The following is a 56423-nucleotide window of genomic DNA, read 5'->3' as shown; positions in this document are numbered from 1 at the left end:
GCGGCTTTTTTACGTCTGCGGCTTTTGTGTCTACGGCGTGGGGAAATAAACGCCGGCGCGTTGCGCGGCGTTCGCGATGTGCGTTTCGATCGCCTTGCCTGCCGCGAGCGAATCGCGCGCCTTGAGCGCGTCGAGAATCGCGCGATGCTCGGTGTAGGTGGAAAGCACCAGTTCGCGCCGGTAGAACGGCAGCCGCTGACTTTCCTTCATGATTTCCGCGCTGCTGCGCAGGATCGATTCGATCGCCGCGTTGCCGGCAATGCTCACGATCCGCATGTGGAACTCGTAGTCGAAGCGCGCGGCTTCGTCGAGTTCGTCGCAGGCGAGCGCCGCCTGCATCGCCGTGATGTTTTCCTCGAGCCACGCGAGGTCGCTCTCGCTCACCGCGAGCACCGCCATGCGCGCGACGAAGCCTTCGAGCGCGTAGCGCATCTGATAGGTGTCCGGCAGCGACGACTGTTCGGCGAAGCGCCACGATTGCGCCGTTTTCGCCTCTGCGCTTTCGACGTACACCCCCTTGCCTGGGCGTATCACGAGCAGCCCGAGCGCTTCGAGCGTGGAGAGCGCCTCGCGCAGCGACGCGCGGCTGATCGACAGTTCATCGGACAACTGCCGCTGCGCCGGCAGCAGACTGCCCACCGGATAGACGCCCGCTTCGATCCGCTCGCGAATGGTCGCGATGGCGGCGTCGGTGACGGTATGCGGGACGTTTTTCATGGCGGCTCACTCGGTAACGTGGTCTGACCAGTATTCTAATGCGGACTCAGGACGGCCGCTTGGCGCCGCAATGGCGCTCCGCAATCCGACCCTGGATCGCCGGAAAAACAGCGGGTAAACACCGTTCGATGAATCCTTGACGTGAGTATATCGGCTTCCTACTATTTGCCATAACAAAACTGGTCGGACCAGTCTGAACAGAAGTCGCCGGGACAACCGTTATCAGGAGGAAGTCGTGTTGAAATTTTTCAATTCGCTGTTTGGCCGGGTCGTCATAGCGCTAGTGGTGGGCGTCGCGCTCGGCGCGCTTTATCCGCAGTTCGCGCAGTCGTTGCGTCCTCTCGGCGACGGCTTTCTCAAGCTCATCAAAATGGTGATCGGCCCGATCGTGTTCTGCGTCGTGGTGAGCGGCATGGCGCATGCCGGCGACCTGCGCAAGGTCGGGCGTGTTGGCCTGAAGGCGGTGGTCTACTTCGAAGTGATGACGACGATCGCGCTCGTGATCGGCGCGGTGCTCGCCTACGCGACGCGCCCCGGCGTCGGCATGAACATCAATCTGAATGCGCTTGATCCGGCGTCGCTCGCGACCTACACCGAGCATGCGAAGAGCCTCAAGGACACCGCGGGCTTTCTGCTGAAGATCATCCCCGAGACTGCCTTCAACGCGTTTGCGACCGGTGACATCCTGCAGATCCTCGTGTTTTCGGTGCTGTTCGGCTCGGCGCTGTCGCTGCTCGGCAAACGCGCGCAACGTGTGAGCGGCCTGATCGACGAGCTGTCGCAGGTGTTTTTCCGCGTGATGGGCTTCATCATCAAGCTCGCACCGCTCGGCGTGCTCGGCGCGATCGCGTTCACGACCGGCACCTACGGCGTGGCGTCGCTCAAGCAGCTCGGCATGCTCGTGCTCGTGTTCTACGTGAGCTGCGCGGTGTTCGTGGTGGTCGTGCTCGGCACCGTGATGCGGCTCGCGGGTTTCAACATCTTCAAGCTGATCGGCTACCTGCGCGAGGAACTGTCGATCGTGCTCGGCACGGCGTCGTCGGACGCCGTGCTGCCGCAGATCATGCGCAAGCTCGAATGGATGGGCGTCAAGGATTCGACGGTCGGCCTCGTGATTCCGACCGGCTACTCGTTCAATCTCGACGGCTTCTCGATCTATCTGACGCTCGCGGTGATCTTCATCGCGCAGGCCACCAATACGCCGCTGTCGATCCACGACCTGATCGTCGTCGTGCTGGTGTCGCTCGTGACGTCGAAGGGCGCGCACGGCATTCCGGGGTCGGCGATCGTGATTCTCGCCGCGACGCTCTCCGCGATTCCGGCGATCCCCGTGCTCGGCCTCGTGCTGATCCTGCCGGTCGACTGGTTCGTCGGCATCGCTCGCGCGCTCACCAACCTGATCGGCAACTGCGTCGCGACGGTGGTGGTCGCCGTGTGGGAAAACGACATCGACAAGGCACGCGCCCGCCGCGTGCTGAACCGCGATGCGGCGCTGCGCTACGTGCCCGCCAGCGACGACGCGCTCGCCGAGCCGGTCGCGGGCGAACACGCGCCGGCTGTCTGAGGCTGGCGCTTGCGGCGCAGCGCCGCTGCGCCGTAACCAGACGGGCCGCACTCGATCTGCAAGCTTGCTGATTTCACGCGCCGGTGGATGCCGTAGTTCCACCGGCCGCTTTCCACTTTTTTCTCACCTTTTTGCCGACCCACGCCATGGCTACTCCGATCCTCGACCCCAACGCTCCCGCTTTCACGCGCCGCTACATGAACCTCGCCGACCCGCGCCTCGGTGCAACGGCGCTGTTCGCGAGCGACGAATTCTTCGCGCCGAAAGAGCGCATGCTCGATCCGCAGCCGGCGGTGTTCATCCCCGGCAAATACGACGACCACGGCAAGTGGATGGATGGCTGGGAAACCCGCCGCAAGCGCACGACCGGCCACGACTACTGCGTGATCCGTCTCGCGCGGCCGGGTGTCGTGCATGGTGTCGATCTCGATACGAGCCACTTCACCGGCAACTTTCCGCCGGCCGCGTCGATCGACGCGTGCTACGCCGACAGCGACGTGCCGCCCGATCACGCCGACTGGCAAACGCTCGTGCCGGCCACGACGCTGCAGGGCAACCAGCATCACTATCTCGAAGTGAACGAGGCGCGAGCATTCACGCACCTGCGCGTGAATCTGTACCCGGACGGCGGTCTCGCGCGGCTGCGCGTGTACGGCCAGCCGCAACGCGACTGGACGCGCGTCGAGCGCGGCACGCTGCTCGATCTCGCCGCGATCGAAAACGGCGCATACCTCGTCGCGGCGAACAACCAGCACTTTGGGCCCGCCTCGCAGATGCTGATGCCGGGCCGCGGCGTCAACATGGGTGACGGCTGGGAAACGCGGCGCCGCCGCGAGCCAGGCAACGACTGGGCGATCGTCGCGCTCGCGCGGCCGGGCGTGATCCGCAAGATCGAAGTGGACACCGCGCACTTCAAGGGCAACTTCCCCGACCGCTGCTCATTGCAGGCTGCATCGGTGACGGGCGGCACGGACGATTCGCTTGTCACGCAGGCGATGTTCTGGCCGGTGCTGCTCGGCGAACAGAAGTTGCAGATGGATCACGTGCACACGTTCACGGACGGGCTTGCCGCGCTCGGGCCGGTCACGCACGTGCGCTTCAACATCTTCCCGGACGGCGGCGTGTCGCGCCTGCGCCTGTGGGGCGAGACGGCTTAACGTAACGTAATGGAGCGTCGCGCATGAAGACTTTGCAGATGGAGCGCCTGACGCGCTCGGCCTTCGCACCGTTCGGCGATGTGATCGAACTCGACGGCGCGCGTCACTTCCCGATCAACGGCGGCACGACCGAGCGCTATCACGACCTTGCGCATGTCGATGTGACGGAGCAGGGCGGACGGCCGCTGATCAACCTGTTTCGCGCGCAGCCGCGCGCGCTGCCCGTCGAGATCACGATGATGGAGCGGCATCCGCTCGGCAGTCAGGCTTTCATTCCCTTACACGCGTGCCGCTATCTCGTGGTGGTCGCGCCGGCGGGCGAGTTCGATCCGGCGCGCATGCGCGCGTTCTGGACCAATGCATGGCAGGGCGTCAATTACGCGAAAGGGGTCTGGCACCATCCGCTGCTCGCGCTCGATCGGGTGAGCGATTTCGTCGTGGTCGACCGTGGCGGCGACCAGCCCAATTGTGACGAATTGCAACTCGCCGAGCCGTGGCGGCTCGCGTTCGAGACGAGCGTCGAACTGGTGGACTAGCGGCGCTTGTACACGCTCGGCGGCGCGTTGCATGGCGCATTGGGCGGCACATGAGCGGCACGCTCAACAGGCGCGTTCAACGGCTGCGGAAAGCGCCGCGAGGATCCTCGCGCCGAACGTTTCCGCAAATGCCGCGACCATTCCCCGTGTCGAATGAAAAAGACCCGGCCGATTTCCACCGGCCGGGTCTTTTCCAGTTTGCCTCGCCGCCTGCTCCCGCGCAGGCAGCCGCACGTCAGTGCTTGCGATGCGGGCAGTTCTCCTTCGTGCACGCCCCGTAGAGCGCCAGCGCGTGTTCCTGCAGCTTGAAGCCGCGCTCCTTCGCGATGGACTGCTGACGGCTTTCGATTTCGGAGTCGAAAAATTCTTCGACCAGGCCGCAATCGATGCACACGAGGTGGTCGTGGTGCGACCCCTCGTTCAGTTCGAACACCGCCTTGCCCGATTCGAAATTGCTGCGCGAAAGCAGGCCCGCCTGCTCGAATTGCGTCAGCACGCGATACACGGTCGCGAGACCGATATCGAGTTCTTCGTGCAAAAGGTTGCGGTACACGTCTTCGGCGGTCAGGTGACGCACCGGGCTATGCTGGAAAATCTCAAGAATTTTGAGGCGCGGAAGGGTCGCCTTGAGCCCGATATTCTTGAGATCGGCTGGATTGGTCATGACAAGGGATCCCTAGAGTACAATGCTGGGCTCTCATAGTAATGTGTTTTTGCCGTTCTGGTCATCTTCGATGGAATGAAAAGCGCGGCTCGCGAGCGGGCCCGCACGGTGAGTGAAATGATTTCAAAATCTCAATTGATCTACCGGGGGAGCCGCATGCGGGGTACCTTGATCGCTGTTGCGACTGTCGCGGTTCTTGCCGGATGTTCTACCTACGACAGCCTGACCCAGCGCATCGCTCAAAGCATTACGCCGTATCGGATTACGGTGGTGCAAGGTAATTTCGTGTCGCGCGAAATGGCTGACCAGATGAAGGTCGGCATGACCCGCACGCAGGTGCGTCAGTTGCTCGGCACGCCGCTTCTGACCGACATGTTCCACGCGGATCGCTGGGACTACGTGTTCTATTTCAAGCGCGGCTCCACGGCAGTCGTGCAGCAGCGCGACTTCGTGGTGTTCTTCTCGGGTGACCTCGTGACTCACTGGACGGGCGGCGACGATCTGCCGACCAACCTCGAGTTGCTCGCGGAAATCGACGGCGATCGTCGAGGCAGAAGGCCGCACGCGTCGCCGCCGTCCGCGGCGAGCGCCGCGGCCGCGGTCGCCGCCGCGAGCGCTGCCAGTGCGCCCGCGGCAGCCGCCGCGCCGACGGCGGACACGACGCGCTCGCCGTCGGTCGAAGGCGCCGCCGCAGCGGGCGCGCCGTCCACGGACGCCAACGCGGAAGCCGCGCAAGCCGCTAACCGTGCGACGAACGCGGTGCAGACGGGCACGGCGCCGTCCGTGCGCTCGGGCGTGCCGACCGCGAATGCCGGTGGCATCCCGACGCAAGGCCCGACTGCCGCGGGGCAGCCGCAATTCCAGTTCCACCGTCCGCCGCCGCCGGCTCCGGCCACGCAGAGCAACCCGGTCGGTCCTGCGGGTTCGCAGAATAGCGGTGACTCGACGTCGAACGCGCCGCAAACCGGTTCTTCGTCGAATTCGGGAACGGGCGACTAACCAGATTGTCCCTGTTGTTGTGAGGCGGGCTGCGCGCCGTGCGCGGCGCCCGCCGCCCGCCGGATTCTCCGCTTGTCCAGCGAGGTGCGGCGCCTGGACGTGCCGATTGAATGTGCCGCCTGAATGTGCCGCCTGAATGTGCGGCCGGCCCGTGCAGCTCCGGGTTGCGCTCCAGGTCGTGTGCCATCCGGATGCGCCGCCCGCCGCCGCTTTCACCCGCATTGCCGGGTTATGTCTTTTCGAACCCTCATCGTCATGAAAATTGCCATTGCTGGCGCATCGGGCCGTATGGGCCGCATGCTCATCGAAACAGTCCTCAACGATGCCGGCGCGACCCTGTCCGGCGCGCTCTGCCGCGCGGGCGCGGCGCAGCTCGGCCAGGACGCCGGCGCGTTCCTCGGCAAGCAGACGGGCGTGCAGCTCACCGACGACATCGAGCGCGTGTTCGCCGAATCCGACTATCTGATCGACTTCACGCGCCCCGACGCGACGCTCAGGCACCTCGAAGCCGCTCAGCGTCACAACGTGAAAATGGTGATCGGCACGACCGGCTTCGATAACGAACAGAAAGCACAGTTGCGCGCGGCGTCGGAAAAGATCGGTGTCGTGTTCGCGTCGAACATGAGCGTCGGCGTGAACGTGACGCTCAAGCTGCTCGAATACGCGGCACGCCAGTTCTCGACCGGCTACGACATCGAGATCATCGAGGCGCATCATCGCCACAAGGTCGACGCGCCGTCCGGCACCGCGCTGACGATGGGCGAAGTGATCGCCAACGCGCTCGGCCGCAATCTCGACGACTGCGCGGTCTACGGCCGTGAAGGCGTGACCGGCGAACGCGATCCGTCCACGATCGGTTTCTCGGCGATTCGCGGCGGCGACATCGTCGGCGATCATACGGTGCTGTTCGCGGGCATCGGCGAGCGCATCGAGATTACGCACAAATCGGCGAGCCGCTTGTCGTATGCACAAGGCGCGCTTCGTGCTGTACGGTTTCTCGAAGGGCACCCAACTGGTTTCTTCGACATGCAGGACGTGCTCGGCTTGCGTTGAGCGGGCTTCGTCGCATAGGGCGAGTAGCCCCGGCACGTTCCTGAAGTCACTTTCCCACGGCGAGGTCAGATGGCGGGCAGCAGCGGCATCATCCATTACCTGCAAACGAGTGACGCGATCACGCATGGCGTCGCGTATGTGCTGCTGGCCATGTCGATTGCGAGCTGGTGCTTTCTGCTCGTCAAAAGCTGGATTTTGACGCGCGCGAAACGCCAGGCTCCGCGCGCGATCGCGCAGTTCTGGCAGGCGCCCACGCTGTCGGAGGGAGTTTCGGCGCTGCGCCGCGCGGATCGCGAGCGCGTGTTCGCGCCGCTCGCCGAGGCGGCGCTGCACGCGGCCGAAGTCGATATTCCGGGCGCGCTGCTCGCGCGCGTCGAGCGTAGCGAACGGGTGCTGCGGGCGCTGCGCCAGGCGCTCAACGCGTCGCAGCGGCGGCTCGAATTCGGCCAGGTGCTGCTTGCGTCGGTCGGCAGCACGGCGCCGTTCGTCGGCCTGCTCGGCACCGTGTGGGGCATCTATCACGCGCTCGGCAGCATCGCGGCGAGCGGGCAGGCGCAGATCGAGAACGTCGCCGGGCCGGTCGGCGAAGCGCTCATCATGACCGCATTCGGCCTCGTGGTCGCGATTCCCGCCGTGCTTGCGTACAACGTGCTGGGCCGCCTCGTGCGGCAGTTGTCCGAGGAACTCGACGGTTTCGCGCACGATCTGCACGCCTACGTATGCGCGCCGGCCGAGCACCCGCAGCCGCCGGCGCGTACGCAGCAGGCGTCGGCCCACGAGGCGCACCGCTGACGCGCAACGCGCGAAGGCACGGGAAAGTCCACACGGGCTCAGGCAAGCTCAGGCGCAAGGAGGCTATATGGCATTCGGCGGACTCGAGAAAAAGCAGACAGCCGCGCCGATGGCGGAGATCAACATGACGCCGCTGATCGACGTCATGCTCGTGCTGCTCGTGATTTTCATCATCACCGCGCCGTTGTTTTCGCACGCGATCCGGCTCGATCTGCCGAAGGTCGCGGCAGCGCCCGCGCGTCAGACCCCGCAAACCATCTCCCTTTCCATCGACGCCGCCGGCCGGCTGTACTGGAACAGCAAGCCGATCACGCTCGCGCAGATGCGCGCGCAGTTCGCCGAGGCCGGCAAGCAGGCTGACCAGCCGGAAATCCAGCTCCGCGCGGAGCGCTCGACACGCTACGAAGTGATTGCGCAGGTGATGGGCGCCGCGCAGCAGGCGGGGCTCGAGCGGATCGGCTTCGTGACGGACCCGCCGCCGCCCGGCGCGCCGCACTGATACCCACGCACCACGCCGCGCGGCGCGCCCGTCCGCGAACGGTATAATCAGCCCTTTCCCCGCCAACGGGGAGCGACGCGATTCCATCCAGCAGAGCACCAAGGCCGGTGCGTAAGCACCGAACCCAGCGATCCCATCACACCATGCACGAAAAATACGTTCCCTCCGACGTCGAAGCCGCCGCGCAAGGGCAATGGCACGCCATCGACGCCTACAAGACGACGGAAACCACCGACAAGCCCAAGTTCTACTGCGTCTCGATGCTGCCGTATCCGTCGGGCAAGCTGCACATGGGGCACGTGCGCAACTACACGATCAACGACGTGATGTACCGCTATCTGCGGATGAACGGCTACAACGTGCTGATGCCGATGGGTTGGGACGCGTTCGGTATGCCCGCGGAAAACGCCGCGATGGCGAACAACGTGCCGCCCGCGCAGTGGACCTACGACAACATCGCTTACATGAAGAAGCAGATGCAGTCGATGGGCCTCGCGATCGACTGGTCGCGCGAAGTCGCGACCTGCAGCCCCGATTACTACAAATGGAACCAGTGGCTGTTCCTGAAGATGCTCGAAAAGGGTATCGCGTACAAGAAAACCGGCACCGTGAACTGGGACCCGGTCGACCAGACCGTGCTCGCGAACGAGCAGGTGATCGACGGGCGCGGCTGGCGCTCGGGCGCGCTCGTCGAAAAGCGCGAAATCCCGATGTACTACATGCGCATCACGCAGTACGCGGACGAACTGCTGAACGATCTCGAAGGCCTCGGCTGGCCCGAGCGCGTCAAGATCATGCAGCAGAACTGGATCGGCAAGAGCTTCGGCGTGAACTTCGGCTTCCCGTACGAAATCGACGGTGAACAGAAGCTCTTGCGCGTGTTCACGACGCGCGCCGACACGATCATGGGCGTGACCTTCTGCGCGATCGCCGCCGAGCATCCGCTCGCCACGCGTCTTGCGCAAGACAAGCCGGAGCTGCAGGCCTTCATCGAGGAATGCAAGCGCGGCGGCGTCGCTGAAGCCGACGTCGCGACGATGGAAAAGAAGGGCATGGCCACGGGCTTCTACGTCACGCATCCGCTGACGCAGGAGCGGGTCGAAGTGTGGATCGGCAACTACGTGCTGATGAGCTACGGCGAAGGCGCGGTGATGGGCGTGCCTGCACACGACGAGCGCGACTTCGCGTTCGTGAAGAAGTACGGTCTGCCGGTCAAGCAGGTCGTGGCGGTCGAAGGCAAGGAGTTCTCGACGCAAGCCTGGCAGGAATGGTACGGCGAGAAGACCGGCACGCTGATCAACAGCGGCAAGTACGACGGTCTTGCCAACGAACAGGCGGTCGATCAGATCGCCGCCGACCTCAAGGAACTCAGCCTCGGCGACAAGCAGGTCACGTGGCGTCTGCGTGACTGGGGCGTGTCGCGCCAGCGTTACTGGGGCACGCCGATTCCGATCATCCACTGCCCGGCGTGCGGCGACGTGCCGGTGCCGGAAAAAGACCTGCCGGTCGTGCTGCCGGAAGACCTCGTGCCGGACGGCACGGGCAACCCGCTCGCGAAGTCCGAGGCGTTCGTGAACTGCACCTGCCCGACGTGCGGCGGCGCGGCGAAGCGCGAAACCGACACGATGGACACCTTCGTCGATTCGTCGTGGTACTTCTACCGCTACGCGTCGCCGGACGCGAAGACGATGGTCGACGAGCGCACCGACTACTGGGCGCCGATGGACCAGTACATCGGCGGCATCGAGCACGCGATCCTGCACCTGCTGTACTCGCGCTTCTGGGCGAAGGTGATGCGCGACCTCGGTCTCGTGAAGTTCGGCGAGCCGGCGAAGAACCTGCTGACCCAGGGCATGGTGCTCAACGAAACGTATTACCGCGAAAGCGCAGCGGGCAAGAAGGTCTGGTACAACCCGGCCGACGTCACCGTGTCGTTCGACGACAAGGGCCGCCCGGTCGGCGCGGTGCTCAACGCGGACGGCCAGCCGGTCGTGCTCGGCGGCGTCGAGAAGATGTCGAAGTCGAAGAACAACGGTGTCGACCCGCAGATGCTGATCGACCAGCACGGCGCGGACACCGCGCGTCTGTTCGTGATGTTCGCGGCTCCGCCCGAGCAGCAGCTCGAGTGGTCGGGCTCGGGCGTCGAGGGCGCGAGCCGCTTCCTGCGTCGCGTGTGGAACTTCGGCTACACGAACGAAGCGGCGCTGCGCGCGGGCGGTCAGTTCGACGCCGCGCAACTCGGCGACGCCGACAAGACATTGCGCCGCGAGATCTACAGCGTGCTCAAGCAGGCCGACTTCGACTACCAGCGTCTGCAGTACAACACGGTGGTGTCGGCCGCGATGAAGATGCTCAACGCGCTCGACGGCGCGAAGGGCGCGCAGACGGCCGTGCTGCGCGAAACTTATGGCGTGATGTTGCGCGTGCTGTACCCGGTCGTGCCGCACCTGACGTTCCAGCTCTGGCAGGAACTCGGTTACGCCGATGCATTCGGCCCGCTGCTCGACGCGCCGTGGCCGAAGGTCGACGAGAAGGCGCTCGAACAGGCCGAGATCGAACTCGTGCTGCAGGTCAACGGCAAGGTGCGTGGCGCAATCACGGTTGCGAAGGACGCCTCGCGCGAGGCGATCGAACAGTTCGCGGCCGCGCACGACATGGTGGCGAAGTTCAGCGAAGGCAAGGCACCGAAGAAGATCATCGTGGTGCCGGGCCGTCTCGTGAACGTGGTCGTTTGACGATCACGACCTCACGCCGGCAGACGCAACGCCGCCCGCGCGGCGGCGTTCGTCCACACAGCGAATCCACTGCGAACCGGGAGCGAATGTGACTCGCAGAACGTTTTTGACGCTCGCTTGCAGCGTAATGATGTTGTCGGCCTGCGGCTTCAAGTTGCGCGGCCAGCAGGACTACGCGTTCAAGCGTCTCTATGTGGCCGGCGGCTCGCCAGCGGCCGTCGCGCGGCTCACCCGCATCGTGCAGGGCGGCAGCGACACGGTGGTGGTCAGCTCGGTCGCCAATGCCGACGCGATTCTGCAGATTGCGCAGAACCGCAACCTCAACACACTGACGCTGAACTCGCTGGGCGTGGTCGCCGAGTATCAGTTGAATCTGCAGATGACGTACACGCTGACCGGCAAGGACGGCACCGTGCTGATTCCGTCGAGCGTGATCGCACTGAATCGCGCGATGACCTATAGCGACCAGTTCTCGCAGGCGAAGGCCGCCGAGTCCGACATCCTGTTCGCCGACATGGAAAACGATGCGATCGACCAGTTGATCCGCCGCCTCGGCGTGGTGCGTTCGCTGCATCCGACGCCAACCGAGGCCGTGCCGGCCGTCGTGCCGCGCGCGCCGTTGCCGCCGCCGCCGCTGTGAGCGTCGCGTTGTTCGTGACCTGTCGCACCTCATCCATCTCGCCGATCGCCAGCCATGCAACTGCGACCTGACGCGCTCGAAGCGCATCTTGCCAAGGGACTCGCCGGCCTGTACGTCGTGTACGGCGACGAGCACCTGCTCGCGCAGGAGGCCTGCGACCGGATTCGCGCGGCGGCGCGTGCAGCGGGTTTCACCGACCGTTCGGTGTTCACGGTCGAGCGCGGCTTCGACTGGAGTTCGCTACTCGGCGCGAGCCAGTCGATGTCGCTGTTCGGCGACCGGCAGCTCGTCGAGTTGCGCATTCCGTCGGGCAAGCCGGGCAAGGAAGGCGCGGATACGCTGAAGGCGCTCGCGTCCGCCGTCAACGACGACGTGCTGACCATGGTCACACTGCCGCGCCTCGACGCGGCCACGCAGAAGTCGGCGTGGTTCACGGCGCTCGCCGACGCGGGTGTCGCACTGAAAATCGATCCGGTCGAGCGCGCGCAATTGCCGAACTGGGTCGGTCAGCGACTCGCGGCCCAGGGCCAGCGCGTGGCCGCCGGCGAGGACGGGCGGCGCGCGCTCGCGTTCATCGCCGAGCGCGTGGAGGGCAATCTGCTCGCCGCGCATCAGGAAATCCAGAAGCTCGGGCTGCTGTATCCAGCCGGCCCGCTGAGTTTCGAGCAGGTGCAGGACGCGGTGCTCAACGTCGCGCGCTACGACGTGTTCAAGCTCAACGAGGCGATGCTCGTGGGCGACGTCGGCCGTCTCGCGCGCATGCTCGACGGGTTGCGCGGCGAAGGCGAGGCGGCCGTGCTCGTGCTGTGGGCCGTCGTCGAGGAGGTGCGCACGCTGCTGCGGATCAAGCGCGGCGTCGCGGCCGGCAAGCCGCTCGCCATGCTTACGCGCGAGAACCGCGTGTGGGGTCCGCGTGAACGGCTGATCGGGCCGGCGCTCTCGCGTGTGAGCGAAGCGGCGCTCGAAAAGGCGCTCGCCCTGGCGGCGCGGCTCGACCGGCAGGTGAAGGGCTTGTCGGGCGGCACGCCGGGCAATCATCGCAACGATCCGCCGCCCGATCCGTGGGATGGCCTTTTCGAACTCGCGATGACGGTGGCCGCGCCAAAACCGTCGGCCGCGCCGCCAGTGCCGCCGTCGCGACCTCGGACGCCAACTGCGGCGCCAGCGCGTCGGCCAAGCTGAAGTGCAATGTGGGGCAGGGCGGCGAGCTTTGCCGGCCATGACGTTGCATGTTTCGCGCAAGCATTGCAGTGACAGGCGCGAAGACAAAGGAAGCCTGGCATCGAGCAACAAGCGAGGCTGGCAGGCGCGCAATAACCGTCAGCCGCTTCGTGCTTTCGACCGCCTTGTTCGTGGGCCACGCTCGACATAACTGCTGAGCGAACCCGCGACATCGCAGCGCACGAGCCGCCCGCGCGCCAAGCAAAGCCCCTGCACCCGACTTACAATCTTTCGATCTTTCGCTAATCTTGCCCGACCGCCGCACGTCAACGTGCGGGGCATCACGAGAATGACCATGGATATCGACCAGTACATGACCGACCTCGGCCGACGCGCGCGCCAGGCTTCGCGCGCGATGGCGCGGGCTTCGACCGCCGCGAAGAACGCCGCGCTTGCGTCTATCGCCGAGGCTATCGAGCGCGATGCCGCGCTGCTCAAGGAAGCCAATGCGCGCGATCTCGCGCGTGCCCGCGACAAGGGTCACGACGCCGCGTTCATCGACCGCCTGACGCTGTCGGACAAGGCGCTGAATACGATGGTCGAAGGTCTGCGCCAGGTCGCGGCGCTCGCTGATCCGATCGGCGAGATCAGCAATCTGAAGTACCGGCCGAGCGGCATCCAGGTCGGCCAGATGCGCGTGCCGCTCGGCGTGATCGGCATCATCTACGAATCGCGCCCGAACGTGACGATCGACGCCGCGGCGCTGTGTCTGAAGTCCGGCAACGCGACGATTCTGCGCGGCGGCTCGGAAGCGCTCGAATGCAATACCGCGCTCGCGAAGCTGATCGGCGAAGGGCTCGAAGCGGCCGGCTTGCCGCAGGACGCGGTGCAGGTGGTCGCGACCTCGGACCGCGCGGCCGTCGGCAAGCTCATCACGATGACCGAGTACGTCGACGTGATCGTGCCGCGCGGCGGCAAGAGCCTGATCGAGCGGCTCATCAACGAGGCACGTGTGCCGATGATCAAGCACCTCGACGGCATCTGCCACGTCTACGTCGACGACCGCGCCGATCTCGCGAAGGCGCTGACTGTGTGCGACAACGCGAAGACGCACCGCTACGGCACCTGCAACACGATGGAAACGCTGCTGGTCGCGCGCGGTATCGCCGCTGAAGTGCTGCCGCCGCTTGGGCAGTTGTATCGCGGCAAGGACGTCGAGCTGCGCGTGGACGCGGCGGCGCGCGCGGTGCTCGCGGACGCGGGCGTGGGTCCGCTCGTCGACGCGACCGAGGAAGACTGGCGTACCGAATACCTCGCGCCGGTGCTCGCGATCAAGGTGGTCGACGATCTCGACGCGGCGATCGAGCACATCAACACCTACAGCTCGCAGCACACCGACGCGATCGTCACTGAAGACCACGACCGCGCGATGCGCTTCCTGCGCGAAGTCGATTCGGCGAGCGTGATGGTCAATGCGTCGACGCGTTTCGCGGACGGCTTCGAGTTCGGCCTGGGCGCGGAGATCGGCATTTCGAACGACAAGCTGCACGCACGCGGCCCGGTCGGTCTCGACGGGCTCACGTCGCTGAAGTACGTCGTGCTGGGGCACGGCGAAGGCCGCCAGTAAAACGGCCCGCACCACAACGACAAGGACCGCCGATGCTCTGGGTAAAGACGTTTCACATCGTATTGATTGCTTCCTGGTTTGCCGGCCTGTTCTACCTGCCGCGCATCTTCGTCAATCTGGCGATGGAAACGGAACCGGCCGCCACGGCGCGGCTCCTCATCATGGCGCGCAAGCTGTTCCGCTTCATGAGTTTCATCGCGGTGCCGGCGCTCGCGTGCGGCTTGTGGCTGTGGCTCGTGATCGGCATCGGCAGCGGGCAGGGCTGGATTCACGCGAAGGTCGGCGTGGTCGTGCTGCTCGTCATCTATCACGTGTACTGCGGCGTGCTGCTGCGCAGGTTCGAACGCGGCGAGAATCGCCGCTCGGACAAGTGGTACCGGATGTTCAACGAATTGCCGGTGCTCGGCATGCTGGCGGCGGTGGCGCTGGTGGTGATCAAGCCGTTCTGATCGCATCGCGCCCAGCGTTGCGCTATCACCCTTGCGGATCCACCCGCCGCCGGTGAATCACTTCCTTCGTCTGCGCGAGCTTTTCCACGAGTTCCGGTCCGCGGCTCAGCGCGACACCCACCGCGAGAATATCGCCGATGGCCAGATGCGAGACGCGTGAGGTCATCGGCGAAAAGATATCGGTGTCTTCGTCGACGTTCGCAAACAGGCCCACTGTCGCGAGCCGCGCGAGCGGCGAGTTGCCGTGCGTGATCGCGATCACCTTCGCGCCCGCATTGAGCGCGGCCTTCGCGGCGTCGATGATGTCGCGCGTGCGGCCGGTGTTGGAGATCGCCACCACGACGTCGCCCGCGCCCAGCAGCGCCGACGACATCAGAAACGTATGCGGGTCCGAATACGCGACGCTCGGCATGCCGAGGCGAAAGAACTTGTGCTGCACGTCGAGCGCGGCGATGCCCGAGCCGCCCGCGCCGTAGAATTCGATGCGCCGCGCGTGCGCGAGCATTTCGATCGCCGCCGCCACGCTGTCCGACGAGAGGTTGTTGCGCACCTGGATCAGCGCGCCGATGGTGCGGTCGAGCACCTTCGCGGCGACGCCCGGTGTCGGCTCGTCGGGCCGCACGTCGCGATAGACGGCGGGCACTTCCGCGGCGATACCCTGCGCGAGCCGGATCTTGAATTCGCGAAACCCCGAAAAGCCCAGTGCATGACAGAACCGCGCGATCGTCGGCTGGCTTACGCCGGCGCGCGCCGCGACTTCGGTCATCGACAGATCGAGCACCTCGCGCGGCGCCTCGATCACGTAATCGGCCAGCTTGCGCTCGGAGGGGCGCAACTGGTCACGCATCTCTTCCACCTGGGACAGCATCATCGGAAAACTCGCACTATGCTGAAGAATGCGTGGACTATAGCTGATTGGCCGATGGCGCACAAAAACTAGGTACAAAAACTACATATCCGCTTCTAAGTGTATTCCCTGGGTTTCCGCCGATAAGTCTTGATGAACCGCCAGTAAAGCGATTTGGCGTGTTGTGAGATGTGGCGATGCAACAGCATTCGCCGTTGCGATCGTGTAGTTTTTCTACTAAGATGGCGTCGTTCGATAACAGCGCCCCACGACTTATCGATCACAACCCCCGCGACAACCCCGCGATACCGCCTGGTGTCATGCGTGCGCCTGCCGCCAGCGACGAAGGAGCTCCGATGGTTTCCCCGCATTCGCAATTGTTGAAGGTCACGCAACGCGTGATCGAGCGCAGCAAGCCCACCCGCGAGGCGTATCTGGCCCGCATCCATCATGCGCAGGGCAAGTTCCCGGCGCGCGGCGCGCTCTCGTGCGCGAACCTCGCTCACGGTTTCGCGGGTCTCGAGGGCAACGACAAGCTCGTCATCAAGCAGATCCGCGAGCCGAACATCGGCATCGTTTCGTCGTACAACGAGATGCTGTCGGCCCACGCGCCGTACAAAAACTACCCGGACATCATCAAGCAGGCCGCGCGTGAAAACGGTGGCGTCGCGCAATTCGCGGGCGGCGTGCCGGCGATGTGCGACGGCATCACGCAGGGCAACGCAGGCATGGAGCTATCGCTCTTTTCGCGTGAAGTGATCGCGATGAGCACGGCGGTCGCGCTCACCCACAACATGTTCGACGCGGCGCTGTGCCTCGGCATCTGCGACAAGATCGTGCCGGGTCTGCTGATCGGCGCGCTGCAATTCGGCCATCTGCCGACCATCTTCGTGCCGGCCGGCCCGATGGCAAGCGGCCTGTCCAACGACGACAAAGCGAAGACGCGCCAACAATTCGCAACCGGCCAGTGCGGCCGCGACGCGCTGCTCGAAGCCGAAGCGGCTGCGTATCACAGCCACGGCACCTGCACGTTCTACGGCACCGCGAACAGCAACCAGATGCTGATGGAAGTAATGGGCCTGCATCTGCCGGGTTCGGCCTTCGTGCATCCGCACACCTCGCTGCGCGACGCGCTGACGGCGCAGGCCGCGCGCCGCGTGCTCGATCTGACGGTCGAGCGCGGCAACTACATGCCGATCGGCCACGTGGTCGACGAAAAGGCGATCGTCAACGGCATCGTCGCGCTGCTCGCGACGGGCGGCTCGACCAATCACACGCTGCACCTCGTCGCGATTGCGCGCGCGGCCGGCATCGTGATCGACTGGGACGATTTCGACACGCTGTCGCAGGCGGTGCCGCTGCTCGCGAAGATCTATCCGAACGGCAAGGCCGACGTGAATCACTTCCACGCGGCGGGCGGCGTCGCGTTCCTCGTGCGCAATCTGCTCGAAGGCGGTCTGCTGCACGAAGACGTGAACACGGTCGCGGGCAAGGGACTCAAGCACTACACCGAGGAGCCGAAGCTCATCGACGGCAAGCTGCAGTGGGTCGCGGGCGCCGAAGCAAGCGCGGACACGGCGGTGCTGCGCGGCATCAAGGAGCCGTTCCAGCCGGACGGCGGCCTGCGCCTGATGCAAGGCAAGCTCGGCCGTGGCGTTATCAAGATTTCGGCGGTTGCGGCGCAGCATCGCAAGGTGAAGGCGCCCGCGATCGTGTTCGATTCGCAGGAAGCGGTGCAGGAAGCGTTCGACAACGGCGAGTTGAAGCGCGATTTCATCGCCGTGGTGCGCTTCCAGGGCGCGCGCGCAAACGGCATGCCGGAACTGCATCGTTTGACGCCGCTGCTCGGTGTGTTGCAGGATCAGGGTTTCCATGTCGCGCTGGTCACGGACGGCCGCATGTCGGGCGCCTCGGGCAAGGTGCCGGCGGTGATCCATCTGTCGCCGGAAGCCCTGCTGCAAGGTCCGATCGGCAAGGTGCGCACCGGCGACACGCTGGTGATCGACGCCGAAGCCGGCGTGCTCGACATCGAGATCGACGCTGACGAATGGGCCGCGCGCGAGTGCGCCGAGCCGAAGCATCAGGCGGACAACGAAGTCGGCTTCGGCCGCGAACTGTTCGGCGTGTTTCGTGCGGCGGCGGCGCCGGCGGAGCAGGGCGCGTCGGTGTTCGGCGCGATGGTGGGCGAGGCGGGCGCACACGATGCTCACCGCGGCAAGCACGGCGATCAACACGGCAAGAAGCACAGCGACGAGCACGGCCACAAACACACGAACGCCGCGCAAGCCAGCGCGGCGCTGCAGAAACAAGGAGTCTGACATGACGGCGAAAACAGTAAGCGAGATCGTGCGCCTCGGCCCGGTCATTCCGGTGCTCGCATTCGATACGGTCGAACAGGGCGAACACGTGTCGCGCGCACTGCACGCGGGCGGCGTGAAGGTGCTCGAAATCACGCTGCGTACGGCGGCCGGGCTCGAGGCGATCGAGCGCGCGAGCCAGCTCGCCGAGGACATCGTGGTCGGCGTCGGCACGATCACGAAGCCCCAGCACTGCGAGCAGGCGAAGCGCGCGGGCGCGCAGTTCGGCGTGTCGCCGGGCTTGACGAAGGAAATGCACCAGGCTGCGCAGGATGCGGGTCTGCCGCTGCTGCCGGGCGTGATGACACCGTCCGACATCATCATGGCGATGGAACTCGGCTACGAGATCGTGAAGTTTTTCCCCGCGCAGCAGGCGGGCGGCGTGCCGATGCTGCAGGCGTTCCACGGCCCGTTCCCGGCGCTGAAGTTCTGCCCGACGGGCGGCATCACGCCCGAAACGGCGCCGCATTTCCTGTCGCTGCCGAACGTCGTCTGCGTGGGCGGTTCATGGCTCACGCCGAAGGCCGCGCTCGCCGCGCAGAACTGGGGTGAAGTCACGCGTCTCGCGCGCGCCGCGAGCCAGTTGGCCGCGCCCGCGCATTAAGCCTCGCGACAACGCATCGGTTATCTGAACCGGGCTGAGGAGTCTCGTCGATACAGCCGCACCAGGCTGTCACGCCGAGGCTCTTTTTTTTGCTTGATAGGCGTGCTGGATTTGCGCGCGTTTTTTGGAAACAAACAGTAAAATTCAGCGACCGCGCGGCTAGCCGGGTTTTCAGGCATCGCGCAGGTTGCCGTGAGACGAAGTGCCGGCCGCATCCGCACTCTGAAATCAATAAACCAAAGGAGGGGATTCATGGAATCTGCCCACGGCAGCATGCTGCTCGTCTACGCGTTAATCGCGATCGCGTTGCTGATCTTGATGATCACGCGCTTCAAGGTCTATCCGTTCCTCGTCCTGATCATCGTGTCGTTGCTGCTGGGCCTCGTGGCCGGCATGCCGATGCAGACCATCGTTAAATCGTTCGAAACCGGTAACGGCAACACGCTCGGACACATTGCCATCGTGGTCGGTCTCGGCACGATGCTCGGCAAGATGATGGCCGAGTCGGGCGGCGCAGAGCGCATCGCGACCACGCTGATCAACTGGTTCGGTGAGAAGCACATTCACTGGGCGATGATGGTCGTCGCGATCATCGTCGGCTTGCCGGTGTTCTTCGAAGTCGGCTTCGTGCTGCTGATTCCGATCGCGTTCAACGTCGCCAAGCGCACCAACAAATCGCTGCTGCTGGTCGGGCTGCCGATGGTCGCGGGCCTGTCCGTCGTGCACGGTCTGATTCCGCCGCACCCGGCCGCGCTGCTCGCCGTGCAGGCGTATCACGCGGACATCGGCAAGACGATCGCTTATGGTCTGATCGTTGGCATCCCGTGTGCGATCGTCGCCGGTCCGCTGTTCGCGCTGCTGGTGAGCCGCCATATCCAGTTGCCGAAGGAAAATGCGCTGGCCGCGCAATTTCTCGGCAGCGACGCGAATGGCGGCAACGGCGTGAAAGCCAACGCACCGAAACGCGAATTGCCGGGCTTCGGCATCACGCTGGCCACGATCCTGTTGCCGGTGGTCCTGATGCTGGTCGGCAGCTGGGCGGACCTGTTCTTCGCGCCGAATACACTGCCGAACGATCTGCTGCGCTTCTTCGGCAACACCGACGTCGCGCTGCTGACGGCCGTGCTGGTCAGCTTCTGGACCTTCGGCGCGAGCCGCGGCTTTACGCGCGAGCAGATCCAGAAATTCTGCGGCGAGTGTCTCGCACCGATCGCGGGCATTACACTGATCGTCGGTGCGGGCGGTGGTTTTGGCCGCGTGCTGATGGATAGCGGCATTTCGAAGGAAATCGTCAACGTGGCGACCGCGGTGCATCTGTCGCCGCTGCTGTTCGGCTGGCTCGTCGCGGCGCTGATCCGTCTCGCGACCGGTTCGGCCACGGTCGCCATGACGACCGCCTGCGGTATCGTCGCGCCGATCGCGGCGGCCGGTGCGGTGCAGGTGAAGCCGGAGCTGCTCGTGCTCGCGACGGGCTCGGGCTCGCTGATCTTCTCGCACGTGAACGACGGCGGTTTCTGGCTGATCAAGGAGTATTTCGGCATGACGGTGGGGCAGACCTTCAAGACCTGGTCGCTCCTCGAAACCATCATCTCGCTGATGGGGTTGGGTCTGACCTTCGCGCTCGCGGCGGTCCTGTAAGGAGTTTCAGATGATTTTGATCGCAATGGGCGTGTCGGGCGCCGGCAAGACGAAGATCGGCGAAATGCTGGCCGAGCGCCTGCACTGCACGTTCACCGACGGCGACGCGTTTCACAGCGCCGCCAACAAGGAGAAGATGCACCACGGCATCCCGCTCACCGACGAAGACCGCTGGCCGTGGCTCAAAACGATTCGCGCCGCAATCGAAGAAAAGCAGAAAGCGGGCGAGACGGCGGTGTTTACGTGTTCGTCGCTCAAGCGCTCGTATCGCGACGTTCTGCGCGACGGTGACAAGGACGTGTGCTTCGTTTATCTGCAGGGCTCGCGCGAGGTGCTCTCGGAGCGCCTCGGGCATCGCACCGGGCACTTCTTCGATCCGTCTCTGCTGCAAAGCCAGCTCGATACGCTCGAAGAGCCGGGTGCGGACGAAGCGATCACGGTGAGCATCGATCTGACGCCGGAAGAGATCGTCGACGACGTGCTCAAGCAGATCGAGCAGCGTTGAGTCTTTGACTTTGCCGCGCTCCGGCCGTGAACGCTGGATGTAAAAAAGCCGCTCTTCGGAGCGGCTTTTTTTTGCGCCTCGCCGCGACAACGCCGCGAGGCCGACATGCGAGAGCCAGGTGAATCAGCCGATCCGCTTCGCCAGTTCGACCGCCTTGCCGATGTACGAGCCGGGCGTCATCGCGAGCAGACGCTCCTTCGCGTCCTGCGGAATCGCCAGACCGCTGACGAACGCCTGCAGCGCCTCGCGCGTGATGCCCTTGCCGCGCGTGAGTTCCTTCAACTGCTCATACGGATTCTCGATGCCGTAGCGGCGCATGACCGTCTGCACCGGCTCGGCCAGCACTTCCCAGCAATTGTCGAGGTCGTCGTTCAGACGTTGCGCGTTCACTTCGAGCTTGTCGAGGCCGCGGATCAGCGAGTCGTACGCGAGCAGCGAGTAACCGAACGCGACGCCGATGTTGCGCAGCACCGTCGAGTCGGTCAGGTCGCGCTGCCAGCGCGACACCGGCAGTTTGTCGGCGAGGTGGCGCAGCGTCGCGTTGGCGAGGCCGAGGTTGCCTTCGGAGTTTTCGAAGTCGATCGGGTTGACCTTGTGCGGCATCGTCGACGAACCGATTTCACCGGCCTTCGTGCGCTGCTTGAAGTAGCCGAGCGAGATGTAGCCCCACACGTCGCGGTCGAGATCGAGCAGGATCGTATTCGCGCGCGAGATCGCGTCGAACAGCTCGGCCATGTAGTCGTGCGGCTCGATCTGGATCGTGTACGGATTGAACGTGAGCTTCAGACGCTGTTCGACGACTTCCTTCGAGAACGCTTCCCAGTCGAACTCCGGATACGCGGACAGATGCGCGTTGAAGTTGCCGACCGCGCCGTTCATCTTGCCGAGCAGTTCGACCTTCGCGATGCGCTCGATCGCGCGCGAGAGACGCGCCGCGACGTTGGCGATTTCCTTGCCGAGCGTGGTCGGGCTCGCGGGTTGGCCGTGCGTGCGCGACAGCATCGGCTGGGTGGCGTGCGCATGCGCGAGTGCAACGAGGCGTTGATGCACCGAGCGCAGCGCCGGCACGATCACGTGTTCGCGCGCGCCGGCGAGCATCAGGCCGTGCGAGGTGTTGTTGATGTCTTCCGACGTGCAGGCGAAGTGAATGAACTCGCTCGCGCGCTCCAGTTCTTCCTGCCCCTTGACCGATTCCTTGAGCCAGTATTCGACCGCCTTCACGTCATGGTTCGTCACGCGCTCGATTTCCTTGATGCGCGCGGCGTCGTGCGCGGTGAAGCGCTCGGCCAGTTGCAGCAGGAATTGCTCGGATGCTTCGGAAAAGCGCGGCACTTCGGCGAAGCCAGCACGCGACAGCGCGATCAGCCAATGGATTTCGACCGTCACGCGATTGCGCATGAAGGCGGCTTCCGAGAGCCAGTCGCGCAGGGCTTCGGTTTTCGCGGCATAGCGGCCGTCGAGCGGGGAGAGCGCGTTCAGCGCGAACAGGGTGTCGGGGCGGGTGTCGGACATGATGAGGACCGGGTTGAGGCGTTGAGCGCTCAGCGAGCGGATCGGGAACGGAGGGAACCGCGCATTTTACCACTGTGCGGCGCTGCGCCCGAGGCTCGCGGCCGCGGCCCACGCTCGCGGGATGCCTCGCGCCGGGCCCCGCGCCGCTAGAATGCAGGCTTCTCCCTTCCCGCCGGCAAGCGCACTACGCATGGAACTGAAATGGCTCGAAGACTTCATTTCGCTCGCGGAAACGCGTAGTTTCAGCCGCTCGGCGGAATTGCGCCATGTTACGCAGCCGGCTTTCTCGCGGCGCATTCAGGCGCTCGAAGCATGGCTCGGCACGGAACTGATCGACCGTTCGGTTTACCCGACGCGGCTCACCGCGGCCGGCCAGGTGTTCAACGAACAGGCTCTCGCGATGCTTTCGCAGTTCCACGAGGCTCGCGCGCTGCTGCGCGGCCATACCGCGACGCCGCAAGCCACCATCGAATTCGCGGTGCCGCATACGCTGTCGCTCACTTACTTCCCGCGCTGGCTGCAGCGCATCGAGGCGCAGATGGGCCCGATCCACACGCGGCTGCGCGCGCTCAACGTGCACGATGCGGCTTTGTCGCTCGTGGAAGGCGGCTGCGATCTGATGATGGGCTACCACCATCCGAGCCATCCGGTCGCGCTCGATCCGGGCCGCTACGACATGCTCTCGCTCGGCCACGAGCCGATTAGTCCATTCTCGGCGCCGGGCCGCGCGGGCCGGCCGCGTCACACGCTGCCGGGTACGGCCGCCGCGCCCACGCCGTATCTGTCGTACACGCCGAACGCGTACCTCGGGCGCATGACCGAGGTGATTCTCGCGAACGCGCCCGAGCGCCTCTATCTGGACCGGCTTTACGAAACCGACATGGCCGAGGGGCTCAAGGCGATGACGCTCGCCGGCCACGGCATCGCGTTCCTGCCGCACAGCGCGGTGGAAGACGCGGTTGCCGAGGGCAAGCTGATTCGCCTCGATCGCGCGACGCGCGGCACGCCCGAAGGGCAGCTTACGCTGGGCATGGAGATTCGCCTGTACCGCGACAAGCTCGCGGCGAAAAGCGACGACGCGCGGCAGATACTCGTGCGGCAGTTATGGGACGTGGTGTCGGAGGAATTGAGGCGGGGCGCGGCATAAAAGCCGGCGTCGAACCTGCGTCCCGACGACACGAATTTGCGGCTTTCCGGACGTTATGCAAAAAAAACATAATGGGATAAGGAAACGGCATTGGATTTCAAAAAGGCGCCTTCCCACAATGCTCGTATTCCATCAACGCCCGGAGCGTTCATGTCATCCCAGCAACAAGCCGCACAAGCCGCATCAACGTCGCAGTCCGTTCCCTCCTACCTCAATAGCGAAGACCTCGGCCCCTGGGGCAACTACCTGCGCCAGGTCGACCGCGTCGCGCCGTATCTCGGCTCGCTGTCCCGCTGGCTCGAAACCCTGAAGCGCCCGAAGCGCATCCTGATCGTCGACGTGCCCATCGAACTCGATAACGGCACCGTCGCGCATTTCGAAGGCTATCGCGTGCAGCACAACGTTTCGCGCGGTCCGGGCAAGGGCGGCGTGCGTTATCACCAGGACGTGACGCTCTCCGAAGTGATGGCACTGTCCGCGTGGATGTCGGTCAAGAACGCGGCGGTGAACGTGCCGTACGGCGGCGCGAAGGGCGGCATCCGCGTCGATCCGCGCACGCTCTCGCGCGGTGAGCTCGAGCGCGTGACGCGCCGCTACACGAGCGAGATCGGCATCATCATCGGACCGAATACCGACATTCCCGCGCCGGACGTGAACACGAACGAGCAGATCATGGCGTGGATGATGGACACGTACTCGATGAACCAGGGCCAGACGGCGACCGGCGTCGTGACCGGCAAGCCGATCACGCTCGGCGGCTCGCTCGGCCGCCGCGAGGCGACCGGCCGCGGCGTGTTCGTGGTCGGCTGCGAAGCGGCGCGCCGCATCGGCTTCGACGTCGAAGGCGCGCGCATCGCGGTGCAGGGCTTCGGCAACGTCGGCGGGATCGCCGCGCGTCTGTTCCAGGAAGCGGGCGCGAAGGTTGTCGCGGTGCAGGACCACACCGGTTCGATCCACAAGTCCACCGGCATCGACGCGGTCGCGCTGCTCGACCATGTCGCGAAGACGGGCGGCGTCGGCGGTTTCGCGGAAGCGGATGCGATCGCGAACGACGAGTTCTGGACGGTCGAATCGGACATCCTGATTCCGGCGGCGCTCGAAAACCAGATCACCGAAAAGAACGCCGGCAAGATCAAGACGAAGATCATCGTGGAAGGCGCGAACGGCCCGACCACGACTGGCGCCGACGACATCCTGCACGATCGCGGCATCCTCGTGATTCCGGACGTGGTCGCCAACGCGGGCGGCGTGACGGTGTCGTACTTCGAATGGGTGCAGGATTTCTCGAGCTTCTTCTGGACCGAGGACGAGATCAACGAGCGTCTCGAACGCGTGATGCGCGAGGCATTCGCCGCGGTGTGGCAGGTGTCGAGCGAGCAGAAGGTGTCGGTGCGGACCGCGGCGTTTATCGTCGCGTGTAAGCGGATTCTGCAAGCGCGCGAAATGCGCGGTCTGTACCCCTGATCGACCCGGTTTTTACCCGGTGGTGTTACGTTGTTTGAAGCGGCGGTTGCGCAACCCGGCGTCGGTCTGGGTGGCGTAGCCGCCGCTCCTGTGTGTCTGAGCGCGGTTCACAAGACTGCGTGTTTTGCCGGCGGGCGGTATCGTATCGATGCTGCCCGCCTTTCCGTATCCGCGAAAGGCTGTTCGCCGGCGCCGCGAGACCGTCGCGGCGTGCGCGCAACAGCATGGGTTAATAGCAATACTTTCAGAAAAATTACTTTGTTACACTGGCGCCGGTTCTTGCCAAGGAGATCAAAGATGAAGGTTAAAAAAGCTGCGCTGCTGCTCGCGACTCTCGGACTGTTTACAGTCGGCGCGCAGGCGCAAGATTCGGGCACGCTGAAAAAGATCAAGGACACGGGCGTCATTTCGCTGGGTCACCGCGAATCGTCGATTCCGTTCTCGTATTACGACGACAAGCAGAATGTGATCGGCTACTCGCAGGACTATGCGCTGAAGATCGTCGAGGCGGTCAAGCAGAAGCTGAACATGCCGAACCTGAAGGTCAAGCTGGTGCCGATCACGTCGCAGAACCGCATTCCGCTCGTGCAGAACGGCACGATCGACATCGAGTGCGGCTCCACCACGAATAACGCCGAGCGTCAGCAGCAGGCTGCCTTCACGAACACGATTTTCGTGATCGGCACGCGCCTCATGACCAAGAAGGATTCCGGCATCAAGGACTTTGCGGACCTGAAGGGCAAGACGGTCGTCACGACCGCCGGCACCACGTCCGAGCGCCTGCTTCGCAAGATGAACCAGGACAAGAACATGGGCATGAACATCATCAGCGCGAAGGACCACGGCGAGTCGTTCCTGACGCTCTCGACGGGCCGTGCCGCCGCGTTCATGATGGACGACGCGCTGCTCGCCGGCGAGCGCGCGAAGTCGAACAATCCGGGCGATTTCGTGATCGTCGGCACGCCGCAATCGCGCGAGGCTTACGGCTGTATGCTGCGCAAGAACGATCCGGAGTTCAAGAAGGTCGCCGACGACGCGATCGCGAAGGTCCAGACCTCGGGTGAAGGCGAGCAGATTTACAAGCGCTGGTTCGAATCGCCGATTCCGCCGAAGGGCCTGAACCTGAACTTCCCGATGAGCGACGACATGAAGGCGCTGTTCAAGAACCCGAACGACAAGGCAATCGATTAAACCGTAGCTGTTTTTTCGACACTTTCGAAACGCTGAACGGAACGGAAGGGGCCACGCGCTTCTTCCGTTTCTTTTTGCTGGAGTCTTGGTCATGTCATATCACTGGAACTGGGGCATTCTGCTGAGTCCCGTCTCCACGGGCGAGCCGACCACCTACCTGGGCTGGCTGCTCTCGGGGCTGTGGGTGACGGTCACCGTGTCGTTGTCGGCGTGGGTGATCGCGCTGATCGTCGGATCGTTTTTCGGTGTGCTGCGCACGGTGCCGAACAAATGGGCGTCGGGCATCGGCACCGTTTACGTCGCGATTTTTCGCAATATTCCGCTGATCGTGCAGTTTTTCATCTGGTATCTCGTGATACCGGAACTGCTGCCCGTATCGATCGGCAACTGGTTCAAGCAACTGCCGCCGGGCGCGCAGTTCTTTTCGTCCTCCATCTTGTGTCTTGGGCTTTTCACCGCTGCGCGCGTGTGCGAGCAGGTGCGCTCGGGCATCAACGCGTTGCCGCGCGGTCAGCGCGCGGCAGGTCTCGCGGTGGGCTTCACGCAATGGCAGACGTACCGCTACGTGCTGCTGCCGGTCGCCTACCGGATCATCGTGCCGCCGCTCACTTCCGAGTTTCTGAACATCTTCAAGAACTCCGCGGTCGCCTCGACGATCGGTCTGCTCGACCTGTCCGCGCAGGCGCGCCAACTGGTGGACTACACGTCGCAGACGTATGAGTCGTTCATCGCGGTCACGATCGCGTACATGCTGATCAATCTGATCGTGATGCAACTGATGCGCTGGGTCGAATCGCGAACCCGGCTGCCCGGCTATATCGGAGGCAAGTGATGCATCATTTCGACTGGAGCGGTATTCCGGGCGCGCTGCCTACGCTGTGGACCGGCGCCATCGTCACGTTCGAGATCACGCTGATCGCGATCGTGTTCGGCATCATCTGGGGCACCATTCTCGCGATGCTCCGGCTGTCGTCGATCAAACCCCTCGAGTGGTTCGCGAAGTTCTACGTGACGATCTTCCGTTCGATCCCGCTCGTGATGGTGCTGCTGTGGTTCTTCCTGATCGTGCCGCAGGTGCTGCAAAGCGTGCTCGGCCTGTCGGCGGACATCGACATCCGCCTCGCCTCGGCGATGGTCGCGTTCTCGCTGTTCGAAGCCGCGTACTATTCCGAGATCATCCGCGCCGGCATTCAGGCGGTGCCGCGCGGCCAGGTCAATGCATCGTTCGCGCTCGGCATGACCTACGGGCAGGCCATGCGTCTCATCGTGCTGCCGCAGGCGTTCCGCGCGATGGTGCCGCTGCTGCTCACACAAGGTATCGTGCTGTTTCAGGACACCTCGCTCGTGTACGTGATCAGCCTCGCCGACTTCTTCCGCACCGCCACGAATATTGGCGACCGTGACGGCACGAATGTCGAGATGGTACTGTTCGCGGGCGCGTGTTATTTCGTGATCTGCGTGATCGCGTCGAGCCTCGTCAAAGGTCTTCAGAAAAAGGTCGCAAGATGATCTCTATCAAGAATGTTTCAAAGTGGTACGGCCAGTTCCAGGTGCTGACCGACTGCACGACGGAAGTCAAAAAGGGTGAAGTGGTGGTGGTGTGCGGGCCGTCGGGCTCGGGCAAATCCACGCTGATCAAGACTGTCAACGGCCTCGAGCCGTTCCAGAAGGGCGAGATCGTCATCAACGGCCAGTCGCTCACCGACAAGAAAACCAACCTGTCGAAGCTGCGCTCGAAGGTCGGCATGGTGTTCCAGCACTTCGAGCTGTTCCCGCATCTGTCGATCGTGCAGAACCTCACGCTCGCGCAGATCAAGGTGCTCGGCCGCTCGAGCGACGAAGCCACCGCGAAGGGTCTCAAGCTGCTCGATCGCGTGGGTCTGCGCGCGCATGCGGACAAGTACCCGGGGCAGTTGTCGGGCGGTCAGCAGCAGCGTGTGGCGATTGCGCGCGCGCTCTCGATGGACCCGATCGCGATGCTGTTCGACGAGCCGACTTCGGCGCTCGATCCGGAGATGATCAACGAAGTGCTCGACGTCATGGTCGAACTCGCGCAGGAAGGCATGACCATGATGTGCGTCACGCACGAAATGGGCTTCGCGAAGAAAGTCGCGCACCGCGTGATCTTCATGGACAAGGGCTTGATCGTCGAAGACGACCGCAAGGAAGACTTCTTCGCGAATCCGAAGTCGGATCGCGCGAAGGATTTTCTCGCGAAGATTCTGCACTGAGGTTCATGTGCGAGCCGCGTTGCGTGGCTCGCTGGCAATAAAAAACCGCTCCGTGGAGCGGTTTTTTTTCGGCGGTTCGGCCCGCTGGGGCTCGCTGACGCATGCTTCGCGAAGCGGCGGCGCGCGCACTCACTCAGGACTCACATCAGGATTCGAAGGCCGCCGCGTCGTCCGCGGCTTCGAGGTCGGTTTCGCTGTCGGCGACGGCTTCGGTGCGGACGCCATCCGAAGCCGCGAGCGTGGTGGCCGAAGCCGACGCATCCAGCGCCGGATTACGCAGCTTCTCCAGCACCGACTGCGGCACTGGCACATTGACGCGGCCGATCACCTCGCCGTGCTGGAACATCAGCAGATCGCCCGGCTCGAATGCGGTCCACACTTCGTTGTCGGTCAATGGCTTGGTTGCGATCACCGCGACGCGGTCTTCCGGCGTCGTGTATTTGGCGAAGTCGATCGACACATCCGCGTCGACCAGATGCGCGGTCGAAAACGGCCAGCGCCGCACGATGTAATGCAGATGCGTCGAGCAATGCGCGAACAGCGCCTGGCCGTTCGACAGCAGGAAATTGAACACGCCGTATTGGGTGATTTCACGCGTGAGCGCTTCGAGTGTCGCGAACAGTTCCTCGAGCGGCGGCTGCGCACCGGGAAAAGCCTTGCGCAAACCTTGCAGCAACGCACAGAACGCAAGTTCGCTGTCAGTCGTGCCGACCGGCTGATAGACGCCCGTCAGATCCGGCGCATAGTCTTGCAGATCGCCGTTATGCGCGAAGATCCAGTGACGTCCCCACAACTCGCGCATGAACGGGTGGCAGTTCTCGAGCAGGATGTGTCCTTGCGTCGCCTTGCGGATGTGCGCGATCGTGTTTTTCGATTTGATCGGATAGCGCTTGACCATCTCGGCGATCGGCGAGGTAGCCGACGATTGATGGTCGATGAAGAGGCGACAGGCCTTGTCTTCAAAGAAAGCGATTCCCCAGCCGTCGGCATGGTGATCGGTGACGCCGCCGCGCGCCGCAAAGCCGGTGAAGGAGAACGTGACGTCCGTGGGCGCGGCGCAGTTCATTCCGAGAAGTTGACACATGTTGCTGGTGAGCCTGTGAACGGGGCGAGCCGTTACAATGATGATTTTCCAAGCATATCACCGAGCCGGAGACGCCAAATAGCAAAATTGACGTGTGTTCGGGCCGCAACAAGGCGGTTTGACCGGGTCGATCGGCTGTGCGCGTGAAGTCTCGTTCCTCCTTGCCATGACCGTTTCCAACGCTTCCCCCGCTTCCATCACGCTCGTCCGCCCGGACGACTGGCACCTGCACGTTCGCGACGGCGCGATGCTCGCGGCCGTTCTGCCCGACACCGCGCGCCAGTTCGGCCGCGCGATCATCATGCCGAACCTGAAGCCGCCGGTCACGACCACCGCGATGGCGAAGGCGTACCGCGAACGCATCGTCGCCGCGATTCCCGAGGGCGCGAAGTTCGAGCCGCTGATGACGCTGTACCTGACCGACAACACGCCGCCCGACGAAATCCGCCGTGCGCGCGAAAGCGGCTTCGTGCACGGCGTGAAGCTGTATCCGGCGGGCGCGACGACCAATTCCGACGCGGGCGTCACCGATCTCATGAAATGCGCGAAGACGCTCGAAGCGATGCAGGAAGCCGGCATGCCGCTGCTCGTGCACGGCGAGGTGACCGATTCGGAGATCGATCTGTTCGACCGCGAGAAGGTTTTCATCGACCGTGTGATGACGCCGCTGCGCCGCGAGTTTCCGGCGTTGAAGGTCGTGTTCGAACACATCACGACGAAGGACGCGGTCGACTATATCCGCGAAGCCGGCGCGGCGCCGGAGCTGCTTGGCGCGACGATCACGGCGCACCATCTGCTGTACAACCGCAACGCGATTTTCCAAGGCGGCATTCGTCCGCATTACTACTGCCTGCCGGTGTTGAAGCGCGAGACGCATCGCGTCGCGCTCGTCGAGGCGGCGACTTCGGGCAATCCGCGCTTCTTCCTCGGCACCGACAGCGCGCCGCATCCGAAGGGGCTCAAGGAGCACGCATGCGGTTGCGCCGGCTGCTACACGGCGCTGCACGCGCTCGAACTCTATACCGAAGCGTTCGACAAGGCCGGCGCGCTCGACAAGCTCGAGGGCTTTGCGAGCTTTCATGGCGCGGACTTCTATGGTCTGCCGCGCAATGTGGAGAAGGTTACGCTGCGTCGCGAGGAATGGACGCTGCCGGCCGAGTTGCCGGTTGGCGATACGCCGGTTGTGCCGCTGCGCGGCGGCGAGTCGATCGGCTGGCGTCTGGTTTGAGGCGGCGGTAGATGCGGGAGCGCGGGGCGGGGGGAGAGGCTGGGCAGCGTGCCGTGGACGCGCTGGCGGCTGAAGCCTCAGCTAAAGCTATCCGCGGTGTTGCACCCGAAGCGCCATCGCCGGGCTTCGCCGCAATCGACTGGTCGAAGCCCTGGTTCGCGCCATTTGCCGCGCGCGGTCAGCGCTGGCAGCAAGCCGCGCTGACAGGCTACGCGGACCTGCTCGCCGAAATGAACGCCGACGCCGCGCAGATGCGGCAGACCACCGGGCGCGGCCAGCGCCTCGCGTTCATCGCGCAGGACGATCTGCCGTCAGGCGCGGCGTACGAAGCGCATATCGCCTCGACCGGCTGCGTGCCGACGCGCCACAATCTGCACGACTTCTTCAACGGCTCGATGTGGTTTGCGTTTCCGCGCATCAAGGCGGCGTTGAACGCGCGGCAATCGGCGGCGCTCGACGCGCTCGGCGTCGGTCCGACGCGCGGCGGCGTGCGCGACATGCTGACTCTCTTCGACGAAAACGCGCTGCTGTTCGCCTGCGCCGATCCCGCGCTGAGCGCCGCGCTGCGCGGCTTCGACTGGCAAACGCTGCTGGTGGGCCGGCGCGATGCATGGGGTCGTAGTTGCGAAGTGCGCTGCTTCGGTCACGCGTTGCTGGAAAAACTGATTACGCCGTTCAAGGGCTGCACCGGGCATGCGTGGATCGTCGACGTGCCGGCCGCCTACTTCGAATGGGATGCCGCCGCGCGCGATGCGTGGCTCGACGAAGCGGTCAGCGCGGCGCTCCTTGGCATCGACGCGCTGACGAGCCGCCTGTTCGCGCCGCTGCCTGTGCTCGGCATTCCGGGCTGGTGGCCCGGGAACGAATCGCCGGCGTTTTACGACGACGCTGCCGTGTTTCGCGCGGGGCGGCGCAAGCGCTAGTAGGCACCAATAGGCACCAATAGGCGCCAGGCTGGTCCGCGGTCCGCCCGCTATTCAGGTCAGCCGTTCCATCTCCCAGTTGTCGAAGCAGCGCGTCAGCCGCTTAGCCGTTCGGTGTTAAAATCCGCGCCAGCAAAGCAGGCTAGGCAGTCGCGGCCTCGGCGGCTTCGGCCAAAGAGGGCGAGGAAAGTCCGGACTCCACAGGGCAGGGTGATGGCTAACGGCCATCCGTGGCGACACGCGGAACAGGGCAACAGAAAGCAAACCGCCGATGGCCCGGCGCAAGCCGGGATCAGGTAAGGGTGAAACGGTGCGGTAAGAGCGCACCGCGGCTGTCGCAAGGCAGACCGGCACGGTAACCTCCACCCGGAGCAATTCCAAGTAGGCAGGCGCGCATCTTCGCGATGCAGGATGGGGCCCCCGTCTCGTCTGCGGGTAGGAAGCTTGAGCGCGTCAGTAATGGCGCGCCTAGAGGAATGGCTGCCACGCGCGTCGCGTTTTCGGACGTTGCGCGTGCACAGAATCCGGCTTATCGGCCTGCTTTGCCGCTCAACAAAAAAATGCCGGCGTCCCAATGGACGCCGGCATTTTCATTTGGTGCGCCCGTTTGGGCCGCGGCCGCCGGTGTTGCCCGCGGCGCCTCGCGCTTAGCTCGCGACGATGTCGAACGAGTGCGTGAGTTCGGCGGTCTTCGCGATCATGATCGACGCCGAGCAGTATTTGTCGTGCGACAGATTGATCGCCCGCTCGACGGTCGCCGGGTTCAGATTCTTGCCGGTCACGGTGAAGTGAAAGTGGATCTTCGTGAACACCTTCGGATCTTCGCTCGCGCGTTCAGCCTTCAGTGTCACCGAGCAGCCGGCGATTTCCTGGCGGCTCTTCTTCAGGATCATCACGACGTCGTAGGCGGTGCAACCGCCCGTGCCGAGCAAAACCATTTCCATCGGACGCGGCGCGAGGTTGCGGCCGCCGCCTTCAGGCGCGCCGTCCATTGCAACCAGATGGCCGCTACCCGTCTCGGCTGCGAACGCCATCCCGTCTTGCCCCATCCAGCTTACTTTGCATTCCATGCTGTTACTCCGCCGCGCATCGCTATATCGAGCCGGCATTGTAGCCCGCTGTTTGACGATTCGCGCGAGACCAACGCCGTTCCAGGTTATGCACGATGTTGCTTTCGTGCTGCAGTGCGGCATCCACGGGGAATTCAGGAATGCGATAGCCGGTTTAGGGGTTTTACTCTAGAGGATGCTCGATGCCAGTTGGGTCCGTGAGACTCTATCGCTTGATGCAAAAGGGAATTTGCCCATCGTGCGTTGTCTCATCAATTTGCCACATTATGAAAATGTATTTCGCAATGCAAATGTTCTTGCGTCGCACAAGGGGGGCTCATATAATCCATTCCATTGTTGCAGCAGTTCTGCAACCTCCGCTGTCTCCTCCACCTCCTCCTTTGGTGGATTAAACCCGAACCGCTCGTTCGGGTTTTTTTTCACCCGCTTTTTGCCTCCGCTGCGGCACGCTCATCGCACGTTTTGACTTGTCGGCGCAAATTCCTTTATAATTCAGGGCTTTTCCGCATCCGCGCCCGCGGAGGAAGAACCAGGGAGAGCCTGCACGCGCCTCGATGCGCACACTACAAGCAGGAAAAAGTACATTGGGCGCAGCAATTTTTTTGGATCGATCATGAAGACGTTTTCCGCAAAAGCCCATGAGGTGACGCGCGAATGGTACGTGATTGACGCGACGGATAAGGTTCTCGGGCGTGTCGCCAGCGAAGTGGCACACCGTCTTCGCGGCAAGCACAAGCCTGAATTCACTCCCCACGTCGACACCGGTGATTTCATCATCGTCATCAACGCTGGCAAGCTGAAGGTCACGGGCAACAAGGTTACCGACAAGAAGTACTACCGTCACTCGGGCTACCCGGGCGGTATCTATGAAACGACGTTCGGCAAGATGCAGGAACGCTTCCCGGGCCGCGCGCTCGAGAAGGCGGTCAAGGGCATGCTGCCGAAGGGCCCGCTCGGCTACGCGATGATCAAGAAGCTGAAGGTCTACGCAGACGCAACGCATCCGCATTCGGCACAACAGCCGAAGGCGCTCGAGATCTAAGGGGAGCCCACATGATCGGTAACTGGAATTACGGCACGGGCCGCCGCAAGAGCGCCGTCGCACGCGTGTTCATCAAGGCAGGCAAGGGCGACATCGTTGTGAACGGCAAGCCCATCGCCGACTACTTCTCGCGCGAAACGTCGCTGATGATCGTGCGCCAGCCGCTGGAACTCACGAACCACGGCACCACGTTCGACATCAAGGTCAACGTGACGGGCGGCGGTGAAACGGGCCAAGCCGGTGCGGTTCGCCACGGCATCACCCGCGCGCTGATGGACTACGACGCAACGCTGAAGCCGCAACTGTCGCACGCTGGCTTCGTGACGCGTGACGCTCGTGAAGTCGAACGTAAGAAGGTCGGCTTCCACAAGGCACGTCGCAGGAAGCAATTCTCGAAGCGTTAATCGTTTCGGGTGCACGCCGGTTTTTCGGCCGGTTTGCAGCAAAAGCCGCCAACGCTTCGTGCGAAGGCGGCTTTTTTCATTGCTCGGCAGGGCTTCGCGATAGATGGAAGAACCCATTGATTTTGTGGGCTTCAGCACGATATTCAGATCGGCCCTACAATAGCGGCTGAAGCTTTTTGGAGAGTTCGAATGAACGCAGTCACCGATACCCCCGTGACCGAGATGCCCGCCCCCTTCGTTTTCACCGACGCAGCGGCTGACAAGGTCAAGCAACTGATCGAAGAAGAAGGCAATCCGGAGCTCAAGCTGCGCGTGTTCGTGCAGGGCGGCGGCTGCTCGGGCTTTCAGTATGGTTTTACGTTCGACGAAGCGATCAACGAAGACGACACCGTGATGAACAAGAGCGGCGTCCAGTTGCTGATCGACTCGATGAGCTACCAGTACCTGGTCGGCGCCGAGATCGACTACAAGGACGACATCAACGGCGCGCAGTTCGTCATCAAGAACCCGAATGCGACTACCACCTGCGGTTGTGGCTCGTCGTTCTCGGTCTGATATCAGCATCGGCTGATCGACGAATCACCGGTTGTACAGGAAACGGGGCCTCGGCCCCGTTTTTTATTCCCCCTTCGCCACGGAATTGCCCGGTGACGGGGTTCGCCCGCACGCTCGTCAACGCGGATAGATCGCCCCCAACACACGCTCGGCGGAAGCCCCCGTGACGCTCGGCAGATTGCCGGACAGCCGCGCGATACAACGCATCGCCAGCCACGCGAAGGCGAGCGGCTCGACCTGGCTCGGCGGCACGCCGAGCGCGTCGGTCGTCAGCACCGGCACACCGCTCACACCGCTGTCTTCGAGTGCTTGCTGCAACGCCTTCAGGATCTCCGGATTGCGCGCGCCGCCGCCGCAGACGTACACCGCGCGGGCATCGGACGCGTGCCGCTCGATTTCGCGTGCGACCGTCACCGCGGTTAGCGCCACCAGCGTCGCCTGCACGTCGGCCGGATCGAGCCCGCTGAACGGCTCGAGTTTCGCGTCGAGCCACGTGGTATTGAACAGATCGCGGCCGGTGCTTTTCGGCGGCTGTTCCGAGAAGAACGGCTCGTCGAGCAACGCGTTCAGCAGCTCGCGATTGACCTGGCCGCTCGCCGCGAAATGGCCGTTTTCGTCGAACGGCTTGCCGAGGTGGCGTTCGGCCCACGCGTCGAGCAGCGCGTTCGCCGGGCCGCAATCGAAGCCGCGCACGCCGCCGGTCGCGTTCAGGATCGTGATGTTGCTGATGCCGCCAAGATTGCAGACCACCCGCGTTTCGTTCTTCGCGCCGAAGATCGTCGCGTGAAAAGCGGGTACGAGCGGCGCGCCCTGGCCGCCGGCGGCGACGTCGCGGCTGCGGAAATCGGCGACTACGTCGATATGTATCATTTCCGTGAGCAGCGCGGGATTGTTGATCTGCCGCGTATAGCCCTTTTCCGGCCGATGCCGCACTGTCTGACCATGCACGCCGATCGCGCGGACTTCGTCGGCCGGCACGCGGCTGTCGCGCAGCAGATCGTGGCAGCACACCGTGTAGCGGGTCGCGAGTGCATTGGCGGCCAAGGCTTCGCGCTCGATCTCGTTGTCGCCGGGCTGTTGCAACGCGAAGAGCGCCTCGCGTATCCCGGCCGAGAAGCCGACGAACGCCTCGGCCAGCACCTCCGGCGGCTTTCCTTTGGCAAACCGGACGGCCACGCCGTCCACACCGTCCATGCTCGTTCCTGACATCAAGCCGAAATAGATGCCGTCTGCGGGGTCTTGCGCCACGTTGCTACTCCTCACGAGGTTCATTGCGATTCTTTGTAGCAGATTATCGGTGTAAGCGCGGCCGAATATAAGCGCCCGTACGGATGCCGAACGCGCGTCGTGCCTTCGCTGGCCCGCCATGGCGGCGCGCAGCGCGGAAAAATCGCGCGTCGCCGAGCGGCCCGAGGCGCGTCGGTGGGCGCGGCGGCGCGCATCTATGGGACAATCCTGTTTTTTCGCGACTTCCCGTTTCCAGCATGAGCACCGAGTCCACCAAGCCCAATCCCGCAGCCGCCTTTCCGGTCACCGACGAAGTCCGTCACGCCCTCGCCGTCACCAAACGCGGTGTCGACGAGTTGCTGATCGAAGACGAATTCGCGCAAAAGCTCGCGAGGAGCGCGGCGACGGCCAAGCCGCTGCGCATCAAGCTCGGGCTCGATCCGACCGCGCCCGACATCCACATCGGCCACACGGTCGTGTTGAACAAGATGCGCCAGTTGCAGGACCTCGGCCACACGGTGATTTTCCTGATCGGCGATTTCACCTCGCTGATCGGCGACCCGTCCGGGCGCAACGCGACGCGTCCGCCGCTTACGCGCGAGCAGATCGAGTCGAATGCGAAGACCTACTTCGAGCAGGCCGCGCTCGTGCTCGACCGCGAAAAGACCGAGATCCGCTACAACAGCGAGTGGTCGATGCCGCTCGGCGCCGACGGCATGATCAAGCTCGCGTCGCGCTACACGGTCGCGCGCATTCTCGAGCGCGAGGACTTTACGAAGCGCTTCCAGGGCGGCGTGCCGATCTCGATCCATGAGTTCCTGTATCCGCTGATGCAGGGCTACGACTCGGTCGCGCTGAACGCGGACCTCGAACTCGGCGGCACGGACCAGAAGTTCAACCTGCTCGTCGGCCGCGAATTGCAGAAGCAGTACGGCCAGGAACAGCAGTGCATCCTGACGATGCCGCTGCTCGAAGGGCTCGACGGCGTCGAGAAGATGTCGAAGTCGAAGAACAACTACATCGGCATCAGCGAAAAGCCGACCGACATGTTCGGCAAGCTCATGAGCATTTCCGACACGCTGATGTGGCGTTACTTCGAACTGCTGTCGTTCCGTCCGATGGACGAAATCGAGGGCTTCAGGAAGGAAATCGAAGCGGGCCGCAATCCGCGCGATTTCAAGGTGATGCTCGGCCAGGAAATCGTCGCGCGCTTCCACTCGCAGGCCGATGCCGAGCGCGCGCTCGAGGACTTCAATCATCGCGCGAAGGGCGGCGTGCCCGACGACATTCCGGTGGTGACGCTCGCGGGCGCGCCGCTCGCGATCGGCCAGTTGCTCAAGCAGGCCAACCTCGTGCCGTCGACGAGCGAAGCGCTGCGCAATATCGAGCAGGGCGGCGTGAAGATCGACGGCACGTCGGTGTCCGACAAGGGTCTGAAGGTCGAAGCGGGCGAGTACGTCGTGCAGGTGGGCAAGCGCCGCTTCGCGCGCGTGACGCTCACGGCGTGATCGCACAACACCAGCCGCTCGGCGTGACGAAGCGAAACACGCTCCTGGGGCCGCGCCGATGATCGCTCTGATCCAACGCGTGCGGCGCGCCGAAGTGCGCGTCGCCGACCGCGTGACCGGCGCGATCGACGCGGGTCTGCTCGCGCTCGTATGTGCCGAACGCGGCGACACCGAGGCTGCCGCCGACAAGCTGCTCGCCAAAGTGCTCGGCTACCGCGTATTCAGCGACGCGGCCGGCAAGATGAATCTCTCGGTACAGAATCTCGACGGCGCTGGCCGCGCGGGCGGCCTGCTGCTCGTGTCGCAGTTCACGCTCGCGGCCGATACCAACAGCGGCCTGCGCCCGAGCTTCACGCCGGCGGCGCCGCCCGACGAAGGCAAGCGCCTGTTCGACTACTTCGTCGCGGCCGCGCGTGCGAAGCATCCGGTCGTCGAGACGGGCGAGTTCGGTGCGGACATGCAGGTGTCGCTCGTCAATGACGGACCGGTCACGTTCTGGCTGCAGACTAACGCGTGAGCGAGTTCTAACGCGCGCCGATTGCGGGTGCGTTCAATCGTGCCCGGTTGCGCCGCTCAGGTACCTCACTTGCGCGCGATTCAGTCGAATCGCGTTCCAGCGCGCCGTCGCCGCAACCCGGGCGCGGCCGTCGCTTTTTGCGACAATAGCGGCTCGGCATAACCGGCGAACGGCGCCTCTACTCCCATCTCATGACGACGCAGATTCTGTTTATCCGGCACGGCGAGACCGACTGGAACCGCATCAAGCGCATTCAAGGTCACATCGACATTCCGCTCGCGACGACGGGGCTCGCGCAGGCGCAATGTCTCGCGCAACGCATCACGCAAGAGGTGAAGCAGGGCGCGCGGCTCGACGCGATCTATTCGAGCGATCTGCAGCGCGCGCAGCAGACCGCGCAACCAATCGCCGATGCGCTCGGCTTGCCGCTGCAGTTGCGCGAGGGCTTGCGCGAGCGCTCGTACGGTGCGTTTCAGGGACACGACAGCGACGAAATCGCACTGCGTTTCCCCGACGAATACGCGCAGTGGCAAACCCGCGATCCCGGTTTCTCGCCGCCCGAAGGCGAGTCGCAGCGCGTGTTCTACCACCGCGTCGTCCATGCGATCGAGCCGCTTGTTGCCGCGCATCCGGGCGGACGGATCGCCTGTGTTGCGCATGGCGGCGTGCTCGACTGCGTGCGCCGCTTTGCGGCCGGTCTGCCGCTCGACGCGCCACGCGACTACGCGCTGCTGAACACGAGCGTGAACGTCGTGGACTTCGATAATGGTCACGCGACAATCGTGTCGTGGGCGGACGTCGCGCATCTCGACCCGGCGAGTGCGGCCGATGATGGCTTCAGGAAGGTGCCGGAGCCGGGGCGGTAAGCTGGGTGGAGCGACGAGGCCTGTCTCAGCGCTTCAGTGTCTCAGTGCTTCAGCGCCTCAGTGCCTCAGCGCTTCAGCGCTTCAACGCCCCGGTGCCGTGAGCTTCACGGCGCGCACGAGCACTGCGGCTCACGCAGGTTCTATCAATCCGGCTTCCGCGCCGCAGCCGCTCGCCGGCGCGCGCGCTTCGACACGCCATTGACCAGCGCCCAGCGGATCACCGGCGCGACGAGCCGCACGCCAGGTCGCACAAACGTACGGCGCAGCGCCGCGTAACGATCGAGATCGAGCATGGTTTGCGCCCAGTCCGGCAGCAGATCGACGCCAGCGTTGAGCATTAGCGTACCGGCGGGCCGCATCGCGAGACTCGGCGCCGGTGCGTTCATCAGAATCCTCACGACTTCACGAGTGCGCTCGCTTGCGACCAGCGCGGGCTGCATGGCCAGCAGGTAGGCCTCGATCCCGGCGCGCGAGCGCGGAATGTCGGTCGCGCCGAGCATCTCCGCGATGCGCGCGGTTTCCGCGAAGTATTGATCCTGCGCGGCGACGGACAGCACTGGATTCACATAGCGCAGATGCGCGGTCATGAAACTCGATACTTCCGCGACATGCACCCACGTCAGCAGCGCCGGTTCGCTCGCCTGATACGACTGGCCGTCCGGCGCGACGCCGCTCACGTCGAGGTGAATACGCTTCACGCGCTCGATCAGCGCGAGCGCATCGCGCTGGCTGCCGTACGTCGTGCCCGCGATGAAAGTTGCCGTGCGGCGCAGCCGGCCGAGAATGTCGGTGCGAAAGGTCGAGTGATCCCACACGCCGGCGAGCGCGAGCGGGTGCAGCGCCTGGAGCAGCAGCGCGCTGATGCCGCCCGTCATCATCGACGTGAAGTCCGCGTGCACTTTCCAGCAGACGGAGTCGGGCCCGAAGAGGCCGGGGTCGCCCGGTGGCGATGAATAGTCGAGTACGGGGCCGCTGCCGGTCGTCAGATGCGTGACGCCGGCGGCCAGTTTCGAGCGGACGCGGTGGGTGAGCCGCTGTGCGAAGTTGCCGGATGGATCGCCGGCCGGGTTGACAGGGGGCGTGCCGGGAGCGTTGCCTGAGGGGTTGCCTGATGCGTTACCTGACGAGCCCGGTTGTTGTGTCTGGTCGGACATCCTGATCGGCCTCGCTGTCGGCTGGGTCGGCGGTATCGGCAGTTCAGCTTGCCGAATCCCACAGGCCGGGCAGCGCACTCGACGAATCCGGTGCGGCGAGGCCGAAATGCCGGTAGGTCAGGAGCGTGGCGACGCGGCCGCGCGGCGTGCGCTGCAGGAAACCCTGCTGGATCAGATACGGTTCGAGCACGTCTTCGATCGTGTCGCGCTCCTCGCCGATCGCCGCGGCAAGATTGTCGACGCCGACCGGGCCGCCGTCGAACTTGTGCAGGATCGCTTCGAGCAGCTTACGGTCCATCAGGTCGAAGCCGACCGCGTCGACATCGAGCATGCGAAGCGCGGCGTCGGCCACCTGCGCGGTGATGTTGCCGTCGGCCTTCACTTCGGCGAAGTCGCGCACGCGCCGCAGCAGGCGGTTCGCGATACGCGGCGTGCCGCGTGCGCGCCGCGCGATTTCGAACGCGCCGTCGGGATGAATCTGCGCTTGAAGCAGCGACGCCGAACGCGTGACGATGCGCGCGAGTTCCTGGGCGTTGTAGAACTCGAGCCGCGCGACGATGCCGAAGCGGTCGCGCAGCGGATTGGTCAGCATGCCCGCGCGCGTGGTCGCGCCGACCAGCGTGAACGGCTGCAGGTCGAGCTTCACGCTGCGCGCGGCCGGCCCTTCGCCGATCATGATGTCGATCTGATAATCCTCGAGCGCCGGGTACAGAATTTCTTCGACGACCGGCGAGAGCCGGTGGATTTCGTCGATGAAGAGCACGTCGTTCGCTTCGAGATTGGTGAGCAGCGCGGCGAGGTCGCCCGCGCGTTCGAGCACCGGCCCCGACGTTTGCCGCAGATTGACGCCCATCTCGCGCGCGATGATGTGCGCGAGCGTGGTCTTGCCGAGGCCGGGCGGCCCGAACAGCAGCACGTGGTCGAGCGACTCGGAACGGCGCTTCGCGGCCTCGATGAAAATCTCTAGCTGGCCGCGTACTTTTTCCTGCCCGACATATTCTTCGAGCTGGCGCGGGCGCAACGCGCGCTCGAACGCTTCTTCGTTCGGCGAGACGGGCGTGGCCGCAATGATGCGCTCGGCGGCGAGTTTGTCGGTTTCGATCATCCGGTCATTGTACCGCGCGCGGCTCGCGGGAAGACGCCAGGAAGCGTGCGCGTGGCGCGTGTGATGGGGGCCGGCCGCGAGGTGCGGCGCGCGCAGCGTGGAAGACGCGCCGGCTCGCGCATCAAGCCTTCGACAGCGCCTTCAACGCGAGCTTGATGCCTTCGGACACGCCGGTGCCGGCCGGCACGTTCTTGATCGCCGCGAGCGCTTCTTTCTCGGAGTAGCCGAGCGCGAGCAGGGCGTTGAGGATGTCGGACGCGTGATCGGACGCCGATGCGGCACCCGCCATCGCGCCGAGGTCGGCGCCGAGCTTGCCTTTCAGTTCGAGCAGCAGCCGCTCCGCGGTCTTCTTGCCGATGCCCGGCACGCGCGTGAGGCGCGCCGCGTCCTGCATCGTCACCGTTTGCGCGAGTTCGTGCACGCTCATGCCCGAGAGCACCGCGAGCGCCATGCGCGCGCCGATGCCGGAAATTTTCAGTAGTTCGCGGAAGGTCGAGCGTTCCTGCGCCGTGCCGAAGCCGTACAGCAGATGGGCGTCCTCGCGCACGATCATCTGCGTGAGCAGGACGACGCGTTCGCCGTTCGAGGGCAGGTTGTAGAACGTGCTCATCGGCACGTCCACTTCGTAGCCGACGCCGTTGCAGTCGACGAGCAGATGCGGCGGGTTTTTTTCCAGCAGAACGCCGGCAATGCGACCGATCATGGCGGATTCAATCGAGAGAGTCTGTGAGAAGGGCGAGTGTAGCGCAGCGTGTCGGCGGCGCGAGGGGTAATTGCGCAAGCTGAGCCGCAAGCCGCTCCTGCGCTATCCCACCAGCCGCCCGCGCCGCACGCGCAGTCCTTTCTTCGCGAGGGAAGGCGCGATGCCGCCGAGCGTGCTTAGCGTCGAGCCGCCGTGCGCATGGCAGATCGCCATGCCGAGCGCGTCGGCGGCATCGGTACTGGGCACGCCGGAGAGGCTCAGCAGCCGCACGACCATCTGCTGCATCTGCTCCTTGGTCGCGCGGCCGTAGCCGACCACCGCCTGCTTCAGTTGCAGCGCCGTGTATTCGGCGACCGGCACGCCCCCTGCAACCAGCCCGCAGATCGCCGCGCCGCGCGCCTGGCCGAGCAGCAGCGTCGACTGCGGATTGACGTTGACGAACACTTTTTCGATCGACGCCTGATCCGGCGAATGCTGGCGGATCAAGGTCGAAATGCCGTCGAAGATGGTGCCGAGACGCGAGGGCAGATCGGCGTCGGCCGTCTTGATGACGCCGCTCGCGACGTAGCTCAGCGTGTGGCCGTGTTGGTCGATCACGCCGAAGCCGGTCACGCGCAAGCCGGGGTCGATGCCGAGAATTCTCATGAGGTGCCGCACATGCGATAAAAAATCAGGTGCCTGCGATACTACAACGAACGCGGTGCGCGGCGGTCCGCGAGCGACGCCGGCGGTGGAATAAAAACTGTTGGAGCGAGGCAAGGAGGCCAGCGCGGCCAGCACTAGCACTAGCACCAGCACCAGCATCGGCACCAAAGCAAACGGCCCGGCGGGAAAACCCGTCGGGCCGTTTTTCTGCAATCACTCATTCGCCGCAACTGCCGCCTCACCGCGCTATGACGAAGCAGCCGTTGCCAAAACACTCGACATCAATGACGGAAGTGACGCACGCCGGTCAGCACCATCGCGATGTTGTGCTCGTCGGCTGCGCTGACCACTTCGTCGTCGCGCACCGAACCGCCCGGCTGGATCACGCAGGTCGCGCCCGCGGCCACGACCACGTCGAGACCGTCGCGGAACGGGAAGAACGCGTCCGACGCAACCGCCGAGCCAGTCAGCGTTAGCCCGGCATTCTGCGCCTTGATGCTCGCGATGCGCGCCGAGTCCACGCGGCTCATCTGGCCCGCGCCGACGCCGAGCGTCATGCCGTTCGCGCAGAACACGATCGCGTTCGACTTCACGTACTTCGCGACGCGCCATGCAAACAGCAGATCGTCCATTTCCTTCGGCGTCGGATGACGCTTCGTGACCACGCGCAGTTCGCGCGGCTGCACGTTCTTCGAATCGAGCGACTGCATGAGCAGACCGCCGCCCACTCGCTTCAGATCGAACGCGTTATGACCCGCGCCGAGCGCAATTTCGAGCAGGCGCACGTTCTGCTTCGCCGCGAACACCTGGCGCGCTTCGGCGCTGAACGACGGCGCGATCAGCACTTCGACGAACTGCTTCGCGACGGCCTGCGCGGCCGCTGCGTCGACTTCGCGGTTGAACGCGATGATGCCGCCGAACGCCGAGGTCGGATCGGTCTGGAACGCCTTCGAGTACGCCTCGTGCGCATTCGCGCCGACTGCGACGCCGCACGGATTCGCGTGCTTCACGATCACGCAGGCCGGCGCGTCGAAGGTCTTCACGCATTCCCACGCCGCGTCCGAATCGGCGATGTTGTTGTACGACAGTTCCTTGCCCTGCAACTGGCTGTAGTTCGCGAGCGCGCCGGCCGGCACCGTGAGGTCGCGGTAGAACGCCGCGCTCTGGTGCGGGTTTTCGCCATAGCGCAGGTCCTGCACCTTCTCGAACGCCATGTTGAAGGTGGCCGGGTACGTGTTGCGCGACGCGTGCTGCAACTCGTCGGTCAGGCTCGTCAGATAGTTCGTGATCGCGCCGTCGTACTGCGCGGTGTGCGCGTACACCTTGGTCGCGAGGCGGAAGTTCGTCTTGTACGACACCGTGTTGCCGTTCGCGCGCATTTCGTCGAGCACGAGTGCGTAGTCGGCCGGGTCGACCACCACGGTCACGTCGCGGTGATTCTTCGCTGCCGAACGCAGCATGGTCGGGCCGCCGATGTCGATGTTCTCGATCGCTTCCTCGAGTGAGCACTCTTCTTTCGACACCGTCTGCACGAACGGGTACAGGTTCACGACCAGCAGGTCGATGGTCGGAATGCCGTGCTTCTCGAGCGCGGCCATGTGCTCGGGCAGATCGCGGCGCGCGAGGATGCCGCCGTGCACCTTCGGATGCAGCGTTTTCACGCGCCCGTCGAGCATTTCCGGGAAGCCCGTGTAGTCGGCGACTTCGGTGACGGACAGGCCCGCGTCCGCGAGCAGTTTCGCGGTGCCGCCGGTCGACAGGATCTTGATGCCGAGGTCCGACAGCGATTTGGCGAAATCGACGATGCCGGACTTGTCGGAAACGGAGATGAGCGCTTGCTTGATCATGATGAAGACGAAAAGCCGAAGGGGAAACGTGGCAGGAGCGCGAGGAAACTACACCAGGCTACAGCAAACCGTGCTGTTGCAGCTTCTTGCGCAGCGTGTTGCGGTTAATGCCGAGATACTCGGCGGCCAGCGACTGGTTGCCGCCGGCCTGCTCGAGCACCACTTCGAGCAGGGGTTTCTCTACGCACGAAATGACCATGTCGTAGACGTCGTGCGGATTGGAGCCGTCGAGGTCCTGGAAGTACACGCCGAGGCTCTCGCGGACGGATTGTTCGATATTGTTCTTGCTCATGCTGCTAGTCGGTCGGTGTGGTCCTCGCCTTGCTCGTCGAGCCCGGGGTTGCCGGGTGATTCGTCGACGTAGACGAGGCGGTCTGAGATCGCCTTTTGCGCGTCGAAGAACTCGTTGACGGCGAGGAGTTGTTCGCGCGTGGTGTCCAGCGTATTCATGCGATGCCGGAACACGTTGGCGCCGGAAAGGCCGCGAGTGTACCAGCCGATGTGCTTGCGCGCAGTGCGCACACCGGTGAATTCCCCGTAAAAAGCGTAGTGATCTTCGAGATGCTCGTTCATCACCTGCTGGATTTCGTCGATGCGCGGTGGCGGCAGCAGCTCGCCCGTCCGCAGGAAATGTTCGATTTCGCGAAAGAGCCACGGGCGGCCCTGCGCGGCGCGGCCGATCATGATCGCGTCCGCGCCGGTGGCGGCGAGCACTTCGCGCGCCTTCTGCGGCGAAGTGATGTCGCCGTTCGCGACGACCGGAATGCGCACCGCCGCCTTCACCGCGGCGATGGTGTCGTATTCGGCCTCGCCGTGATAGAGGTCGGCGCGTGTGCGGCCGTGCACGGTCAGCATCGAAATGCCGGCCGCTTCCGCCAGCCGCGCGATGTTGAGCGCATTCCTGTTCTCGCGATTCCAGCCGGTGCGGATTTTCAGCGTGACGGGCACCGCGTCGGGTCCGGTGCCCACCGCGTTCACGACCGCCTCGACGATGCGCTGCACGAGCGGCTCGTTCTGCAACAGCGCCGAACCCGCCGCGACGTTGCACACCTTCTTGGCCGGGCAGCCCATGTTGATGTCGATGATCTGTGCGCCGTTCGCGACGTTGTAGCGCGCGGCTTCCGCCATCATGTCCGGGTCCGCGCCTGCGATCTGCACGGCGATCGGTTCGACCTCGCCCGTGTGGTTGGCGCGGCGCATCGTCTTTTCGCTCTTCCACAACTGTGCGTTCGAGGCGACCATTTCCGACACCGCGTAGCCCGCGCCGAGCCGTTTGCACAGCTGACGGAACGGCCGGTCGGTCACGCCGGCCATCGGGGCGACGAACAGGTTGTTGCGCAGATTGTGGGAGCCGAGAGTGGGCATGACGTGAGCGAGCGCTGGCGACGGGTCATTTGACAATCGTGACGGTCGACGCAACGCGAAATGCGAGGGAAAACCGCTAGTTTAGCGTTAACGGATTGCCGGGACCCGCCATCTGCGTCCCGTAACCCGTTAAATCTTCTATGAAAGTGGCGCGATTCATAGAACCGCGCAGCGCTTCTAGCGGCGCTGGCCGAACATCATTTGCCGGGCGAGCGCGGTCTTGACCGGCGGCACGAATTCGAGCGCGGTGAGCGCAAGACCGCGCATGATCGCGAGCGGAGCGAAGTCGACGGTGAAGAGGCGCGCGAGCGTGTCGGTCGCGCTGATCGTCAAGCGCCGGTCGAGCGCACGGCGTTGCGCGAAGGTCGCGAGTGCGAGCGGCGTCGGGCCTTCCGCCGAGAGCGCGTCGGCGAGCGCATGCGCATCGCGCAAGCCGAGATTGAGGCCCTGGCCGGCCACCGGGTGGAGCGTCTGTGCCGCATTGCCGATCGCGACGATGTGGCCGTTCACGAGCGTATCGACCGCATTGAGCCCGAGCGGAAACGACGCACGCCCGCGAATCTGCGTGAAGCGGCCCATGCGGTCGCCGAACGCGGCGTCGAGTTCGCGCAGGAACGCTTCGTCGGACAATTGAGCACGGCGCGCGGCTTCCTCGGGCGCGCAGCACCAGACGAGCGCGTAGTCGGCGCCGCGCACGCCGCCCATCGGCAGGAGCGCGATCGGGCCTTGCGACGTGAAGCGTTCCCACGCGACGTGCGGCTGCGGCGCGGACACGGTGACCGTGCCGACGAGCGCAGTCTGGCCGTAGTCGCGCGAGCCGGTGCCCGTGGCATTTTTGCCGGCGCTTCTGCCGGCATTGCGTTTGCCGACACCTTCGGCCGTCTTTGCGGCGCTCTCGCCAGTGTCTTCGTCTTCATCCGCGTTGCGGCCGACGTCGCCGGTTGCGCTTCTGACCGCATTTCCGGCCGCGCTTCGTGCGGTTTTCTGATCACCGAACAAGCCACCCTCGGCGTTCACGAGAATCTGCGTGCGCAACTGCCGCGCGACGCCGGCGGTTTCTATCGGCAGCGTGACGCCATCGTGTTCCTGGACCGGCGTGCCGGCCGCTGTCGAGCGGAACCAGTGAACCGGTGTCGCGCGCACCGCGCTGGCGAGGCCATGCACGATCGAGCCGTAACGCAACACGTAGCCGAGCGCCGGCAAGCCGTGCTCGCGGTGATCGATCAGCGTGCGGCCGAAGTGACCGCGCTGCGACACGTGGATGCGCTCGATCGCGGTGGCGTCGGCGGGCCAGTGCAGTGGTTCGAGGATCATCCGGCTGCCGTGCGACACGGCGATCGCGCGCGGATCGGCAATGGAGTCCTCGGGTTCGCGCGCGTCGACGAGCGCGATCTTCAGCTCGCGCGTCACGCTGCGGCGCGCGAGCCAGCCGGCGAGCGCGAGGCCGACCGGCCCCGCGCCGACGATCGTTACATCGAAGTCGAACGTTTGATGGTGAGAAGCCGGCTTGAGAATCACCGTGGCAGGAGAGGCGTCGTTCATCGCGGATCAGGTCCTCGCGTCGTGAGCCGCGTCGTGAGCCGCGCCATGGGCCGCTTCATGGGCTGCCCGCGCTTCCTGCATCAGCGCTTCGATCTCGGCGGCGGCGACCGGCACGTTGCGCGTAATCAGTTCGCAGCCGGTCGGCGTGACGATCGCGTCGTCCTCGATGCGAATGCCGATGTTCCAGTAGCGCTCGGGCACGCCTTCGGCCGGGCGGATGTACAGGCCCGGCTCGATCGTCAGCGTCATCGACGCGCGCAGCGTCCGCCACGGCAGCGCGCCTGCCTCGTCGCGCGGCGCGCCGCGTTCGCGGTAATCGCCGCAATCGTGCACGTCCATGCCGAGCCAGTGGCCGGTGCGGTGCATGTAGAACGGCGCGTAGGCGCGCTCGGTGAGCACGTCGTCGACCGAGGCGAACTTCGCGCGCGGCACGATGCCGGTGTCGAGCAGACCCTGCGACAGCACGCGCAGTGCGGCTTGGTGCGGATCGTCGAAGGTGGCGCCGGCACGGGTCGCGTCGACGGCGGCCTGCTGCGCGGCCAGCACGATGTCGTACAGCTCGCGCTGCGCCGGCGTGAAGCGGCCGCTCGCGGGGAACGTGCGCGTGATGTCGGATGCGTAGCCGTCGAGTTCGCAGGCCGCGTCGATCAGGATCAGGTCGCCGTCCTGCGCGATTGCGTTGCCGGCCGGGTAGTGCAGCACGCACGCGTTCGCGCCCGCCGCGACGATCGACGTATAGGCCGGCGCCTGCGCGCCGAACTTGCGGAACGTGTAGAGCAGTTCGGCCTCGAGTTCGTATTCGCGAATGCCGGGGCGGCACGCGGCCATCGCGCGGCGATGCGCGGCGGCGGAAATCTGGCCGGCGCGGCGCATGATCGCGAGTTCGTGGTCGTCCTTGACGAGCCGCATCTCGTCGAGCAGAGGCAGCAGATCCCGCGCGGCCGTGGGCGCGGCGACGCCGCTACGGCCTTGCGCGCGCACCGCGTCGAGCCAGCCGCGCACCTGTTCGTCGAGGCGCGCCGAAGTGCCGAGCGCGTAATGCAGCGCGGGCTTGTCGGCGAGGAGCCTCGGCAGTTGTGTGTCGATTTCGTCGAACGCGAAGGCGGCGTCGAAGCCGAATGCCGCGCGTGCGCCGTCGGGGCCGAAGCGGAAGCCTTCCCATGTTTCGCGCTCGATGTTCTTCTCGCGGCAGAACAGGATCGACGCGGGCGCGCCCGGTGCGGCGCTCGCATCGAGCACGAGCAGCGCTTCGGGCTCGGTGAAGCCGGTCAGATAATAGAAGTAGCTGTCGTGGCGGTACGGGTAGTCGGCGTCGCGGTTGCGCAGCGCCTCCGGCGCGGTCGGGACGATGGCGACGCCACCGCCCGCGGCGCGCAGCGTGGCGAGAACGCGCTCGCGGCGCGCGCGGTAGACGTCGATGGCGATGGTGGGTTCGGTCGGCTGGTTCATCGTGCGATTGTAGCGCTCCGTTCTGGTCTGCCGCCGGTCCGCCCCCCGCCAGCCGCGTTTTGCGGAGATTTGTGCGGCGGCTGACGGCAGCGCCGTCGCAGACATGTTGCAATCCGCCCACAGCGGGTGCGCGGGCGGCTTGCGAAGACGCGGGCAGCACGCGTGAAGGCCGCCGACCACTTATACTTTCGCCGGATTCAGAAAAAGGCAGATGGTCATGATGAAACTCATCGGTTCGCTCGGCAGTCCGTTCGTGCGCAAGGCGCGGATCGTGCTTGCCGACAAGAAGATCGACTACGAACTGGTGTCCGAGAACGTCTGGGCGCCGGATACCCGGATTCACACCTTCAATCCGCTCGGCAAGGTGCCGTGTCTCGTGATGGAAGACGGCGAAGCCGTGTTCGACTCGCGGGTGATCTGCGAATACGTGGATACGCTCTCGCCGGTCGGCAAGCTGATTCCGCAGTCGGGGCGCGAGCGCGTCGAGGTGCGCTGCTGGGAAGCGCTCGCCGACGGTGTGCTCGACGCGGCCGTCTTGATCCGTCTCGAAAGCACGCAACGCGCGCCCGAGCAGCGCGTCGATGCGTGGGTCGCGCGGCAGCAGCGCAAGATCGACGAAGGTCTGATCGCGATGTCGCAGGGGGTCGGCAGCAAACCGTGGTGCGCAGGCAATCACTACACGCTCGCGGACATCGCGGTCGGCTGCGCGCTCGGCTATCTCGACTTCCGCATGCCGCACCTGAACTGGCGCGAAGCGCATCCGAATCTGGACAAGCATTTCCAGAAGCTGTCGCTGCGGCAGTCGTTCATCGATACGGTGCAGGCGAATTGACCGAGCGGGCGGCGTTTGCCGCCGCTACTCATCACCGCCCACCGTTGCGGCGCCGCGCGATTCCTGGTCCGAACGCGAAACCGAACGCGAGCAGCAGCGCCGATACCGCCAGCACCGTGTTGTTGCCGCTCGTCACGTAAGGCGTGTTGCCCGACGTGCCCTGCACGGTCACGTCGAGCGAGCCGACCGTATAGGGCGTCAGGCGTCCGATCACGCGGCCGTCCGCATCGATCGCGGCCGTCATGCCGGTGTTGGTGGCGCGCAGCATCGGCCGGCCGGTTTCGAGCGAGCGCATGCGCGCAATCTGCAGATGCTGGTCGAGCGCGATCGTGTCGCCGAACCACGCGAGGTTGGTCGAATTGACGAGCACACCGGCGGGCGTTGCGTTCTCGCGCAGCGTGCGCGCGATCTCCTCGCCGAAGATGTCCTCGTAGCAGATGTTGACCGCGACCGGCTGGTTATGAACCATGAACGGCTTTTGCACCGGCGGCCCGCGGAAGAAGTCGCCGAGCGGAATGTTCATCAGGTTGACGAACCAGCGGAAGCCCCACGGCACGAATTCGCCGAACGGCACGAGGTGATGCTTGTCGTAACGGTAAATCTCGTGCGAGCCGGGCGTGACGCCAAACAGACTGTTCGTGTAGTCGACCACCTGACCTTCCGGCGTGATGGTGCCGCCGATCGCGCCGAACAGGATCGCGCTGCCGGTCGAATCCGAAAACTGGCGAATCGCCGCCGCGAAGTTCGGCGGCAGTTGCTGCGCGAGCACCGGAATCGCGGTTTCCGGCGTGACGATCAGATCGGCCGGCTTCGACGTAATCATCTGCTGATACTCGTCGATCGCCGCGCGCGTGCCGGCTTCCTCGAATTTCATCTCCTGCTTCACGTTGCCTTGCAACAGACGCACCGACAGCGCTGCGTTAGCGGGCGTGGTCCATCGAACGAGCGGCAGCAGCAGGCCGATCACGATCAGCGCGAGCGCAACGCCTGCCGGCACCGCGATGGACGCCGCGCGGCGCGGTGCGGCGCGGCCGGTGGCGCCGGTCATGCCGGCGTTGGCGATTGCGTGGCGCGACTCGTGCGCGCGGCTTGACGGGCGCGACGGCATGAGCGGCAGCAGCGCCTGCACGATCAGCGCGGCCGTCAATGCGAGCATCCAGCCGACGCCGTACACGCCGACCACCGGCGCAAATCCGGCGAACGGGCCGTCGACCTGCGCGTAGCCGGTGGCGAGCCACGGAAAGCCGGTGAATACCGTGCCGCGCAGCCATTCGCTCACGGCCCACGCGCTCGCGAACGCAAGCGCGCCGTGCCAGGTTGGCGAGAACGGCGCGCGCTCGTCGGCTGCGCCGTTGCGCGCGTGGCCCGCGCAGAACGACCACGCTCCTGCGGCGAGCGCCGGATAGACGGCGAGGTACAGCGAGAACAACACGAGCGCCGTGCCGGCGAGCGGCGCGGGCATGCCGCCGTAGTAGTGCATGCTCACATACAGCCACCACACGCCGGTCATGAAGTTGCCGAAGCCGAACGCGCCGCCCGTCAGCGCGGCGCTTTTCCAGCCGGTGCTGCGCGTGAGCCATGCGAAGAAAAACACGAAGATCGCGAGCTGCAGCCAGCCGCCATGCGGCGTTGGCGCGAACGAAAGCGTGTTCGCCGCGCCGGCGACGAGCGCGACGAGGTAATGCCAGCGCGGCAGCGCGCGACTGCGCGCGCCGTCGTCGTCGGAAGCGGGGGGGCTCACGCCGCGGCGCGAACGGGAAGTGATCGGGTCGGCCATTGTTGCGCGGTCGTCTCAGGTCTGCACGTGCTGCGCCTCGCGCTCGCGCTGTCCCGCGAGCGGGTCGCGGCGCACCAGCAGCATGTGGACCTGGCGAGCGTCGCCGCGCAGGATCTCGAAGATCAGATCGTCGAGGCGGACCTTTTCGCCGCGATGCGGCACGCGGCCGAAATGGTGCGTGACGAGCCCGCCGATCGTATCGACTTCCTCGTCCGAGTAGTGCGTACCGAAGGTCTCGTTGAACTGCTCGATCTCGGTCAGCGCGCGCACACGGAAGCGCCCGTCCGGCGACGCGATGATGTTGCCGCTTTCCTCGTCGAAATCGTATTCGTCCTCGATGTCGCCGACGATCTGCTCGAGCACGTCCTCGATCGTGATGAGACCCGCCACGCCGCCGTATTCGTCGACGACCACCGCGAGGTGATTGCGGTTCACGCGGAAGTCGTGCAGCAGCACGTTCAGGCGCTTCGACTCGGGGATGAACACGGCCGGGCGCAGCATGCCGCGCACGTCGAACTCTTCTTCGGCGTAGTAGCGCAACAGGTCCTTCGCGAGCAGCACGCCGATGATGTTGTCGCGGTTGCCCTCGTAGACCGGATAGCGCGAGTGCGCTTTTTCCAGCACGTACGGGATGAATTCAGCGGGGTTGTCCGCGATGTTGATCGCGTCCATTTGCGCGCGCGGCACCATGATGTCGCGTGCGCTCAATTCCGACACCTGGAACACGCCTTCGATCATCGACAGCGAGTCGGCGTCGATCAGGTTGCGCTCGTGCGCGTCCTGCAGAATTTCCAGAAGTTCGGCGCGCGAGTCGGGCTCGGGCGAGATGAAGTCGGTCAGGCGCTCGAGCAGCGAGCGCTTTTCCTGCGGTTTGTCGAGTTGGCGTCCGGTATGGCGCCGACTGGGATACGTGTCGTTCATGGTAGTGCGCCCGGCAAGACTGGGCGCGCTGTTGCGGATTGTTAAGGATACACCAGGCGCATGGCGGAACCGTGTCCCGCCGGGCCTGGCGATGAGCTAAGCCAGGGTGAAACGGCCGCGCCGCGACGGCGGAGCGTAGGTTCATCCTAACCGATTACGCTTGCAAAAGCGCTGTCGGGAAAATTTTATCGCCCCGACCCCTCGCGACCCGGCAAAGCGGCCTCTTGCGCTTCCTCGCTCCCCTCTGCCTTGCTGCAACGCGCGAGCAGCGCCTCGAGCGCGCGGTCGGGCATGCCGCATTCGCGCAGCGCATGGACTGTGCGATTCACGTACTCGAACGTCGTGCCGTAGCGGCCGCATGCGCAGCCAAGCACGGTCCGGATGATGTCGTCGCGCAGCTTGCCGGTGTAGCTCGACGCTTCGCGGCGCATCACGAATGCGAGCGCGTCGACGCGCCGGCCGTCCGCGAGCACGCAGGGCAGCCACGCGGGCCGGTACGAGCCCATCGGCATTTCGCGGCGCCACAGCGCTTCGAGATGCGGCATCGATCCTTCCGCGGCGAGCCGGAACGCCATGCCGGTGCACGAGCCGCCGCGGTCGAGCGCGAGCACGAGGCCGGGTTGCTCGGGCGTGCCGCGATTCACGCGCGACCAGAGATAGAGCCCGCGATGATAGCCATGCACCTTCGAGCGCATCGCCTCGACGGTGGGCAGGCCCGGATTCCAGATCAGCGAGCCATAGCCGAACAGCCACAGGTCGCGTTTGCGATCCCAGTCGCGCAGCGTGTATTCGAGCGACACGCGCAGTTCCTCGTCCGTCAGCAGCCGTGATTCGCCGAGCACCGGCGGGTAGTCTGGGCAGCGCGTGGAAATATCGGCTTCAGAGGGCGAGGTGCTCACGGTGTGGTTCGATCGTGGATGGCGTAAAAAGGGGGCTAAGCGGACCGGGGATCGCAGCGCGTTGGCCGCCTATTGATAAGGATCCGGAAATCCGAGCTTGCCGAGGATTTCGGTTTCGATCGACTCCATTTCCTCGGCTTCTTCTTCGATCTCGTGATCGTAGCCCTGCGCGTGCAGCGTGCCGTGCACGAGCAGATGCGCGTAGTGCTCGAGGAGCGGCTTGCCCTGCTCGGCGGCTTCCTTCTCGACCACGGGGCAGCACAGGATCAGGTCGCCCGTCACCGGATCTTCTTCCGATTCGGCGTACGCGAAAGTCAGTACGTTGGTCGCGTAGTCTTTGCCGCGATAGGTGCGGTTCAGCGTGCGGCCTTCCTCTGCGTCGACGAAGCGCACGGTCAGTTCGCCGTCCGCGAAGAGCGCCGCCTTGATCCAGCCGGCCACGGTGGCGCGCGGCAGCAGCGCCTTGTGTTCCGGCCAGGCTTTGGCGGCGGGGAATTGCAGGTTCAGGCTCAGTTTCGGGGCGCGGCTCATGCGGTTTCGTTTCGGTGCTTGGTGTTCGTGGCGTGGGCGTTTGTGGCGTCCTCAGCGCGAATCCACCGGGGCCGCCGCTTTCTGCGCATGCGCATCGTACGCCTCCACAATTCGTGCGACCAGCGGATGGCGCACCACGTCCGCGCTCGTGAAGCGCGTGAGCGCGATGCCGCGCACGTCCGACAGCACCTGCTGCGCCTCGATGAGCCCGCTCTTGTGGCCGCGCGGCAGATCGACCTGGGTCGTGTCGCCGGTGACCACCGCCTTCGAGCCGAAGCCGATCCGCGTGAGGAACATCTTCATCTGTTCGGGCGTGGTGTTCTGCGCCTCGTCGAGGATGATGAACGCGTGGTTCAGCGTGCGGCCGCGCATGTAGGCGAGCGGCGCGATTTCGATCATCTGCCGCTCGAACATCTTCGCGGTCTTGTCGAAGCCGAGCAGGTCGTAGAGCGCGTCGTAGAGCGGGCGCAGATACGGGTCGACCTTCTGCGCGAGATCGCCCGGCAGGAAGCCGAGGCGCTCGCCCGCCTCGACGGCCGGACGCGTGAGCACGATGCGCTTGACCTGGTCGCGCTCGAGCGCGTCGACCGCGCAGGCCACCGCGAGATAGGTCTTGCCCGTGCCGGCCGGCCCGATGCCGAACGTGACGTCGTGCGAGATGATCTGCTTCAGGTATTCGCGCTGCGCCGGCGTGCGGCCGCGCAGATCCGCGCGCCGCGTGTACAGCTTCGGGCCGTATTCCTGAAGGTCGTCGTCGATGTCGGCGGGCTGGTCGAACGGATGATCGGGGTTGCCCGCAAAACGCGGGTCGCCGGCTTCGTCGCCATTGCCGTTGTCGTTGCCATTGCCGTTCGGGCGGTGGCGCACTGGATGGCGCACTTCGACGAGCGCGAGCTGGATGTCGTCGACCGAGAGCGGTTCGCGCGCGTTGTTGTAGAAGTTTTCGAGCGCGGTGAGCGCGAGTTTCGCGCCGCGCCCGCGGATCGTGATGCGATGGCCGCGGCGCTGCAGGGTCACGTCGAGCGCCTGCTCGATTTGCCGCAGATTTTCGTCGAGCGGTCCGCAGAGGTTGGCGAGCCGCGCGTTGTCCTCGCGCGGTGCGGTGAATTCCAGATGCTGCTGAGTGGTCTTCAAGGCGGTGAGTCGATCCTGTCGGTTGCGGTACGCGGGGCGTGCCTGCTGGTCGCTTACGGGTTGCGTGCGGGACGCCTAGTGCGTCGTGGCCGCGTTGTCGTCGTGAACCATCACGAGTTCGCCGCGCAGCGAGTGCGGGTACGCATGAACGATCTTCACGTCGACCATCTGGCCGATCAGCCGTGCGTGCGATGCAACCGGCGCCGGGAAATTGACGACGCGGTTGTTCTCGGTGCGGCCCGCGAGTTCGTTCGGGTCCTTGCGCGCCGGGCGCTCGACCAGAATACGCTCGACTTTGCCCACCATCGCATGGCTGATGCGCTGCACGTTCTCTTCGATCGTGGCCTGCAGGTGTTGCAGGCGCTTGAGCTTCACTTCGCGCGGCGTGTCGTCGTGCAGGTTCGCGGCCGGCGTGCCGGGACGCGGGCTGTAGATGAACGAGAAGCTCGTGTCGTACTTCATCTCGTCGACGAGCGCCATCATCTTCGCGAAGTCTTCCTCGGTCTCGCCGGGGAAGCCGACGATCATGTCGGTCGACAGCGACAGGTCCGGGCGGATCGCGCGCAGCTTGCGGATCACGGACTTGTATTCGAGCACCGTGTAGCCGCGCTTCATCGCCATCAGGATGCGGTCGGAGCCGTGCTGCACCGGCAGATGCAGATGGCTCACGAGCTTGGGCACCTTCGCGTAGGTGTCGATGAGGCGCTGCGTGAATTCCTTCGGATGCGACGTGGTGTAGCGAATCCGTTCGATGCCGGGAAGATCGGCGACGTATTCGATCAGCGTCGCGAAGTCGGCGATTTCGGTCGAGCCGAGCGTGAGCGCGCCACGGTAGGCATTGACGTTCTGGCCGAGCAGCGTGACTTCGCGCACGCCCTGGTCGGCGAGGCCGGCGATTTCGGTGAGCACGTCGTCGAGCGGGCGCGATACTTCCTCGCCGCGCGTGTACGGCACGACGCAATAGCTGCAGTACTTGCTGCAGCCTTCCATGATCGACACGAACGCGCTCGGACCGTCGACGCGCGCGGGCGGCAGGTGATCGAACTTCTCGATTTCGGGGAACGAAATATCGACCTGGGCGCGGCCGCTCGCGCGGCGCTCGCCGATCATCTGCGGCAGGCGGTGCAGCGTTTGCGGACCGAACACGATATCGACGTACGGCGCGCGCGCGACGATCGATGCGCCTTCCTGGCTCGCCACACAGCCGCCCACGCCGATAATCAGGTTGGGATTCGCGTCCTTCAGCTCGCGCACGCGGCCGAGGTCGGAGAAGACTTTCTCCTGCGCTTTTTCGCGCACCGAGCAGGTATTGAACAGGATCACGTCGGCGTCTTCCGGCGTGTCGGTCTTGACGAGTCCTTCAGCGGCACCGAGCACGTCGACCATCTTGTCGGAGTCGTACTCGTTCATCTGGCAGCCGAAGGTCTTTACATAAACTTTCTTGGTCATCGAATTTCGCCGGTCGCAGTGGTTAACCTGGGGGCGTCATAAAGGGTGAAGAGGAACTGCGGGGCAGCGCGGCGCGTCCGGTCATGCTTCGGCCGTGTATTCAGCCGCGCATCCAGCTCATGCGCGAGCGCCGTTGCAGCGTAGCTCGATATTATAGCCCTTCAGTGAGCGCGGGTTTGGCCGCCGGCCGGGGGCTCCGGCGGCAGGCCGAGCAGGCTTTCCAGTTCGCTCGACCACTGCGCGAAACGCTCGGCGAGGAAGTCGAGCAGCACGCGCACGCGCGGCGCCATGAAGCGGTTGCGGTGATAGAGCGCGTGCAGCGGCGCGTCCGGGTAGCGCCACTCGGGCAGCAGGACCTTCAGTCCATCGCAGCGCAGATCCGCCTCCACATCCCACATCGACTTGATGACGATCCCGTAGCCGCGCAGCGCCCATTCGCGGGCGACCGCGCCGTCGTTGGTTTCGCGCGCGGAGTCGAGCGGCACGGTGTAGTGCTGCACTTCGTCGCCGCGCGTGAAGCGCCACTCGTTCACCGGCCCGGATGCGGTGCCGAGCAC

General features: G+C 64.9%; 54 protein-coding genes and 1 other RNA gene (1 of these 55 running past the window's edge). 32 read left to right on the top strand and 23 right to left on the bottom strand.

The features are described from left to right. Positions 1-30 precede the first annotated feature (30 nt). On the bottom strand, positions 31-717 hold the full coding sequence (locus B9Z01_RS24435; RefSeq protein ID WP_085487806.1) for a FadR/GntR family transcriptional regulator: 687 nt from the start codon (positions 715-717) through the stop codon (positions 31-33). Positions 718-952: 235 nt separating this feature from the next. Here B9Z01_RS24435 and B9Z01_RS24430 point away from each other — a divergent pair, with 235 nt between their 5' ends. From B9Z01_RS24430 to B9Z01_RS24420, 3 genes are all read left to right on the top strand, one after another. Continuing rightward, positions 953-2281: a C4-dicarboxylate transporter DctA gene (locus B9Z01_RS24430; protein WP_085487804.1), complete on the top strand. Its 1329-nt coding sequence runs from the start codon at positions 953-955 to the stop codon at positions 2279-2281. A gap of 146 nt (positions 2282-2427) precedes the next feature. Next, the gene (gene alc, locus B9Z01_RS24425) at positions 2428-3438 is read left to right on the top strand and encodes an allantoicase (protein ID WP_085487802.1); all 1011 of its coding nucleotides are present in this window, start codon (positions 2428-2430) and stop codon (positions 3436-3438) included. Positions 3439-3461: 23 nt separating this feature from the next. Then, positions 3462-3974, top strand: a complete 513-nt coding sequence (locus B9Z01_RS24420; RefSeq protein ID WP_085487800.1) for an ureidoglycolate lyase — start codon at positions 3462-3464, stop codon at positions 3972-3974. A 235-nt stretch (positions 3975-4209) separates the two neighbouring features. Here the strand turns inward: B9Z01_RS24420 and fur are convergent, their stop codons facing one another. After that, entirely contained in the window at positions 4210-4638 is a 429-nt protein-coding gene (gene fur / locus B9Z01_RS24415; protein ID WP_085487798.1) for a ferric iron uptake transcriptional regulator, read from the bottom strand. Positions 4639-4794: 156 nt separating this feature from the next. Between fur and B9Z01_RS24410 the strand changes: the two genes are divergently transcribed. The 9 genes from B9Z01_RS24410 to B9Z01_RS24370 all read left to right on the top strand — a co-directional run bounded on the left by B9Z01_RS24410 (position 4795) and on the right by B9Z01_RS24370 (position 14593). Further along, complete coding sequence (locus B9Z01_RS24410) at positions 4795-5637, top strand: outer membrane protein assembly factor BamE domain-containing protein (protein WP_085487796.1); 843 nt, start codon at positions 4795-4797, stop codon at positions 5635-5637. Positions 5638-5892: 255 nt separating this feature from the next. Further along, the gene (gene dapB, locus B9Z01_RS24405; RefSeq protein ID WP_085487794.1) at positions 5893-6690 is read left to right on the top strand and encodes a 4-hydroxy-tetrahydrodipicolinate reductase; all 798 of its coding nucleotides are present in this window, start codon (positions 5893-5895) and stop codon (positions 6688-6690) included. Positions 6691-6759: 69 nt separating this feature from the next. Beyond that, positions 6760-7482, top strand: coding sequence for a MotA/TolQ/ExbB proton channel family protein (locus B9Z01_RS24400; RefSeq protein ID WP_085487792.1), 723 nt, complete (start codon positions 6760-6762; stop codon positions 7480-7482). A 67-nt stretch (positions 7483-7549) separates the two neighbouring features. Beyond that, the gene (locus tag B9Z01_RS24395; protein WP_085487790.1) at positions 7550-7981 is read left to right on the top strand and encodes an ExbD/TolR family protein; all 432 of its coding nucleotides are present in this window, start codon (positions 7550-7552) and stop codon (positions 7979-7981) included. Between the two features lie 143 nt (positions 7982-8124). Then, the gene (leuS, locus tag B9Z01_RS24390; RefSeq protein WP_085487788.1) at positions 8125-10716 is read left to right on the top strand and encodes a leucine--tRNA ligase; all 2592 of its coding nucleotides are present in this window, start codon (positions 8125-8127) and stop codon (positions 10714-10716) included. Between the two features lie 88 nt (positions 10717-10804). Continuing rightward, a complete protein-coding gene (locus B9Z01_RS24385; protein WP_208626171.1) occupies positions 10805-11356 on the top strand; it encodes an LPS-assembly lipoprotein LptE in 552 nt (183 codons plus the stop codon). Positions 11357-11410: 54 nt separating this feature from the next. Beyond that, entirely contained in the window at positions 11411-12538 is a 1128-nt protein-coding gene (gene holA / locus B9Z01_RS24380; RefSeq protein ID WP_085487785.1) for a DNA polymerase III subunit delta, read from the top strand. A gap of 334 nt (positions 12539-12872) precedes the next feature. After that, positions 12873-14144 carry a glutamate-5-semialdehyde dehydrogenase gene (locus B9Z01_RS24375; protein ID WP_085487784.1) on the top strand — a complete coding sequence of 424 codons (1272 nt, stop codon included), beginning with the start codon at positions 12873-12875 and terminating at the stop codon, positions 14142-14144. A gap of 32 nt (positions 14145-14176) precedes the next feature. Beyond that, a complete protein-coding gene (locus tag B9Z01_RS24370) occupies positions 14177-14593 on the top strand; it encodes a CopD family protein (RefSeq protein ID WP_085487782.1) in 417 nt (138 codons plus the stop codon). A 25-nt stretch (positions 14594-14618) separates the two neighbouring features. Here B9Z01_RS24370 and B9Z01_RS24365 read toward each other — a convergent pair whose 3' ends face one another. Then, positions 14619-15464, bottom strand: a complete 846-nt coding sequence (locus B9Z01_RS24365; RefSeq protein ID WP_085487780.1) for a MurR/RpiR family transcriptional regulator — start codon at positions 15462-15464, stop codon at positions 14619-14621. Positions 15465-15796: 332 nt separating this feature from the next. Between B9Z01_RS24365 and edd the strand changes: the two genes are divergently transcribed. The 4 genes from edd (at position 15797) to B9Z01_RS24345 (ending at position 20544) form a co-directional block, all read left to right on the top strand. After that, entirely contained in the window at positions 15797-17758 is a 1962-nt protein-coding gene (gene edd, locus B9Z01_RS24360) for a phosphogluconate dehydratase (RefSeq protein ID WP_085487778.1), read from the top strand. Position 17759: 1 nt separating this feature from the next. Beyond that, positions 17760-18401, top strand: a complete 642-nt coding sequence (gene eda / locus B9Z01_RS24355) for a bifunctional 4-hydroxy-2-oxoglutarate aldolase/2-dehydro-3-deoxy-phosphogluconate aldolase (protein ID WP_085487776.1) — start codon at positions 17760-17762, stop codon at positions 18399-18401. A gap of 252 nt (positions 18402-18653) precedes the next feature. Then, positions 18654-20039, top strand: coding sequence for a GntT/GntP/DsdX family permease (locus B9Z01_RS24350; protein ID WP_085487774.1), 1386 nt, complete (start codon positions 18654-18656; stop codon positions 20037-20039). Between the two features lie 10 nt (positions 20040-20049). Beyond that, the gene (locus tag B9Z01_RS24345; protein WP_085487772.1) at positions 20050-20544 is read left to right on the top strand and encodes a gluconokinase; all 495 of its coding nucleotides are present in this window, start codon (positions 20050-20052) and stop codon (positions 20542-20544) included. Positions 20545-20667: 123 nt separating this feature from the next. On the opposite strand, the gene purB is transcribed toward B9Z01_RS24345, so the two are convergent. After that, positions 20668-22056 carry an adenylosuccinate lyase gene (gene purB, locus B9Z01_RS24340; RefSeq protein WP_085487770.1) on the bottom strand — a complete coding sequence of 463 codons (1389 nt, stop codon included), beginning with the start codon at positions 22054-22056 and terminating at the stop codon, positions 20668-20670. Positions 22057-22246: 190 nt separating this feature from the next. Here purB and B9Z01_RS24335 point away from each other — a divergent pair, with 190 nt between their 5' ends. The 6 genes from B9Z01_RS24335 (at position 22247) to B9Z01_RS24310 (ending at position 28089) form a co-directional block, all read left to right on the top strand. Continuing rightward, complete coding sequence (locus B9Z01_RS24335) at positions 22247-23203, top strand: LysR family transcriptional regulator (protein ID WP_085487768.1); 957 nt, start codon at positions 22247-22249, stop codon at positions 23201-23203. Positions 23204-23353: 150 nt separating this feature from the next. Continuing rightward, positions 23354-24667: a Glu/Leu/Phe/Val family dehydrogenase gene (locus B9Z01_RS24330; protein WP_085487766.1), complete on the top strand. Its 1314-nt coding sequence runs from the start codon at positions 23354-23356 to the stop codon at positions 24665-24667. Between the two features lie 297 nt (positions 24668-24964). Continuing rightward, the gene (locus tag B9Z01_RS24325; protein WP_085487764.1) at positions 24965-25858 is read left to right on the top strand and encodes a glutamate/aspartate ABC transporter substrate-binding protein; all 894 of its coding nucleotides are present in this window, start codon (positions 24965-24967) and stop codon (positions 25856-25858) included. A gap of 91 nt (positions 25859-25949) precedes the next feature. Next, positions 25950-26690: an amino acid ABC transporter permease gene (locus tag B9Z01_RS24320; RefSeq protein ID WP_085487762.1), complete on the top strand. Its 741-nt coding sequence runs from the start codon at positions 25950-25952 to the stop codon at positions 26688-26690. Beyond that, entirely contained in the window at positions 26690-27367 is a 678-nt protein-coding gene (gene gltK, locus B9Z01_RS24315; RefSeq protein ID WP_085487760.1) for a glutamate/aspartate ABC transporter permease GltK, read from the top strand. The genes B9Z01_RS24320 and gltK overlap by 1 nt, the downstream gene beginning before the upstream one ends. Further along, positions 27364-28089, top strand: a complete 726-nt coding sequence (locus B9Z01_RS24310) for an amino acid ABC transporter ATP-binding protein (RefSeq protein WP_075302784.1) — start codon at positions 27364-27366, stop codon at positions 28087-28089. The genes gltK and B9Z01_RS24310 overlap by 4 nt, the downstream gene beginning before the upstream one ends. Positions 28090-28234: 145 nt before the next feature. Here B9Z01_RS24310 and B9Z01_RS24305 read toward each other — a convergent pair whose 3' ends face one another. Further along, positions 28235-29173 carry a class II glutamine amidotransferase gene (locus B9Z01_RS24305; protein WP_085487758.1) on the bottom strand — a complete coding sequence of 313 codons (939 nt, stop codon included), beginning with the start codon at positions 29171-29173 and terminating at the stop codon, positions 28235-28237. A 166-nt stretch (positions 29174-29339) separates the two neighbouring features. Here B9Z01_RS24305 and pyrC point away from each other — a divergent pair, with 166 nt between their 5' ends. The 3 genes from pyrC to rnpB all read left to right on the top strand — a co-directional run bounded on the left by pyrC (position 29340) and on the right by rnpB (position 31872). Beyond that, positions 29340-30401 carry a dihydroorotase gene (gene pyrC / locus B9Z01_RS24300; protein ID WP_085487982.1) on the top strand — a complete coding sequence of 354 codons (1062 nt, stop codon included), beginning with the start codon at positions 29340-29342 and terminating at the stop codon, positions 30399-30401. 11 nt (positions 30402-30412) lie between these two features. Then, positions 30413-31324: a DUF3025 domain-containing protein gene (locus B9Z01_RS24295; protein WP_085487756.1), complete on the top strand. Its 912-nt coding sequence runs from the start codon at positions 30413-30415 to the stop codon at positions 31322-31324. Positions 31325-31458: 134 nt separating this feature from the next. After that, positions 31459-31872, top strand: an RNA gene (gene rnpB / locus B9Z01_RS24290) — RNase P RNA component class A. 99 nt (positions 31873-31971) lie between these two features. Here the strand turns inward: rnpB and B9Z01_RS24285 are convergent. Beyond that, positions 31972-32394 (bottom strand): OsmC family protein, encoded by a 423-nt coding sequence (locus tag B9Z01_RS24285; RefSeq protein ID WP_008919632.1) that lies wholly within the window; start codon positions 32392-32394, stop codon positions 31972-31974. A gap of 613 nt (positions 32395-33007) precedes the next feature. On the opposite strand from B9Z01_RS24285, the gene rplM reads away from it, so the two are divergent. The 3 genes from rplM to erpA all read left to right on the top strand — a co-directional run bounded on the left by rplM (position 33008) and on the right by erpA (position 34395). Further along, entirely contained in the window at positions 33008-33436 is a 429-nt protein-coding gene (gene rplM / locus B9Z01_RS24280) for a 50S ribosomal protein L13 (protein ID WP_013090508.1), read from the top strand. 11 nt (positions 33437-33447) lie between these two features. Beyond that, positions 33448-33840 carry a 30S ribosomal protein S9 gene (gene rpsI, locus B9Z01_RS24275; protein ID WP_085487754.1) on the top strand — a complete coding sequence of 131 codons (393 nt, stop codon included), beginning with the start codon at positions 33448-33450 and terminating at the stop codon, positions 33838-33840. 189 nt (positions 33841-34029) lie between these two features. Continuing rightward, on the top strand, positions 34030-34395 hold the full coding sequence (erpA, locus tag B9Z01_RS24270) for an iron-sulfur cluster insertion protein ErpA (protein WP_075302778.1): 366 nt from the start codon (positions 34030-34032) through the stop codon (positions 34393-34395). A gap of 117 nt (positions 34396-34512) precedes the next feature. Here erpA and B9Z01_RS24265 read toward each other — a convergent pair whose 3' ends face one another. Continuing rightward, entirely contained in the window at positions 34513-35643 is a 1131-nt protein-coding gene (locus B9Z01_RS24265; protein ID WP_208626168.1) for an anhydro-N-acetylmuramic acid kinase, read from the bottom strand. 236 nt (positions 35644-35879) lie between these two features. Here B9Z01_RS24265 and tyrS point away from each other — a divergent pair, with 236 nt between their 5' ends. The 3 genes from tyrS to B9Z01_RS24250 all read left to right on the top strand — a co-directional run bounded on the left by tyrS (position 35880) and on the right by B9Z01_RS24250 (position 38513). Further along, positions 35880-37130: a tyrosine--tRNA ligase gene (gene tyrS / locus B9Z01_RS24260; protein ID WP_085487750.1), complete on the top strand. Its 1251-nt coding sequence runs from the start codon at positions 35880-35882 to the stop codon at positions 37128-37130. Between the two features lie 58 nt (positions 37131-37188). Continuing rightward, positions 37189-37647 (top strand): D-aminoacyl-tRNA deacylase, encoded by a 459-nt coding sequence (dtd, locus tag B9Z01_RS24255; RefSeq protein ID WP_085487749.1) that lies wholly within the window; start codon positions 37189-37191, stop codon positions 37645-37647. A 191-nt stretch (positions 37648-37838) separates the two neighbouring features. Beyond that, the gene (locus tag B9Z01_RS24250) at positions 37839-38513 is read left to right on the top strand and encodes a histidine phosphatase family protein (RefSeq protein WP_085487747.1); all 675 of its coding nucleotides are present in this window, start codon (positions 37839-37841) and stop codon (positions 38511-38513) included. 143 nt (positions 38514-38656) lie between these two features. On the opposite strand, the gene B9Z01_RS24245 is transcribed toward B9Z01_RS24250, so the two are convergent. The 9 genes from B9Z01_RS24245 to B9Z01_RS24205 all read right to left on the bottom strand — a co-directional run bounded on the left by B9Z01_RS24245 (position 38657) and on the right by B9Z01_RS24205 (position 48323). Then, entirely contained in the window at positions 38657-39667 is a 1011-nt protein-coding gene (locus B9Z01_RS24245) for an oxygenase MpaB family protein (RefSeq protein ID WP_085487745.1), read from the bottom strand. Between the two features lie 43 nt (positions 39668-39710). Continuing rightward, entirely contained in the window at positions 39711-40772 is a 1062-nt protein-coding gene (ruvB, locus tag B9Z01_RS24240) for a Holliday junction branch migration DNA helicase RuvB (RefSeq protein WP_085487743.1), read from the bottom strand. A gap of 121 nt (positions 40773-40893) precedes the next feature. Then, entirely contained in the window at positions 40894-41475 is a 582-nt protein-coding gene (ruvA, locus tag B9Z01_RS24235) for a Holliday junction branch migration protein RuvA (RefSeq protein WP_085487741.1), read from the bottom strand. 102 nt (positions 41476-41577) lie between these two features. Beyond that, a complete protein-coding gene (gene ruvC / locus B9Z01_RS24230) occupies positions 41578-42120 on the bottom strand; it encodes a crossover junction endodeoxyribonuclease RuvC (RefSeq protein ID WP_085487980.1) in 543 nt (180 codons plus the stop codon). Positions 42121-42401: 281 nt separating this feature from the next. Next, a complete protein-coding gene (gene purH / locus B9Z01_RS24225; RefSeq protein WP_085487739.1) occupies positions 42402-43967 on the bottom strand; it encodes a bifunctional phosphoribosylaminoimidazolecarboxamide formyltransferase/IMP cyclohydrolase in 1566 nt (521 codons plus the stop codon). 58 nt (positions 43968-44025) lie between these two features. Next, positions 44026-44259, bottom strand: a complete 234-nt coding sequence (locus tag B9Z01_RS24220; protein ID WP_085487737.1) for a Fis family transcriptional regulator — start codon at positions 44257-44259, stop codon at positions 44026-44028. Then, positions 44256-45332 (bottom strand): tRNA dihydrouridine synthase DusB, encoded by a 1077-nt coding sequence (gene dusB / locus B9Z01_RS24215; RefSeq protein ID WP_085487735.1) that lies wholly within the window; start codon positions 45330-45332, stop codon positions 44256-44258. The genes B9Z01_RS24220 and dusB overlap by 4 nt, the downstream gene beginning before the upstream one ends. 177 nt (positions 45333-45509) lie before the next feature. Continuing rightward, positions 45510-46874, bottom strand: coding sequence for a UbiH/UbiF/VisC/COQ6 family ubiquinone biosynthesis hydroxylase (locus B9Z01_RS24210; protein WP_085487733.1), 1365 nt, complete (start codon positions 46872-46874; stop codon positions 45510-45512). A gap of 6 nt (positions 46875-46880) precedes the next feature. Beyond that, positions 46881-48323 carry an aminopeptidase P N-terminal domain-containing protein gene (locus B9Z01_RS24205; RefSeq protein ID WP_085487731.1) on the bottom strand — a complete coding sequence of 481 codons (1443 nt, stop codon included), beginning with the start codon at positions 48321-48323 and terminating at the stop codon, positions 46881-46883. Between the two features lie 211 nt (positions 48324-48534). Here B9Z01_RS24205 and B9Z01_RS24200 point away from each other — a divergent pair, with 211 nt between their 5' ends. Further along, positions 48535-49155, top strand: coding sequence for a glutathione S-transferase C-terminal domain-containing protein (locus tag B9Z01_RS24200; protein WP_085487729.1), 621 nt, complete (start codon positions 48535-48537; stop codon positions 49153-49155). Positions 49156-49186: 31 nt separating this feature from the next. On the opposite strand, the gene lnt is transcribed toward B9Z01_RS24200, so the two are convergent. From lnt to B9Z01_RS24165, 7 genes are all read right to left on the bottom strand, one after another. Next, the gene (gene lnt / locus B9Z01_RS24195) at positions 49187-50932 is read right to left on the bottom strand and encodes an apolipoprotein N-acyltransferase (RefSeq protein WP_085487727.1); all 1746 of its coding nucleotides are present in this window, start codon (positions 50930-50932) and stop codon (positions 49187-49189) included. A gap of 15 nt (positions 50933-50947) precedes the next feature. Next, positions 50948-51853, bottom strand: coding sequence for an HlyC/CorC family transporter (locus B9Z01_RS24190; protein WP_085487725.1), 906 nt, complete (start codon positions 51851-51853; stop codon positions 50948-50950). Between the two features lie 185 nt (positions 51854-52038). Further along, entirely contained in the window at positions 52039-52752 is a 714-nt protein-coding gene (locus B9Z01_RS24185) for a gamma-glutamylcyclotransferase (RefSeq protein ID WP_085487723.1), read from the bottom strand. A 69-nt stretch (positions 52753-52821) separates the two neighbouring features. Then, positions 52822-53283 carry an rRNA maturation RNase YbeY gene (ybeY, locus tag B9Z01_RS24180; protein WP_085487721.1) on the bottom strand — a complete coding sequence of 154 codons (462 nt, stop codon included), beginning with the start codon at positions 53281-53283 and terminating at the stop codon, positions 52822-52824. Between the two features lie 51 nt (positions 53284-53334). Further along, positions 53335-54417, bottom strand: a complete 1083-nt coding sequence (locus tag B9Z01_RS24175) for a PhoH family protein (protein WP_085487719.1) — start codon at positions 54415-54417, stop codon at positions 53335-53337. 75 nt (positions 54418-54492) lie between these two features. Next, the gene (gene miaB / locus B9Z01_RS24170; RefSeq protein WP_085487717.1) at positions 54493-55866 is read right to left on the bottom strand and encodes a tRNA (N6-isopentenyl adenosine(37)-C2)-methylthiotransferase MiaB; all 1374 of its coding nucleotides are present in this window, start codon (positions 55864-55866) and stop codon (positions 54493-54495) included. Positions 55867-56027: 161 nt separating this feature from the next. Then, positions 56028-56423: the 3' portion of a LysR family transcriptional regulator gene (locus B9Z01_RS24165; protein WP_085487715.1), read on the bottom strand. 570 nt of this gene lie beyond the right edge of the window; 396 of the gene's 966 nt are visible here — the last part of the coding sequence; its start codon lies off the right edge, out of view; its stop codon occupies positions 56028-56030.

Source organism: Paraburkholderia susongensis (genome assembly GCF_900177725.1).
GTDB classification, from domain to species: domain Bacteria; phylum Pseudomonadota; class Gammaproteobacteria; order Burkholderiales; family Burkholderiaceae; genus Paraburkholderia; species Paraburkholderia susongensis.
Note: the sequence above shows the minus strand (reverse complement) of the source record. Positions and strands in the feature narration are given on the sequence as shown.

Coding starts and splice junctions, on each gene's coding strand:
- ruvB (WP_085487743.1), bottom strand. CDS start 40,772: ATGATCGAAACCGACAAACTCGCCGCCGAGCGCATCATTGCGGCCACG.
- miaB (WP_085487717.1), bottom strand. CDS start 55,866: ATGACCAAGAAAGTTTATGTAAAGACCTTCGGCTGCCAGATGAACGAG.
- rplM (WP_013090508.1), top strand. CDS start 33,008: ATGAAGACGTTTTCCGCAAAAGCCCATGAGGTGACGCGCGAATGGTAC.
- ybeY (WP_085487721.1), bottom strand. CDS start 53,283: ATGAGCCGCGCCCCGAAACTGAGCCTGAACCTGCAATTCCCCGCCGCC.
- dapB (WP_085487794.1), top strand. CDS start 5,893: ATGAAAATTGCCATTGCTGGCGCATCGGGCCGTATGGGCCGCATGCTC.
- B9Z01_RS24245 (WP_085487745.1), bottom strand. CDS start 39,667: ATGTCCGACCAGACACAACAACCGGGCTCGTCAGGTAACGCATCAGGC.
- B9Z01_RS24375 (WP_085487784.1), top strand. CDS start 12,873: ATGGATATCGACCAGTACATGACCGACCTCGGCCGACGCGCGCGCCAG.
- ruvA (WP_085487741.1), bottom strand. CDS start 41,475: ATGATCGGTCGCATTGCCGGCGTTCTGCTGGAAAAAAACCCGCCGCAT.
- B9Z01_RS24435 (WP_085487806.1), bottom strand. CDS start 717: ATGAAAAACGTCCCGCATACCGTCACCGACGCCGCCATCGCGACCATT.
- B9Z01_RS24420 (WP_085487800.1), top strand. CDS start 3,462: ATGAAGACTTTGCAGATGGAGCGCCTGACGCGCTCGGCCTTCGCACCG.
- B9Z01_RS24350 (WP_085487774.1), top strand. CDS start 18,654: ATGGAATCTGCCCACGGCAGCATGCTGCTCGTCTACGCGTTAATCGCG.
- leuS (WP_085487788.1), top strand. CDS start 8,125: ATGCACGAAAAATACGTTCCCTCCGACGTCGAAGCCGCCGCGCAAGGG.
- B9Z01_RS24395 (WP_085487790.1), top strand. CDS start 7,550: ATGGCATTCGGCGGACTCGAGAAAAAGCAGACAGCCGCGCCGATGGCG.
- B9Z01_RS24310 (WP_075302784.1), top strand. CDS start 27,364: ATGATCTCTATCAAGAATGTTTCAAAGTGGTACGGCCAGTTCCAGGTG.
- alc (WP_085487802.1), top strand. CDS start 2,428: ATGGCTACTCCGATCCTCGACCCCAACGCTCCCGCTTTCACGCGCCGC.
- B9Z01_RS24365 (WP_085487780.1), bottom strand. CDS start 15,464: ATGATGCTGTCCCAGGTGGAAGAGATGCGTGACCAGTTGCGCCCCTCC.
- purB (WP_085487770.1), bottom strand. CDS start 22,056: ATGTCCGACACCCGCCCCGACACCCTGTTCGCGCTGAACGCGCTCTCC.
- B9Z01_RS24200 (WP_085487729.1), top strand. CDS start 48,535: ATGGTCATGATGAAACTCATCGGTTCGCTCGGCAGTCCGTTCGTGCGC.
- erpA (WP_075302778.1), top strand. CDS start 34,030: ATGAACGCAGTCACCGATACCCCCGTGACCGAGATGCCCGCCCCCTTC.
- B9Z01_RS24345 (WP_085487772.1), top strand. CDS start 20,050: ATGATTTTGATCGCAATGGGCGTGTCGGGCGCCGGCAAGACGAAGATC.
- B9Z01_RS24325 (WP_085487764.1), top strand. CDS start 24,965: ATGAAGGTTAAAAAAGCTGCGCTGCTGCTCGCGACTCTCGGACTGTTT.
- purH (WP_085487739.1), bottom strand. CDS start 43,967: ATGATCAAGCAAGCGCTCATCTCCGTTTCCGACAAGTCCGGCATCGTC.
- gltK (WP_085487760.1), top strand. CDS start 26,690: ATGCATCATTTCGACTGGAGCGGTATTCCGGGCGCGCTGCCTACGCTG.
- B9Z01_RS24210 (WP_085487733.1), bottom strand. CDS start 46,874: ATGAACGACGCCTCTCCTGCCACGGTGATTCTCAAGCCGGCTTCTCAC.
- B9Z01_RS24320 (WP_085487762.1), top strand. CDS start 25,950: ATGTCATATCACTGGAACTGGGGCATTCTGCTGAGTCCCGTCTCCACG.
- dusB (WP_085487735.1), bottom strand. CDS start 45,332: ATGCCCACTCTCGGCTCCCACAATCTGCGCAACAACCTGTTCGTCGCC.
- B9Z01_RS24285 (WP_008919632.1), bottom strand. CDS start 32,394: ATGGAATGCAAAGTAAGCTGGATGGGGCAAGACGGGATGGCGTTCGCA.
- B9Z01_RS24410 (WP_085487796.1), top strand. CDS start 4,795: ATGCGGGGTACCTTGATCGCTGTTGCGACTGTCGCGGTTCTTGCCGGA.
- tyrS (WP_085487750.1), top strand. CDS start 35,880: ATGAGCACCGAGTCCACCAAGCCCAATCCCGCAGCCGCCTTTCCGGTC.
- B9Z01_RS24205 (WP_085487731.1), bottom strand. CDS start 48,323: ATGAACCAGCCGACCGAACCCACCATCGCCATCGACGTCTACCGCGCG.
- B9Z01_RS24190 (WP_085487725.1), bottom strand. CDS start 51,853: ATGAACGACACGTATCCCAGTCGGCGCCATACCGGACGCCAACTCGAC.
- rpsI (WP_085487754.1), top strand. CDS start 33,448: ATGATCGGTAACTGGAATTACGGCACGGGCCGCCGCAAGAGCGCCGTC.
- fur (WP_085487798.1), bottom strand. CDS start 4,638: ATGACCAATCCAGCCGATCTCAAGAATATCGGGCTCAAGGCGACCCTT.
- lnt (WP_085487727.1), bottom strand. CDS start 50,932: ATGGCCGACCCGATCACTTCCCGTTCGCGCCGCGGCGTGAGCCCCCCC.
- B9Z01_RS24330 (WP_085487766.1), top strand. CDS start 23,354: ATGTCATCCCAGCAACAAGCCGCACAAGCCGCATCAACGTCGCAGTCC.
- pyrC (WP_085487982.1), top strand. CDS start 29,340: ATGACCGTTTCCAACGCTTCCCCCGCTTCCATCACGCTCGTCCGCCCG.
- B9Z01_RS24370 (WP_085487782.1), top strand. CDS start 14,177: ATGCTCTGGGTAAAGACGTTTCACATCGTATTGATTGCTTCCTGGTTT.
- B9Z01_RS24335 (WP_085487768.1), top strand. CDS start 22,247: ATGGAACTGAAATGGCTCGAAGACTTCATTTCGCTCGCGGAAACGCGT.
- B9Z01_RS24220 (WP_085487737.1), bottom strand. CDS start 44,259: ATGAGCAAGAACAATATCGAACAATCCGTCCGCGAGAGCCTCGGCGTG.
- eda (WP_085487776.1), top strand. CDS start 17,760: ATGACGGCGAAAACAGTAAGCGAGATCGTGCGCCTCGGCCCGGTCATT.
- ruvC (WP_085487980.1), bottom strand. CDS start 42,120: ATGAGAATTCTCGGCATCGACCCCGGCTTGCGCGTGACCGGCTTCGGC.
- B9Z01_RS24305 (WP_085487758.1), bottom strand. CDS start 29,173: ATGTGTCAACTTCTCGGAATGAACTGCGCCGCGCCCACGGACGTCACG.
- B9Z01_RS24400 (WP_085487792.1), top strand. CDS start 6,760: ATGGCGGGCAGCAGCGGCATCATCCATTACCTGCAAACGAGTGACGCG.
- B9Z01_RS24295 (WP_085487756.1), top strand. CDS start 30,413: ATGCGGGAGCGCGGGGCGGGGGGAGAGGCTGGGCAGCGTGCCGTGGAC.
- edd (WP_085487778.1), top strand. CDS start 15,797: ATGGTTTCCCCGCATTCGCAATTGTTGAAGGTCACGCAACGCGTGATC.
- holA (WP_085487785.1), top strand. CDS start 11,411: ATGCAACTGCGACCTGACGCGCTCGAAGCGCATCTTGCCAAGGGACTC.
- dtd (WP_085487749.1), top strand. CDS start 37,189: ATGATCGCTCTGATCCAACGCGTGCGGCGCGCCGAAGTGCGCGTCGCC.
- B9Z01_RS24250 (WP_085487747.1), top strand. CDS start 37,839: ATGACGACGCAGATTCTGTTTATCCGGCACGGCGAGACCGACTGGAAC.